This is a genomic window from Micromonospora sp. C31 (genome assembly GCF_018070575.1).
In the GTDB taxonomy this organism is placed as follows: Bacteria; Actinomycetota; Actinomycetes; order Mycobacteriales; family Micromonosporaceae; genus Micromonospora.
This window is the reverse complement of sequence record NZ_JAGPXN010000001.1, coordinates 968,420-1,026,090: the sequence shown is the minus strand read 5'-3', so window position 1 is coordinate 1,026,090 and position 57,671 is coordinate 968,420. Positions and strand designations below refer to the sequence as shown.

The following is a 57,671-nucleotide window of genomic DNA, read 5'->3' as shown; positions in this document are numbered from 1 at the left end:
GCCGGTGCCGCCCTTGCCGGTCACGACGTGGAGGCGGGCCGGCCACTGGGTAGCGGCCGGTCCGGCCGGCGACTCTGCTGCTCGCACCCGTCGAGCCTATCCAGGCCGTGGGCTCAGCCGACCTCGCAGACCCACCAACCCGTCTTCTTCACCACGGTGAACCGCAGGTCCTGGTCGGCCACCTTCTCGTCGGCGGTGGTCATGGTGACCTTGGTGGTGACCGTGGCCCGGTCACCGGTCTGGTTGTCCACCTGCGGGGTGCTCCACCGGAACCGGGGGTTCTGGTGGGCCGAGACGTGCTTCTCGACCTCGGCCACCTTGGCCGCGATCTTCTTCTTGTCGCGGGACGACGAGCAGACCAGGCCGGCCGCCCGGTCCGCGTCGCGCTCCTGGTAGACGGCCTTGAGGAACTCGTCCACCGCGACTGCCGGCTCCTTGGCCCCCTCGCCGCTCTCGGCGTCGCCCAGCGTCAGGAACGCGACGACGCCGCCGCCGGCGCAGAGCAGCAGGATCACGGCCAGGGCGATGGCGGCGACGAGCGCGCCGCGCTTCTTCTTCGGCGCGGCGGGCGGCTGATAGGGCGGGTACCCGGTCGGGGGCGGCGGGAATGACGGGTCGCCGGCGCCGGGCGTGGCGGCCGAGCTCGGCGCAACGGCGGCAGGGCCGGGCGGAACGTCCGCCGAACTCGACGCAACGCCGGCCGGGCCGGGTGGGTTGCTGGCCGAACCGGGTGGGACGGCGGCCGGGCCGGGTGGGGTGCTGGCCGGGCCGGGCGGAACGACGGCCGGGCCGGGCGCCCCGGCGGCGTCGGGAGCGGACGGGAGGCCTGGCTCGTCGGCCGGCGGTCCGACGGGGCCACCGCTGGGTGGTTGGGTCATCTGATCCCCCGGGGTTGCGACGTCGTCACCTGACCGGGCGACGAGCGTGGTCGAGCTGGCGGGCGAGCCGGCGAGCGCCCGTCCGACCGGAAGGGTAGCGGTCGGTCACCCGCTCCGGGGGGCGGCCGGTGCCATCAGTTTCCTGACCGGCACTGTGTCGCATATGTGACTTTGCGTGATCAGGTGTGCGCGTCCGGTTGGCGGAGCTGTGCCCGCGGCCCTACGTTCTCAGCGGCGCGGGGGCGGGCCGGGGCGCAGCGTCCGGGCCCGGAAATGATGACGTGACCAGGTACGACGCCCGGAGGCAAGGCATGCGCGACGTGGACAACATCCCTCGAGGCCAGTTCCCGGCGGGCGACCGGGCGCGGCGGCCCGGCTCCTCGGGTGAAGCCGAGGGCGGCGCGGGCCTGCCCATGAACGAACGGTCGTACCGGCGGCTGGCCGAGCCCGGCGAGGTGGTGCGCGTTCCCGGTCGGCCGGGCCCCGGAGCCCGGGACGAGGAGGAACCCGGGTTCGTCATCCACCTGCCGATCCGGGTCGCCGACCTGAGGGCGGCCACGGCGCTGGCAGGGACGGTCGCCACCTCGCTGAGCTTCCTGGCCGAACTGGACGCAGGCGAGACCACCGTGTCCACCACGGACGACCAGAACAACCGGCACCGGGTCTTCTGCGACCTGCTGCTGCCGGACCGCTCCCGCTGCCCCCAGCGGTACGAGCACGGCGGCCCCTGCGGGGACGTGCCGGCACCCCCGGAGCAGCGTCCCGCGCCCCGCCCGTCCGCCGGACCGTAGGCTGTGCGTCGAGAAGTCGAACTCCATCCGAGGGAGCCCTCCACCGATGCAGAAGTGGGAATACGTCACGGTCCCGCTGCTGGTCCACGCGACCAAGCAGATCCTCGACAACTGGGGTGAGGACGGGTGGGAACTCGTCTCCGTGGTTCCCGGCCCCAACCCGGAGCAGCTCGTCGCGTACCTGAAGCGGGCGAAGGCATGAGCAACGGTCCGCACGCGAAGCTCGCCGAACTCGGGCACAAGCTGCCCGAGGTGGTCCCGCCGGTGGCCAGCTACGTGCCGGCCGTCCAGTCCGGGCAGCACGTCTACGTCTCCGGGCAGCTGCCGATGGTCGAGGGCAAGCTGCTCGCCACCGGCAAGGTCGGCGGCGGTGTCTCCGCCGACCAGGCCAAGGACCTGGCCCACCGGTGCGCCCTGAACGCGCTGGCCGCGATCGACTCGCTGGTCGGCCTGGAGAACGTCGTAAAGATCGTCAAGCTGACCGGCTTCGTGGCCTCCGCGCCCGGGTTCACCGGCCAGCCGGGCGTGATCAACGGTGCCTCCGACCTGTTCGGCGCCGTCTTCGGTGAGGCAGGCCGGCACGCGCGCAGCGCTGTCGGCGTCGCCGAGCTGCCCCTGGACGCCCCCGTCGAGGTCGAGGTCATCGTCGAGGTCTCCTGACCCGCGCCGCCTCCCCGTGATCCTGTACTTCGTGCCCCGGCAGAAGCCGTGCGGCGGTACGTGTCGAGGACCGGATCTCCAAGATCGCGGGGAGCGGCCGGCGGGGCCGTACGATCGCAGCCATGACCGGGCACTTCACCGCGCCGGCGGCGGCACTCGCCGGCGAACTGCCGGACTGGGTGACGCTCCTGCGTGCCCCCAACCCGGGGCCGATGACGCTGGACGGCACCAACACCTGGGTGCTGCGCGCCCCCGGCCGGGAACACGCCGTCGTCGTCGACCCCGGCCCGGCCGACGAGGGGCACCTCGCGGCGATCGCCGCGCATGGGCCGATCGGCCTGGTGCTGATCACCCACGGGCACCCCGACCACACCGACGGCTCGCGCCGCCTGCACGACCTGCTCGACGGGGTGCCCGTACGCGCCGTCGACCCGACGCACACCATCGCCGGGGAGCCGCTGGTCAGGCCGGGGGAGGAACTGGGCGACCACGGGCTGAGCGTCCGCCTCGTGCCGACCCCCGGGCACACCGGCGACTCGGTCTGCTTCCTGGTCGGGCACGGCGACGAGCGGGCGGTGCTGACCGGCGACACGATCCTCGGTCGGGGCACCACCGTGGTCGCCCACCCGGACGGGCACCTCGGTGACTACCTGACCAGCCTGGAGCTGCTCTCCACGTACCGGGGCATCGCGGCCCTGCCGGGGCACGGCCCCGCGCTGGCCGACTGCGGCGCCGCCGCGGACTTCTACCTCGCCCACCGCCGGGCCCGGCTCGACCAGGTCAGGGCAGCGGTCGCCGAGGGCGCCACCACCGCCGCGGAGGTGGTCGCGACGGTCTACGCCGACGTCGACCGGTCGCTGTGGTGGGCCGCCGAGTGGTCCGTCCGGGCCCAACTGGAATACCTGGGCCGGGAATCCGGCGGAGGTGCCGCGGGGTTGGAGCAAGCGTGACCTGCCCGGTGTGCGGAACCGTCGCCGTGCCCGGCGCGCGGTTCTGCCACAACTGCGGCGCCGCGCTGCCGGCCGCCGCGACACTGCCCGCGGCCGAACGGCGCGTGGTGACGGTGCTCTTCGGCGACCTGTCCGACTTCACCTCCTGGTCGGAGGACCTCGACCCGGAACGCGTCGGCGCGGTCACCGACCGGGTGCTCGCCGCCCTGGCCGGCGCGGTGAAGACGTTCGGCGGGCACGTCGACAAGCTCACCGGCGACGGGATCATGGCGGTCTTCGGCGCGCCGGTCGCGCACGAGGACGACGCCGAGCGGGCCGTCCGCGCCGCGCTGTCGATGCAGCGGGCGGTCCGTCGGGTGCTCGACGACGAACGCGGCGGCGGCGCTCCGCTCGGCCTGCGGGTCGGGCTGAACACCGGCGACGTGATCGCCGGCATCCAGGCCGCCATCGAGTACACGGTCATCGGCGACACCGTGAACACCGCCGCCCGACTGGCCGACGCCGCCGCCGTCGGCGCGGTCTACGGCGGTGCGCGGACCTGCGCCGCCACCCGGCACGTCGCCTCCTGGCGGGCGCTGCGCCCGCTGCGGCTGAAGGGCAAGCGCGAGCCGGTCGAGGCGTACGAGCTGCTGGGCCTGCTGGACGCCCCGGGCACCCGGTCCGGCCTCGGCGACGAGGCCCCCTTCGTCGGCCGGGAGACCGAGATCGGGCGGGTCGCCGGCCGGCTGGCCGAGGTGATCGACCGCGCCGAGCCCCGGGTGCTGCTGATCACCGCCGAGGCCGGGATCGGCAAGTCCCGCTTCGCCGCCGAGGTGGAACGCCTCGCCGCCGGCTACGACGTCGGCGCCGGCCGGTACGCCGCGCACACCGGTGCCCGGGTGCTGTCGGTGCGCTGCGCGGCGTTCGGCGAGCGGCGCCGGCTCGCGCCCCTGGCCGACCTGGTGCGGGCGGCCGTCGGCCTGCCCAACGACGCCGCCACCGCGCTCACCCGCCCGGCCGTGGAGGAACGCCTGCGCCGGCTGGGCCAGCGACTCAGCCGCTCCGGCGAGCCGGCCGCGATCGTCACCGACCAGCTGCTGGCCCTGCTCGGGTACGCCGAACTGCCCGGCGGCGGGCCGACCGACCAGGGCGAGTGGAGCTCCGCCCAGCCAGCCGCCGACGCGGACGCCGTGCCGAACGCGGTCGCGGACCTGCTCACCGCGCTCGCCGGGGAGGCGCCCCTGGTGGTCGTCGTCGACGACCTGCACGATGCCACCGCCGAGACCATCCGGGCGCTCGGGGTCACCCTGTCCCGGCTGGCCGGCCCGGTCCTGGTGCTGCTGCTCGGCCGGCCCGAGCTGGTGCGTACCGCCGGGGCGCTGACCCGGGTCGCGGACGCCGAGGTGCACGCGCTGCCGCCGCTGCGCGGCGCCGACGCGGCCCGGCTGCTCACCACCTACCTCGGCGGCGGCAGGCTGCCGCAGGCCGACGCCGACCGGCTGCTCGCCACCGCCCAGGGCAACCCGTTCTACCTGGCCGAGCTGGTCACCCTGCTGATGGAGCGGGGCGCGCTGACCGCCGTCGCCGAGCGGAACTCGCCGAATGCGGGCAGCTGGCGACTGGTGCCCGGCTCGCTCGGCAGCCGCCTGCTCTCCCGCGACCTGGCCGCGGTGCTCGCCGCGCGCATCGACGCGCTGCCGGCGGAGGCCCGCTCCGTGCTGCGGGACGCGGCGGTCGTCGGCGACACGGCGCCGGACGGCGCGCTCGAGGCGCTGCGCGAGCAGCGGGCCGGCCGCGACGGCCGGCCGGCGGCGGTGGTCGCCGTCGAGCTGGAACGGGCGGTGGAGGAGCTGCTGCAACGCCGGATGCTGCACCGCACCCGCACCGGCTACGCCTTCGCCACCCCGCTGATGCGGGAGGCCGCGTACGCCGGGGTGAGCAAGGCCGAACTGGCCGAGCGGCACGCGGCGCTGGCCCGGTGGGCCGCGGCCGATCCGCCGGCGGGGGCGGGGGCGCCGGGTGGCTTCGCCGAGGCCGCCCGGGACGTCTTCGTGGCCCAGCACGTCGAGCGGGCCGCCGCGTTGGCCGACGCGGTCGGGCTGCGGCCGGACGCGCCGGCGCGGGCCGTCGTCCCGTTGGGCGTCGTCGCGCTCGGCGGGGCCGCCCGCCGGTCGTTGCAGGTCGGCGAGCCGGCGCTGGCCGTGGAGTACGCCGAACGCGCCGCCGAGCTGGCTCGCGACGGGGTGCCAGCGGCCGACCGGGTGGTGCACGCCCGGGCGCTGCTCCAGGTCGGTCGCCCCGCCGACGCCCTCGCCTCCGCCGAGAAGATCGCAGCCAACGCCGGCGACGAGTCCGCCGTCCGGACCAGCGCCCTGCTGCTCGCCGGGCAGGCGCACCAGACGATGGGCGACCAGGCGCGCGCGGTGGCCTGCTGGCAGGAGGCGTTGCAGGTGGCCACGGCCGGCGGGCTGCCGACGCTGCGCGCCTCGGCGATGCGCCGCCTCGGCATGGCCGACTTCATCGCCGGGCGGCTGGGGCAGGCCAGCAGCCGGCTCGCCGCGTCGTACCAGGTGAGCCTCCAGGCGCAGGACCGCCGGGGGCAGGCGTGGTCGTTGCAGAACCTGGCCTGGGTGACCACCACCCGGGGCGACTTCGCCGGCACCGACGCGGTGCTCGGCCGCGCCGCCCGGCTCTTCGCCGAGCTTAAGGACCCGTACGGGCGGGCCTGGCTGCGCGGCACCACCGCCTTCGCCCGGCTGCTCGCCGGCCGGCTGCGCGAGGCGTGCCGGTTGGCGCAGGTCTTCCTGCCGTTCGGCGAGCGGGTCGGCGAGTCGTGGGCGGTGGGCACGCTGCGCGCGGTCGAGGCGTTCGCCACCGCCGAGCTGGGCGAGCTGGCCGAGGCGGACCAGGGGGCCCGCCGCGCGTACCGGGAGTTCGCCGCCGCCTCAGACGACTGGGGGCGCGGGTTCGCGCTGGTCGTGCGGGGGGTCGTGGCGCGCGGGCTGGGCGAGCCGGGGCACGCCGCCGACCTGCTCACCGACGCGCTGTCGTACGCGGAGCGCACGTCGCACCCGCTGCTCACGGGGATGGCCGGCACGCTGCGCGGGTTCGTGGCGCTGGACCTCGGGGACTGCGAGACGGCCGAGCGGGACGCCCGGTCGGTGCTGACCGCCGTGGAGCCGCACAACCCGCAGGCGCCCGCCCAGGTGGGGCCCCGGGTGCTGCTGGCCACCGCCCGGCTGGCCGCCGGCGACTCCGCGACCGCCGTCGGGCTGCTCGCCCCGGTGGCCACTGCCGCCGCCACCGTTCCCTCGCTGCTCTTCTCCCGCCGCCAGACCATGGCCCGCTACGCGTCCGCTCTGCTCGCCCACGGCCAGTGCGAGCAGGCGCTGGACTGGGCCCGGCGGGCCGTCACCGCCCCGTCGGAGGACGTGCGCAGTCAGGTGGTGGCCGCGAGCGTGCTCGCCGAGGCGCTCGCTGCCTGCGGCCGGCCGGAGGAGGCGCTGGCCCGCGCCGGGGAGGCGGTCCGCCTCGCGTACGCGACCGAGCAGCGCAGTGAGCGTCGGGCCGCCGACGCCCTGCGCGCCCGCCTCGCCACCCCCTAGGCGGGGGCGGCGAGGTCGGGCGGGGCAGGGGTCGGCGGTCAGGTGCCGGTAGGGGTGCGGGAGCCGGTGTCGGCGGCGCCACGGGTCGCGACGAGGCTCCAGCCGATCGAGACGGCGAGGGTGGCGACGATGACGCCGAGGGTCAGCGGGATGGGCAGCTTGCCCACCGGGGTCTCGGAGAGGACGAGCTTGACGCCGGCGAAGGCCAGCAGGAACGCCAGTCCGTAGTGCAGGTGCACGAAGCGGCGCAGCAGCCCGGCGAGGCAGAAGTAGAGGCTGCGCAGGCCGAGGACGGCGAAGGCGTTGGCCGTCCAGACGATGAACGTGCTGGTGGTGATCGCGAGGATCGCGGCGACGGAGTCGACGGCGAAGACCAGGTCGGTGGCCTCGACGGCGACGAGGACGATGAACAGCAGCGTCGCCGTGCGCCGGCCGTCGATGCGGGTGAAGAACCTGCTTCCGTGGTAGCGGGCGTCGGTGGGGACGAGCCGGCGGACGAGGCGGACGACGACGTTCCGCTCGGGGTCCGCCTCGGCGTCGTGCCGGAAGGCCATCTTCCAGCCGGTCCAGACCAGGAAGGCACCGAAGACGTACGCGGTCCAGAAGAACGTCTCGAGCAGTTCCGCGCCGAGGAGGATGAAGACGAAGCGGAACAGCAGCGCGCCGACGACCCCCCAGAACAGCACCTTGTGCTGGTAGGCGGCCGGCACCGCGAAGTAGCTGAAGACGAGGGCGAACACGAAGACGTTGTCGACCGACAGGGCCTTCTCGATCAGGTAGCCGGCGAAGTAGGCGCCGGCGGCCTCGTCGCCCTGCCACAGCCACAGCAGGACACCGAAGGCGAGGCCGGCGGCGATCCAGATCGCCGACCACGTGGCCGCCTCGCGCAGGCCGATGACGTGGTCGTCGCGGTGCAGCAGCAGGTCGACCGCCAGCATGGCGGCGATCGCGGCGGTGAGGGCCAGCCAGGCCCACCAGGGTACGGACATCGAGGCTCCCTTGACCGGGCCGGCGCCGTGGCGCCGGCGTGCTGGCCGAAGGTCTCCCCGGACCGCCGTGCGGCGGTCCGCGCGACCGGGGCCCGGGTGGGCCCGTACTGACGGCCGCGCGTCCGGTGGCGGGTACTCCCCCTCGAACTGCGCTCGATTATTCACGAAACACAGTTCGCTTGTCTAGTGTCCGGCCACGCCGGGATTCCGGCCCCGGAAGTCTGGCGATTCTGGGGATGCGGTAGGTCGGGGGTGGCCGATAGCGTGTCAGGTCCGAGGGGCGGTCGGTCGTGCGACCGCGTCGGGTCTGGGGAGGGCCGTCATGAGGTTGCCGCGTTCGGCTGCCGGATGGACGATCGCGGTCTTCGGCGTCCTGGCCCTGCTCATGGGCGCGATCGGGCTGCTCTGGCCCGAGGCGCTGCTGCGCCTGCTCGGCTTCGATGTGCCGGCGACCCGTGCCGCGGGCGACCACACCGGCACCTTCCTGACGGCCTCCTCGATGGCCTCGTTCAACATGGGGGTCTACTACCTGCTCGCCACCGCCACCGAGTGGCGCTCGTTCTTCCGCTTCACGGTGCTGTTCCGGCTGGTCACGTTCACGGTTTTCAGCATCGCGGTGCTGGCCGACGTCGCGCCCGGGCGGTTCTTCGGGGTGGCGCTCTGGGAGGGCCTCGGCGCGGTCGCCACCGCCGTCGGGCTCTGGTGGGACGGCCGTCGCGCGGGTCCGGGGGCGGCGGGTGGCGGGCGTGCTTCCGTCGCCGGTGCCGTGCCGGCCGCCGATGCGGTTCACTGAGCCGTCGGCCCGGTTGGGTATTTTCAGAGCTGTGACCGAGACCTCGCCCGGTGCCCTGCCGGTGCCCATCGTGCCCGGTCTGACCGATCTGCGGGTGTTTGCGCGGGGAGGCTACGCGACGATCTACAAGGCGACCCAGATCTCGGTGGGGCGCGAGGTCGCGGTCAAGGTGGAGAATCGCACCCTCGACAGCGAGCACGACCAGGCACGTTTCCTGCGTGAGGCGCGGGCCGCCGGGCGGATGTCGTCCCACCCGCACGTGGTCGACCTCTTCGACGTGGGGGTCACGGTCGACCAGCACCCCTACCTGATCATGGAACTCTGCGACGGCTCGTACGCCGAGCGGATGCGGACGTCGCCGCTCGGGCCGGCCGAGGCGCGCGACCTCGGAGTCAAGATCGCCGACGCGATCGCCCACTCGCACGCCGCCGGGGTGCTGCACCGCGACGTGAAGCCGGCGAACATCCTCCACTCGCACTTCAACTCCGCGGTGCTGGCCGACTTCGGGCTGGCGGTGGTGGCCGAGATGCGTGACGCCTCGGTCGCCCTGGAGGTCCTCACCCCGGCCTACGCGCCGCCGGAGATGTTCAACCACAGCCCGCCGTCGCCCGCCGTCGACGTCTACGCCCTCTGCGCCACCCTCTACGCGGTGATGCACGGCCGCCCGCCGCGCTGGCAGTCCGAGCGCAACCCCAGCCTGATCACGGTGCTGGAGATGTTCCACCAGCCGCTCCCCAACCTGCCCGGCGTGCCGGCCGAGATGATCGACGTGCTCCGGGCCGGGATGTCCAACGACCCCGGCGAGCGTCCCTCGGCCGTCGAGCTGCGCGACCTGCTGGCCGGCCTGCCGCTCGGTCCGGCCGGCTCCCCGGTGGGCGGCACGGGCGTGCCGGGGCCGGTCAGCGGCGGGCCCGTCGGCCCGTACGTCGCCGACCACGTCTCGCGGCCCGCCCCGCGACAGCCGGTGGAGGATCTGCACCCCACGATGCCGACGGTCGGCCGGCGGCGTCGGCGGCGCTGGTTCCTCGGCGGCGCCGGGATGGTCGCCCTGGCCGCCTCCGCCGGCGCCGGCGCCTGGCTGGGTGGCGCGGTGACCAGCCCCGGCCCGGTGCCGACGGCCGACGTGGCGGCGACGAGGGCGGTGCTGCCCGCCTGCGCCCTGACGGCCGGGCTGCCTGCCGGCGCGGGCTGCGCCGACGAGTTGGAGTGCTTCGGCCCGATGGTGGTGCGCGGCGCCCGGGCCCGCGCGCCCCGGGTGCCCTGCGACGGCCAGCACACCTGGGAGAGCTACGCCGAGGGCAGGCTCCCCGACACCCTCGTCGGCGCCGACCATGACGAGGTCAGCGCAGACGCGGCGGTGCGCCGGGTCTGCAACGAGACCACCTTCCGGCTGGCCAGCGGGATCAGCTACGTGGACGGCTGGAACCTGGAGGTGCTGCCCCCGGGCGGGGCGGACACCGACCGGACGTACCGCTGCCTGGCCGGGCGCGGGCTCGACGCGCTCGCCTCACCCACCCTCACGGGCCGCTGAGCCGCCGCGTCCCCGGTGGCGCTCCCGCACAGCGCGGACGGTGTCCCGGTGGTCGAGCGACTCCAGCGTGTCGGCGTCGACCCCGTAGAGCCCTCCGGCCGGCTGCCCCGGGGAGCCCGGCGCGACCGCCGGTTCCGCCTCGTCCTCCTGCCGGGCCGCCGCCACGGACACCGCCGTGATCATCGTCGACAGGACGCAGAGCAGCGCCAGGGTCACCCCGACGAGATCCTGGCGACCCCACACGATCAGCGTCACCAGCAGCGAGGCCGCCACCAGCGCCGCGACGACCGCCTTCGCCCGTGCGTCGGGCCTCGGAATTCTCACCCGTCCAGGATGTCCGAGCGGGGCCCGCTGTCAACCGGGCCGCCGGCACCCGGGTGCGATGATCTCCGCTGGAAGATCGCCCCCGTGGGAGAGGAGTGCCGGTGACCCGCGTCTCCCGGATCGTCGCCGCCGTGCTGGTGTCGGGTGCGCTGGCCGCCTGCGGAGCGGACGGGGCAGCCGAGCCGGTGACCGCGCCGTCCCCCGCGAACGGCACCGCGCCGGCCGCCCCCTCGCCCGCCGCCCCCGCCCCGTCCACCACGCCACCGTCCGCGGGCAGCGCCTCACCGGCCGCCGGTCGCAGCGGGTACGCCAACCCGGACGCGGCGATCGCCGCGCACCTGTCGGCCGTCCCGGAGGTCCGCTACCTCGGCCTGTGCAAGAACGCGAAGCGTGATCCGGCGGCGGTCTGCGCCCTCCGGATAAGCTTCGTCGACCAGGACGAGGTCTACGGCCTGGGCGCCCCGCACAGCGACGTCGTCGGCTTCCTGCTGTTGCGCCACGGGCCCGACGGCTGGCGGGTGGCGGCCGAGTACGCGCCGGACGGCGGGACGCCGGCACCGCCGTGGATGGCCGGGGTGGAGTGATCCGGGGCGCGGAGAACTTGGAGCGTCGACGATGAATTGTTCGTTACATCGCTCGCCGGGTTGTCGGATATCTGGCCACTAGCCGGCCTGCGGCCCTGTCGCCCGCTCCCTAGAGTGACGGAGGTCGAGCCCTCGGCCCGACCGTCCTGTTCGCCCACCGGAAGGCGTCCACATGCCACGACGAAACCGGTCCATCGCCGCCGCGGGGATTGCCGGCGTCCTCCTCGCCGGCGCCGCGGTCGCACCCGCCGCCGCCGCACCGTCCCCCGCCGGCGGGGACCGCCCGGTCACCTCCGACCAGACCAGCCCGCAGGAGGCCCGCCGGGTCGACCGGGTGCCCACGCCCAAACTGGACTGGTACGCCTGCTACGACTACGCCGAGTGCGCCACCGTCCGGCTGCCCCGCGACTACGACCAGCCGAACGGCCCGACGACCGAGGTCGCCGTGCTGCGGGTCAAGGCCCGCGACCAGCAGCGGAAGATCGGCAGCCTCTTCGTCAACCCGGGCGGCCCCGGCGGCTCCGGCACCGACATCGCGCTCGCCGCGCCGTACTTCCTCGGTGACGAGGTGCTCGACCGCTTCGACGTGGTCGGCGTCGACCCGCGCGGCGTCGCCGCCAGCCAGCAGGTCAGGTGCTTCCCCTCCGTCAAGGAGCAGACCCGGGCGTACGCCGGGCTGAACGTGGCGTTCCCGTGGACGAAGGCCGAGGAGAAGGCGTACGTCGCCTCCTCGAAGGCCGTCGGCAGGGGCTGCTCCACCACGGGCCGGCCGCTCACCGGGGCGATGTCGACCGCCGAGGTGGCCCGGGACATGGACGTGCTGCGCCGCGCCGTGGGCGACCGGAAGCTCACCTACCTCGGCTTCAGCTACGGCAGCATCCTCGGGCAGTACTACGCCAACATGTTCCCCGACCGGGTCCGCGCCCTGGTGATCGACGGCGTGCTGAACGCGAACGAGTGGGTCGGCCAGGGCAGGGCGCGCAGCCTGTCCCAGGAGGAGCGGATGCGCAGCGCGCAGGGCGCGTACCAGGCGCTGCGGGAGATCCTGGTGCGCTGCGAGAAGGCCGGCGCGCAGGCGTGTGCGCTGGCCGAGGGCGACCCCGTCGCGTCGTTCGACCTGCTCGCGAAGCGGCTGCGGGCCAAGCCGGTGGTGATCGAGGACCCCGACCTCGGCCGGATCACCATCACGTACGCGGACTTCATCGGCGCCAACCTGAGCGCGCTCTACGGCCCGACGGGCTACGCCGAGGTCGTCGACCTCACCGCCGCCCTGCTGGTGCTCACCGACCCGGCCTCGTCCCCGGCCGCCCGCCGCCCGGCGACGGCCGACGTGACCCGGCAGGCCGCCAAGGCCCGCGAGCAGGCCCGCCGGTACGACTTCCCGTACGAAAACGGGTTGGAGACCTTCCTCGGCGTGGACTGCACCGACGCGTACCACCCGAAGGACGCCGGCAAGTTCCCGGCGCTCGCCGACAAGGCCGACCGGCGCGACCCGTACTTCGGCCGGCTCTGGACGTGGATCACCTCGCCGTGCGCCCGCAGGACCTGGACGGTGCGGGACGAGGACGCGTACACGGGGCCGTTCAACCGGCGGACCGCCGCGCCGGTGCTGGTGGTGGGCAACTACTGGGACCCGGCGACCAACTACCGGGGCGCGGTCAGCTCGGCCCGGCTGCTGCCGAACAGCCGCCTGCTCAGCAGCGACAGCTGGGGGCACACCGCGTACGGGACGTCGGCCTGCGCGACCGGCGCCGTCGACGCGTACCTGCTGCGCGGGGCGCTGCCGGCCAACGGCAAGGTCTGCGTGGGCGACGTCCAGCCGTTCGCCGGGTCGCCGACGGCGTCGGGGGTCACCCGACGGGCGGAGGCGTCGAAGGGCGCGCTGGCCGCCGAGGGTGCTCCCGGGCGGGGCGAGCCGAAGCGGCTGCCGCCGGTGGTGGCGCCGCTGCCGGCGGTCGGCACGCTGACCGTCCGCTGAGGACCTGGGGTGCGGCGGGCGGTCGAGCGCCCGCCGCACTCCGGCCCGCTCTGCATCCCACAAGGGATTCTTCGCTGTTCAGGGGCATGTCGGCGTTGTGCTGGCGCTGACAGGACCGACGCATCACGCGGGGGTGGCCAGGACGGTGTCGCCGGCGGTCAGGCAGCGCGGCGGGCGCGGCGGCGGGCTTGGAGGAAGGCTGTGTCTCCGCGTACGCGGTCCCACCAGGACCACGGAACGCTGGTCATGTACCGGCCGATCGACGCGAAGACCGGCGCGGCGTCGGCGTCGCGGCCGGTGCGTGCCAGCCCGTACGCCAGGATGTTGGCGTCGTTGAGCCAGTCGGCGTGGCGGATGGCCGGCTGGTGGAACCACCGGGACAGCGCATTGTCGAGATCGGACTGCATGACCGGGTCCTGCCGCCACCGCTGGCTGATCTCGTCGACGGCGCTGCCTTGGGATGCGCGCTCCTGCTCCCACAGCGCCCACTCGGCGGCGGCCTGCACTGGCAGCACGTGCAGCGGCGAGCCCACAGGCGCCGCGGCGGCGACCGACCGGGCGAAGCCGAACATCGCCTCGTGCGAGCCGCTCCACTTCCTGCAGTGGTACGTCAGCTTGAGGATGTGCCCCTCCCGATGCCAGGGGTCGCGCCGGGTCAGCTCACGCCACGTCTCCTCGACGTCCTCCGGTGGCGTGCTCTGGCCGATCATGAGGTCCAGCCGGTTCACCCACGGGGTGGGGTCCTCGGGTGCGAGCCGCATGGCCAGGTCGTTCACCTGCCGGGCCAGGTCCAGCAGGCGGTTGAACTCGGCCCACTGCCCTTGACGGACGTTGGCGGCCCAGTCCCCGCCGCGCACCTCCCAGGCTCGTGCCATCAGGGACCGGGCGCGTACGAGCTGAGCATCCGGGCTGGTCGGCGTACGTGACGCCCAGCGGTCGGTCCAGGCGGCTGAGGTGTCGACCCGGCCGGTCGTGGGGTCGACTCGGGATCCCAGCCCACCGGCGGTCGATTCGGCCAGCACGCGGACGTAGCGTGCCCGACGGTCGTGGTCGCCCCGGGTGGCGGCCAGCGCCTTCCGGGCTCGTTCGATGTCGGAGCCGTACCGCGCCTGCGTGCACGCCTCGCGCAGCACGGCGTCGTCCTGCGCCAGGTTCGTATCGATCTGGCGGGTGAGCATCCGCCACACGGTCGAGATCACAGTCAAGGATGGTAAGCGCCGGCTGGCGTCCTTCTCAGGCCTGGATCTGGTCCCGATCGGGCCTGGCACGCCCCGCACAGCTGAATGCGGTTCTGGTCAAGATCTTCGGGCGCATCCGGACGCCCTGGGTGTCCATGCCGGTGTCAGTAGGACTTGTCCTGGCCGAGGACGTGCTGGGCGACGAAGTTGAGGATCATCTCGCGGCTGACCGGGGCGATCCGGCCGGCGCGCACCGCGCCGAGGAGCGTGGCGACGCCGTACTCGGTGGTCATGCCGGCCCCGCCGAGCACCTGGACGGCCGTGTCGACGGCCAGCGCGGCGGCCTCCCCGGCGGCGTACTTGGCCATGTTGCCGGACACCCCGGCCTCCAGGTCGCGGCCCGCGTCGTAGAGGGTGGCCGCCTTGTGGATCATGAGGCGGGCCAGCTCGACCTGCACGGCCGCGTGCGCGAGCGGGTGGGCCACACCCTGGTGCGAGCCGATGCTCCGGCCACCCCAGACCTTGCGGTTGGCGGTGTACTCGCTGGCCCGCTCGATGGCGTACCGGCCGGTGCCGGCGCCCATCGCGGCGACCGTGATCCGCTCCGGGTTGAGCCCAGCGAAGAGTGCCGGCAGGCCGGCGTCCAGCGACTCGCCGACCAGCGCGTCGGCGGGCAGCCGCACATCGTCTAGGTAGAGCAGGAACTGGTTCTCCGGGGACACGATCTCCATGTCCAGCTTGGAGCGGGTCAACCCCGGCGCGTCGGTCGGCACCACGAACAGCGCCGGCTTCAGTTTCTGCGGAACCGCATCCCCCGCACCGGCTTGGCCGTCTCCGACGGCGACCCGCGCCACCACCAGCACGTACGACGCCTCGTCGACGCCCGAGATGTAGCACTTGCGGCCGGAGAGCAGCCAGTCGTCGCCGTCGCGGCGGGCCACCGTGCCGAGCCGGTGGAAGTTGGAGCCGGCCTCCGGCTCGGTGATCGCGAACACCACCTTCAGCGAGCCGTCGGCGAAGCCGGGCAGGAAGCGCTTGCGCTGCTCCTCGGTGCCGTGCCGGGCGATCACCGTCGCCGCGATGGCCGGCGAGACCACCAGCAGCAGCAGCGGGCAGCCGGCCGCCGCCAGCTCCTCGCAGACGATGGCCAGCTCGGTGATCCCGCCCCCGCCGCCGCCGTACTCGGTGGGGATGTTGACCCCGAGGTAGCCCAACCGGCCGGCCTCGTCCCACAGCTCGGTGGTGTGCTCGCCCGCCTTTGCCTTCGTGACGAAGTAGTCGTGGCCGTACCGGCGGCCGAGGGCGCGGACGGCGTCGCGGAGCTGGTCCTGCTCGGGGGTGAGGTCGAAGTTCATCGCGGGGCCTCCAGGATCATTCGGGGTTGACCACGGCCAGCACGGCACCCGTGTCGACCTGCCCGCCGGTCGCGACCGGAAGCTCGGCGACCACGCCGTCGGCCGGGGCGAGCACGGGATGTTCCAGCTTCATCGCTTCCAGCGTCAGCAGCAGGTCGCCGGCCGCCACCCGCTGACCGACCTCGACGTGCACCCGGGTCACCGCGCCCGGCAGCGGCGCGACCAGCGACCCGGCCGCCAGCTCCACGGTGGGATCGGGAAAGCGTGGCAGCTCGGTCAGGCTCGCCGCCCCGTCCGGGCCGTCCACGAAGACGTCCGACCCGACCCGGTGTACGCGGTACCCGCGCCGCACCCCGTCGACGTCGAGCACCACCCGGTCCGGGGCGGCCCGGATCAGGCTCACCACAGGTGCCGGCCCGCCTGTCGAGGCCGACCACTCGGCGAGGCTGCCCGACCGGTCCAGCCGGTAGCGGACCTCGATCTCGCCGCCCGGTCCCGCGTAGCGGGTGACCTGCGGGAAGGCGGGCACATTGCGCCAGCCCGACGGCAGTCCGGCGAGCACCGGTGCGGCGGCCCGCCGGGCTGCGGCGGTGGCCAGCGCGGCGGCCAGGGCTACCAGAGGAAGTTGGTCGGCCGGCAGCAGCGGGGCGAAGACCTCGGGGTGCCGGTCCAGGAAACCGGTGTCGATGTCGACGGCGGCGAACTCCGGGCTGCGCAGGACGCGGACCAACAGGTCCCGGTTGGTGGTCACCCCGTGCAACTCGGCCCGGGCCAGCGCGCCGGCCAGGGCGCGGGCCGCCTCGGTGCGGGTCGGCGCCCAGGCGATCACCTTGGCGAGCATCGAGTCGTAGTGGACGCCCACCACCGAGCCGTCCACCACGCCGGAGTCCAGCCGCAGGCCCGGCCCGGTCAGCGGCCCGAACCCGGCCGTCACGCCGGGCAGGGCGAACCGGTGCAGGGTGCCCGTCGCCGGCCGGTACCCCTGCGCGGGATCCTCGGCGCAGAGGCGTACCTCCATCGCGTGCCCCTGTGCCGGCGGGGTCGCCGCCACTGGCAGCGGCTCGCCCTCGGCGACGAGCAGTTGCAGCCGGACCAGGTCCAAACCGGTGGTCAGCTCGGTGACCGGGTGCTCGACCTGGAGGCGGGTGTTCATCTCCAGGAAGTAGATCTCCCCGTCGGGCGCGAGCAGGAACTCGACCGTGCCGGCTCCCACGTAGTCGACCGCCCGGCCGGCGGCCACCGCCGCCTCGTGCAGCCGCTCCCGCACCTCGGCGGGGAGGACGCCGGGCGCCTCCTCCACCAGCTTCTGGTGGCGGCGCTGGATCGAGCACTCGCGCACGCCCAGGGCGGCCACCGTCCCGTGCGTGTCGCCGAAGATCTGCACCTCGACGTGCCGGCCGCGCTCGACGTACCGCTCGATGAAGACCGTGCCGTCGCCGAACGCGCCGGCCGCCTCCCGGCGCGCGGAGGCGACGGCCTCGGCCAGGCCGGCGGCGTCGCGGACGATGCGCATGCCGCGCCCGCCGCCCCCGGCGGACGCCTTCACCAGCACCGGGAAGTCGGTGATCTCGTCGGCGTCGGTCCGGGTGGGCAGCATCGGCACGCCCGCCTCGGCGAGCAGGGCCTTCGCCGCCATCTTGTCGCCCATCGCGGCGATCGCCCTCGCCGGCGGGCCCACCCAGGTCAGCCCGGCGTCGGCCACCGCGGCGGCGAACTCGGCGTTCTCGGCGAGGAAGCCGTAGCCGGGATGGACGGCGTCCGCCCCGGTCCTGCGGGCCGCGTCGAGGATCAGGTCGATCCGCAGGTACGTCTCGACGGGCGTGTTCCCCGGCAGCCGCACGGCGTGGTCGGCCTCGGCGACGAACGGCGCGTCGGCGTCGGCGTCGGCGTGCACGGCCACCGTCCCGACGCCCAGCGCCCGGCAGGTGGCGAAGACCCGGCGGGCGATCTCACCCCGGTTCGCCACCAGAAGTCTGCTGATCACTGAGCCTGCCTCTCGATCGCGTTCATCGCGCTCACATCCGGAAGACGCCGAAGCCGTCGGCGCCCCTGACCGGTGCGTTGTGGACAGCCGACAGGCAGAGCCCGAGGACGGTACGGGTGTCGCGGGGATCGATCACCCCGTCGTCGTAGAGCCGGCCGGAGAGGAAGAGCGCGCCGGACTGCGACTCGATCTGCTGCTCGACCATCATCCGCATCGCGGCGTCGGAGTCCTCGTCGTAGTCCCGGCCCCGGGCGGCGGCGGCCTGCCGGGCCACGATGGACAGCACGCCCGCGAGCTGCGCCGGCCCCATCACCGCCGACTTGGCGTTCGGCCAGGTGAACAGGAACCTCGGCTCGTACGCCCGCCCGCACATGCCGTAGTTGCCGGCGCCGTAGGAGGCGCCGAGGTTGACCGTCAGGTGCGGCACCGTCGAGTTCGACACCGCGTTGATCATGAGGGCGCCGTGCTTGATGATGCCGCGCTGCTCGTACTCGGTGCCGACCATGTAGCCGGTGGTGTTCTGGAGGAAGACCAGCGGGGTGTCGGCGGCGTTGGCGAGCTGGATGAACTGGGTGGCCTTCTGCGCCTCCTCGCTGAACAGCACGCCCCGCGCGTTGGCCAGCACCCCGACGGGATAGCCGTGCAACTCGCCCCAGCCGGTGACCAGGGCGGTGCCGTACGCCGGCTTGAACTCGTCGAACTCGCTGCCGTCGAGCACCCGGGCCAGCACCTCGCGCGGGTCGAACGGCACCTTCAGGTCGGCGCTGGCGATGCCGAGCAGCTCCTCGGCGTCGTACCTCGGCGGGGCCGGCAACGGGTTGCGCGGCGGCGGGCCCTGCTTGCGCCAGTTCAGCCGGCGTACGCACTGCCGGGCCAGCCGGATGCCGTCGCGCTCGTCGGCGGCGAGGAAGTCCGCGAGCCCGGACGTCGTGGCGTGCATGGCCGCCCCGCCGAGGGACTCGTCGTCGGTGACCTCGCCGGTGGCCATCTTCACCAGCGGCGGTCCGGCCAGGTAGACCTGTGACCGGTCCCGGATCATGATCACTTGGTCGGACATGCCGGGCACGTACGCGCCCCCGGCGGTGGCGTTGCCGAAGACCACGCTGACCGTGGGGATCTTCGCGGCCGAGAGCCGGGTCAGGTCGCGGAACACCCGTCCGCCGGGGATGAAGATCTCCGCCTGGGTGGGCAGGTCCGCGCCGGCCGACTCGACCAGGTTCACCATCGGCAGCCGGTTGGCCAGGGCTATCTCGCCGGCCCTGCGGGTCTTCGCCAGCGACCACGGGTTCACCGCGCCGCCGCGTACCGTCGGATCGTTCGCGACGACGAGGCACTCGACGCCCTCGACGACGCCGATGCCGGTCACCACGCTGGCGCCGACCGGGAAGTCGGTGCCGTACGCCGCCACCGGGGACAGCTCCAGGAAGGGGCTGTCCGCATCGAGCAGCAGCTCGATGCGCTCCCGGGGGAGCAGCTTGCCCCGCTGATGGTGCCGGGTCACGTACTTCCCGCCGCCCCCGGCGCGCGCCCGGTCGAGGGCGGCGTCCAGCTCGGCGAGGCGCTCCAGCAGCGCCTCCCGGTTGGCGCGGTGCCCCGGCGAGGACGCGTCGATCGCACTGCGCAGTGTGGTCACAAGCCCATGCCCTTCGCGACGATCTCGTTCATGATCTCCGTGGTGCCGCCGCCGATACCGAGGATCCGGGCGTCGCGGTAGTGCCGCTCCACCTCGGCGTCGCGCAGGTAGCCGTAGCCGCCGTGCAGCTGGAGCGCCTGGTCGACCACCTCGGCGCAGGCCGCCACCGCGACGTTCTTCGCCATCGCCACCTCCGTCACCACCGGCTCGCCGGCGGCCACCCGCGCCGCCACCTGGTGCACGTACGCCCGGGCCGCCTCGGTGCGGGTGTGCATCTCGGCCAGCCGGTGCCGGATCAGCTGTCGGCTCGCCAGGGGACGGCCGAACGTGGACCGGTCCCGGCACCACCGCACCGCCAGCTCCACGCAGCGCTGCGCTGTCGCGTACGCCTGGGTGGCGAGGGAGAGCCGTTCCGCGGCGAAGTTCTGCATGATCGCCAGGAAGGCGGTGTCCTCCGCGCCGACCCGGTTCGCCACCGGCACCCGGGCGTCGGCGAACGACAGCTCGGCGGTGTCGGAGCAGTGCCAGCCGAGCTTCTCCAGCCGGCGCCCGACGGTGAAGCCGGGCGTACCCCTGTCGATCACCAGCAGGGTCAGGGCGCCGCTGCCCGGGGGCAGGGTGCAGACGGCGGTGGTCACGAAGTCGGCCCGGAAGCCGCTGGTGATGTAGGTCTTCGACCCGTTGACCACGTAGTGGTCACCGTCCCGCCGCGCGTGCGTGCGGATGCCGGCCACGTCCGAGCCGCCGTCGGCCTCGGTGATCGCCAGCGCGCCGATCGTGGTGCCGGCCAGCGTCGGCCGGACGTACCGGTCGATGAGCTCCGCGTCGCCGCAGGCGACGATGTGCGGCAGCGCGATGCCGTGCGTGAAGAGCGCGGCGACCAGGCCGGACGAGCCGCCCGAACGGATGATCTCCTCGGTGACGATGATCGAGTCGAGCAGGTCCCCGCCGCTGCCGCCGACCGCCTCGGGGAAGCCGATGCCGAGCAGGCCGAGCTTGGCGGCGGTGGCGTGCAGCTCGCGCGGGATCTCGCCGGCCCGCTCCCAGTCGTCCAGGTGCGGCAGCACCTCCCGGGTGACGAAGGCCCGCGTCAGCTCCCGTAGCTGCCGGCGCTCCGGCGTGTCCACGATGCTCACCGGCCCTCCCCGGGCGTCGCGCCGCCGGCCCGGTGGTCCGGACCGGGCCCGAGTTCCGCCGGCAGGTCGATGAGCCGGGAGCGGAGCAGCTCGCCGAGCGCCTTGGCCTGCGGATCGAACCTGGTGGAGGCGGCCACCCCCTGCCCGAGCAGGCCCCGGACGACGAAGTTGACCGCCCGCAGGTTCGGCAGCTCGTACCGCTCGACGGCCAGCGGCGCGGTCTCCGGCAGCAGCTCGCGCAGCCGCGCGGTGGTCAGCCAGCCGCGCAGCCACGACCAGGTCGCGTCACTGCGGGCCCAGACGCCCAGGTTGGCGTCGCCGCCCTTGTCGCCGGAGCGGGCCCCGACCAGCTCGCCGAGCGGCGCGCGCCGGGTGGGCCGGTCGGTCGGTGCGGCCGGCGGTTGACCGGCCTCCGGTGCCGGTCCGTCAGGCAGGTCGGCGGCGGGCGCCGACTCGCCCGGCGTGTCGGCGGTGCGGGCCGGCGGCGGGATCGACACCCGCTCGCCGGAGGGGAGCACCGCGACGTGCGGCACCGCGTCCTGCGGCACGGCGTCGGCGGTGAACACCCCGTAGGGCGTCGCGTCGCCGGGCAGCGTGGTCAGGGTGCAGCCGGGGTAGGAGGCCAGGGCCAGTTCCACCGCCGCGGCCGAGAACGCCCGCCCGGCCCGCGTCTTGTCACCGTCGCGCAGGTGTACGTGCAGCAGCGCGCTCGCCGCCTCGGTGTCGACCGCGTCCGGGTGATCGGTGCGGGCCAGCGTGAACTCCAGCCCCTGCGTGCCGACCGCCGCCTCGACCTGGCTGCGGACCAGGGCCGCCTTGGCGGGGATGTCGAGCCCGCACAGGACGAAGGTCATCGAGTTGCGGAAGCCGCCGAGGTTGTTGACGCCCACCTTGAGGGTGCCCGGCGGGGGTGTGCCCCGCACGCCGCTCACCCGTACCCGGTCCGGTCCGTCGGCGGCCAGCTCGACCGTGTCCAGCCGGGTCACCACGTCCGGGCCCAGGTAGGCCGGGCCGCCGACCTCGTAGAGCAGCTGGGCGGTGACAGTCTCCACGGTGACCGCGCCGCCGGTGCCCGGGTGCTTGGTGATCACACAGGAGCCGTCGGGGTGCAGCTCGGCGACCGGGAAGCCGGGGCGCCGCCCGCCGTCGGGCAGCTCGGTGAAGAAGCTGAAGTTGCCCCCCGTCACCTGCGCCCCGCACTCGAGCAGGTGACCGGCGGTGGTCGCCCCGGCCAGCGCGTCCAGGTCGTCGCGGCCCCAGCCGAAGTGGGCGATCGCCGGCCCCACCACCAGGGACGCATCGGTCACCCGGCCGGTGACCACCACGTCCGCCCCGCCGTCCAGACAGGCGGCGATGCCGTACGCCCCCAGGTAGGCGTTCGCCGTCAGCGCGTCCGGGCGGGTGAGGGCGTCGCCCTCGACGTGCCCGACGCGTACGGTCAGGCCGAGCCGGCCGGCGAGCGACCCGATCGCGGTGGCCAGGCCGGCCGGGTTCAACCCGCCGGCGTTGGTCACGATCCGTACGCCCCGGTCGAGCGCGGTGCCGAGGCAGCCCTCCAACTGCCGGAGGAAGGTCTTCGCGTAGCCGAGGGAGGGGTCGCGCAGCCGGTCCCGGCCGAGGATCAGCATGGTCAGCTCGGCCAGGTAGTCGCCGGTCAGCACGTCCAGTTCGCCGCCGTCGAGCATCTCCCGCCACGCCGTGGACCGGTCGCCGTAGAAGCCGGAGGCGTTCCCCACCCGCAGCACGCCGCTCACGCCGCCACCCCGCCCGCGTCGCCGGTGTCGGCCGCGTCGCCGGTGGCACCGGCCCCAGGGCCCGCAACCATCATGGGGGGTCCGTCGGCTCCGAATGCCCTCGGCGGGCGGCCGGGGCCGGGTGGGCCGGCGAAGGCCTGCGCCACGTCCAGCCACCCGTCGGCGACCGGGCCGGTGGCCGACAGCGCCAGGTCCGCGCGGTGCCTGCGCTGGGTGACGAGCAGGCAGAAGTCGAGGGCTGGGCCGGTGACCCGGTCGGCGGCGTCGGCCGGGCCGTACGTCCAGGTGTCGCCCTGCGGTGCCGCCAGCTCGACCCGCACCGGCACCGTCGGCGCCGGTCGGCCGTGGGTGGCGAAGCTGTGACCGAGGGTACGGAAGCCGAGGTGCGCGACGTGCCGCAGCCGGGCCGTGCCGGGGCGGGTCACCCCGAGGGCGTCGGCCACGTCCGTGCCGTGCGCCCAGGTCTCCATGATCCGGGCGGTGGCCATCGAGGCGGCTGACATCCGGGTGCCGAACCAGGGCAGCTTGCCGCCCGCCGGCACGCCCGCCAGCGCGTCGGCGAGCGCCGCCCGGCCGGCACGCCAGCGGGGGAGCAGCTCGTTCGGCGGAGCGAGGAACTCCTCCGCGCCGGCGTCGACGAGCCGGGCGGGGTCGGGGGCGGCGAGCACGGCCGCGAGGAACGCCTCGGCGTCCGTGGCGGCGAGCAGTGCCACGTGGTCGGTCCAGGCGAGGTGGGCGATCTGGTGCCCGACGCTCCAGCCCGGCGACGGCGTGGCGAGCCCCCAGCCGGCCGGCGACCGGCCGGCCACCAGGTCGTCGAACTGCTCGGACTCGTCGGCGAGGTCCGCGAGCAGGTCCTTGAGGTCGACCATGGTGCCTCCGGTGCGGGACGGGCCCGTTCAGGGCGGGCGGGCGGCCGGGCGGGTGTGAGCGGGCGGGCGGTCAGGCGGGCGTGAGCAGGGTGGCGAGCTGGCGCTTCCAGGTGTGCAGCAGGGCGGCGCGGCGGGACGAGTCGTCGTTGAGCAGGTTGGCCACGCCGAGCCCGCGGAGCAGGTCGAGGGTCGCCTGCACCGCCTCGCGTACGCCCGGGCGGCGTTCGTCCACGTCGAGCAGCGCGACGGTGAGCCGGTGCATCTCGCGGCCGACCCGGGCCTCCAGCGGCACGAGGGCCTCGCGCAGCTCCCGGTCGGTGCGCGCGGCGACCCAGAGTTCGAGGGCGGCGACGAAGAGCGGGCCGGTGAAGGCCGCACCGAGCAGGTCGATCACCCGGTCGAGCCGCCGCGGGCCGGGCGGCAGCGCCTCGGCCTCGCTGCGCAACTCCTCCGCCCGCCGGTCGGCGAGGTGGGCGACGGCGGCCGTGACCAGCGCGGCCTTGGTGGGGTAGTGGTGCAGCTGGGCGCCGCGCGAGACGCCGGCCCGGGCCGCGACGACGGTGGTGGTGGTGCCGGACCAGCCGTGCTCGACCAGGCACTCGACGGTCGCCTCCAGCAGCCGGGCCTGGGTGGCGCGGCTGCGCTCCTGCTGAGGGACGCGGGTCGATGCGGGCACGGGGACAGCCTGTCGCCCCGGAAACAAACAGTCAAGACTGACTTTTTCTAGCCCGAGGTCGGACTGGCGCGTCGGCCTGGGACGGGGACCAGGCAGTCCGGCCCTGTCGAGCTGCCCCTATGGATGGGGCAGGCGTGCCGGTCGACGCCCCCGCCGGCGGCTCGTCGGGTGCCGGCTCGTCGGGTGCCGGCCCGTCGGTGCCGGCTCGTCGGGTGTCGGCTCGTCGGGTGTCGGCTCGCGTCTGCCGCTGCGGATGGGCGCTGTCGAGCTGCCCCCACAGATGGGGCAGGGGCCTGTAGGGAAGGCACAGGCTCGCCCGGACAGATCGGCCGGTCCTATGGACGGGGCAGCTCGACAGGGCACGACCGGGGATCCCCAACCGGAACGGGGCCCGGGTGGCGATCGCCGGCAGCGGACGATTGATCCGCGCGTGGACCTGCCGCAGCGGAATCCCGGGGCGCCGGGCCGACACGCCCGGCATCCGCCCGGCACCGCCCGGCATCCGCCCGGCACCGCCCGGCACCGGTGGCGAAGGCACCTGGGCCTTGGACGGGGCATCCGCAGGCCACTCACCCGGGCGCAGGCGGCGTCCACGTCGAAGGGGGTGCGCCGCAGGTGTGCCCCCGGCCCGAGGAGCGCCCAGTAGGCGCCGGGACCGCCGTAGGGCATCCCGACACTGCCGGGGTTGACGATCAGCCGTCGGTCGGCCAGCCGGGTGAACGGCATGTGGGTGTGCCCGCAGACCACGGTCGCCACCTCGGCCGGGACGTCGGCGAGCACCTCCGCCCAGCGGGCCACCTGCTCGTCCCGCTGCCCCGCACAACCTCCAACGCCGGCAGCGCACCGTGGATGTCGGAGAGAACGGCCACCCGGTCCAGCATCGCTCCACCGTGCCCATCGGGCGGGCACGGTGTCCAGCGATTCTGCCCCGGGCAGATCCGGTCGTACGCGTCAGACGCGGGCGCGGCGGGCCAGGCGCTCCGGATCGAGGATGATGATGCTCTTGCCGTCCAGGCGCAGCCACCCGCGCGAGGCGAAGTCGGCCAGCGCCTTGTTGACGGTCTCCCGGGAGGCGCCGACGAGCTGGGCGATCTCCTCCTGGGTGAGGTCGTGGGTCACCCGCAGCACGCCGCCGTCGCGGGTGCCGAATCGGCCGGCCATCTGGAGCAGGTTCTTGGCGACGCGGCCGGGGACGTCGGTGAAGATCAGGTCGGCCAGCGAGTCGTTCGTGCGCCGGAGCCGGCGGGCGAGCACCCGCAGCAGCTGCTCGGCGATCTCCGGCCGGTTGTTCAGCCACGGGCGCAGGGCCTGCTTGCGCAGTCGCACCAGCCGGGTGTCGGTGACCGCGGTGGCGGTCGCCGTGCGCGGCCCGGGGTCGAAGAGCGACAGCTCGCCCACCATGTCCGACGGACCCATCACCGCGATCAGGTTCTGCCGGCCGTCGGCAGCGCGCCGGCCCACCTTGATCTTGCCGGACAGCAGGATGTAGAGACTGTCGCCGGGCTCGCCCTCGTTGAAGACGATCTCGCCCTTGCGTACCTCGAGCGTCTCCATCTCCTTGGCGAGTGCCTCGGCAGCCTCCGGGTCGACGCCCTGGAAGATCCCGCTGCGAGCCAGTACCTCGTCCATCGCGCACCTCCGCCTGCGCGTGCCGTCCGTCGGCCGGGTCCGCCGTCCGCTGATCCCTCGCGCGTCGCCAGTCTAGGCGCACGTGAGCAGCAATCAGAGGTGCACCCCTGGAATCTTGATCGTTGGGCGTAACCTGCCAGGCCTGATCAAGCAGTATGATCGCGCGCCCGCCCGGGCGCCGGAAGATGTACGGGAAGATGCCTGCTGACGCCCGGGTCGTAGGGTCACCACGTGCTGAGTGAACCCGTGCTGACGGCCCGCCAGGAGGACGGTCGGGACGTCCCGCTGCTGGTCTGGCGCGCCGACGGCCCGCTGCGCGCCGTCAGCTCCGCGCCGCTGGGCGGCGGGATCGGCGTACGGCACTGGGTCGTCAACGCGACCGTGCCCATGTCGTACGACCGGGACGACCCCGCCGACCACCTGGCCGAACTGGCCGACCGGCTCGACCTCGACGGGCCCGGGGTGGGCCTGCTGACCGGGGTGGACGTAGCCGAGGTGGTGGCCCGGACGGACACCGGCGTGCGGGTCTGGGCGACGGTCGGCCTGGGCACCCCCGTCTGGGCGGCGGCACCCGCCCCGGCGACGCTGGCCCAGCGGGTCGGGACCGTCAACCTCGTGGCGTACGTGCCGGCCCGGCTCGGCGACGCCGCCCTGGTCAACGCGGTGGCCACCGCCACGGAGGCGAAGGCGCAGGCGATCGCGGAGCTGGGTGTGCCGGGCACCGGCACCCCGACGGACGCGGTCACCGTGCTCTGCCCCGTCGACGGCCCCGAGTCGGCGTACGGCGGCCCGCGCTCGGCCTGGGGCGCCCCGCTGGCCCGGGCCGTGCACGCCGCCGTGACGGCCGGCGGGGCGGGCACCGTGGTCCCGTGGTCCGACCGACCGGCCGGCTGACACTTCGTCCGATCGGCCCTCGTTTCGGCCTTGCACACCCGATAAGGTCGCGCTCGATGTACGCTGCCGCCTCCCCTCCGCGCCGCCGGGCCGCACTCGGCCTCGGCGTGCTGCTCGCCGTCCTGCTCGCCGCCGGCTGCGGGGGCCCCGGGTCCGGGGCCGACGCGGTCTGGCAGCCCGGCGCGGGGGGCGGCAACACCGGCGCTCCGGTCCGCTCGGGCGAGCCCACGTCCTCCGCCCAGCCCGCCGAGCAGGCCATCTCGCTCTCGGCGACCGGCGACATCATCATGGGCAACGCGCCGAACCGGCTGCCCCCCAACGGCGGGAAGGGCTTCTTCGACTCCGTCGAGAAGGCGCTCGCCGCCGACCTGGTGATGGGCAACCTGGAGGAGCCGCTCACCGTCGACACCGGCACCGGCAAGTGCGGGCCGAACTCGACCCGCTGCTTCCAGTTCCGGGCCCCGCCCGAGTACGCCGTGCACCTGCGCGACGCCGGCTTCGACCTGCTGAACCAGGCCAACAACCACGGCTACGACTTCGGCCCGAAGGGCTACGAGAACACCCAGAAGGCGCTGGAGAAGTACGACCTCGCGCACACCGGGGCGCCCGACCAGATCACCGTGGTCGACGTCAAGGGGGTCAAGGTCGCGGTCGCCGGATTCTCGTCGTACGTCTGGTCCAACAGCCTCACCGACATCGCCGCGGCGAAGAAGGTGATCACCAAGGCGGCCGGCATGGCCGACGTGGTCGTCGTGCAGGTGCACATGGGCGGCGAGGGGTCCGAGAAGACGCGGGTGCGGCCGGGCACCGAGATGTTCCTCGGCGAGAACCGGGGTGACCCCGTCAAGTTCTCGAAGGCGATGATCGACGCCGGGGCGGACCTGATCGTCGGGCACGGTCCGCACGTGCTGCGCGGCATGGAGTTCTACAAGGGCCGGCTGATCGCGTACAGCCTGGGCAACTTCGCGGGCGGGGGCAACTCGCTGAGCAACGCCGGCCGGCTCGGCTGGGGCGGGGTGCTGAAGGTGTCGCTGAAGCCGGACGGCAGCTGGGCCGGCGGCTCGTTCGTCTCGACGTACATGAACTCCATCGGCAAGCCGACGATGGACCGCGACGACCGCGGGCTGGGCCTGCTGAAGCAGCTCACCGAGAGCGACTTCCCGGAGACCGGCGCCCGCTTCGACGACGCGGGCGCGATCAGCGCGCCGCAGGGCGGCTGACCGGGACGGCACGGCGCGTGGCCCCGGCCGACCGTCGCCCGGGCGACGTAGGCTGGCCGGCGTGACCACGAGTTCCTCCGGCTTCACCGAGACCGACCTCGGGCGCACCCGCCGCGCCCGGCGGATCGGCCGCGCACTGACCGAGACCCACCCCGACGCGCACTGTGAACTGAACCACTCCAACGCCCTGGAGTTGGCCGTCGCGACGATCCTCTCCGCGCAGTGCACGGACAAGAAGGTCAACGAGGTCACCCCGAAGCTCTTCGCCCGCTACCCGAGGGCCGCCGACTACGCGGGAGCGGACAGGGCGGAGCTGGAGGAGCTGATCCGGCCCACCGGCTTCTACCGCAACAAGACCGACTCGCTGATCAAGCTCGGCCAGGCCCTCGTGGAGCGGTACGACGGCCGGGTCCCCGGCAAGCTCGCCGACCTGGTGACGCTGCCCGGCATCGGCCGCAAGACCGCCAACGTCATCCTCGGCAACGCCTTCGACGTCCCCGGGATCACCGTCGACACGCACTTCCAGCGACTGGTGCAGCGCTGGCGGCTGACTTCCGAGACCGACCCCGTCAAGATCGAGCACGTGATCGGGGCGCTCTTCCCCCGGCGCGACTGGACCATGCTGTCGCACCGGATCATCTTCCACGGCCGGCGGGTCTGCCACGCCCGCAAGCCGGCCTGCGGCGCGTGCACCCTGGCGAAGCTGTGCCCGTCGTACGGCACCGGTCCGACCGAGCCGGCGGCGGCCGCGAAGCTGCTCAAGGGCCCCCGGGCCCGGGACCTGGCGGTGGCGGCCGGGGTCGCCCCGGAGCTGGTGCCGGTCCAGGCCGTCGTGGCGGAGGCACCGTGAGCGCGAGGAGTGAGCCGGTGTTGCGAGCCCCGCAGTCGCGAACCACGGTGAATCGATGAGCGCGAGGAGTGAGCCGGTGTTGCGAGCCCCGCAGTCGCGACGCCGGCTCGTCGCCCTGCTCGTACCCGTGCTGCTGGCCGCCGCTGGGTGCACCGCCGGTACCGAGGAGAAGGACCCCGGCCCGTCCGCCCGGCAGAAGGCCGCCGCGAGCCGGCCGTCGCCCTTCCAGGACTGCTCCGCCCTCGGCACGGCGCCCGCGTCCGCCCCGCCGGCGTCGTCGTCCGGTGGCGGGGGGCAGGCGCTGCCCGAGCTGACCCTGAACTGCTTCACCGGCGGTGCTCCGTTCGCCCTGCGGGAGCTGCGCGGGCCGGCGGTGGTCAACGTCTGGGCCTCGTGGTGCCCGCCCTGCCGCAAGGAACTGCCCGCCTTCCAGCGGCTCAGCGAACGGGCCGCCGGCCAGCTCCAGGTGATCGGAGTCAACAACCAGGACGGCCGCGAGGCGGCCCAGGCCATCGGCGAGGACTTCGGCATCCGCTTCCCGGTGCTGGTCGACCAGGGTGAAGGGCTGAAGCGGGCGCTGAACCGCAAGGCCATCCCCCTGACCGTCCTCGTCGACGGGCAGGGCCGCGTACGGCACGTCGACTCCTCCGGCGCCCTCGACGACGCCCGGCTGGCGGAGCTGGTCCGCCAGCACCTCGGTGTGACGGTGCCGGCGTGAGCCGGCGGCCCCCGGGCTGGTTCGACCCGCTGCTGACCCGGCTCGGCAGCGCGCGCAGCGAGGACTTCACGCAACTGGTCACCCCGGAGCGCGGGGGGCGGGAGAGCGCCGTGCTGGTGCTGCTCGGCGAGGAGCCCGGCACCGGCCCGGACGTGCTGATCCTCCAGCGGGCGGCCACCCTGCGCAACCACGCCGGTCAGCCCGCCTTCCCCGGCGGCGCGGCCGACCCGGGGGACGCCGACGTCCGGGCGACCGCACTGCGCGAGGCGAACGAGGAGGTCGACCTCGACCCGGCCAGCGTCACCGTCCTGGCCGAGCTGCCGAAGCTCTGGATCCCGGTCAGCGACTTCGTGGTCACCCCGGTGCTCGGCTGGTGGCACGCCCCGCATCCGGTGCACCCCCGGGAGCCCGCCGAGGTGGCGCACGTGGCCCGGCTGCCGGTCACCGAGCTGGTCGACCCGGCGAACCGGATGCGCGTCCGCCACCCGAGCGGCTGGATCGGTCCGGCCTTCTCGGCGCGCGGCATGCTGGTCTGGGGCTTCACCGGCGGGGTGCTGGCCGCCCTGCTGGAGATGGGTGGCTGGGCCCGGCCGTGGCCGCGGGACCGGGTCGTGGACCTGCCGCCGACCGGGGTCGCCCCGGCGCCCTCGGCCGGCACCGACGCGGTCGACGAGACCCCGGTGCGCTGACCGGACGGGCACCTTCCGCAACGATGGTCATCTCGCGGGCAGGGTGCCCGTACGCTTGACGCGTGTCCGCCGTGGATCTCGTACTGCTGCTGCTCATGCTCGTGTTCGCGATCAGCGGATACCGCCAGGGCTTCGTCATCGGGGTGCTGTCGTTCTCCGGCTTCTTCCTGGGCGCGCTGGTGGGCCTCCAGTTGGGGCCGATGCTGGCCCGGCAGTTCGTCGACAGCGGCACCCGGGTGCTGATCTCCCTGGTGGCGATCTTCGGGCTGGCGGTGGTCGGTCAGGCGGTCGCCGGCTGGCTCGGCTCGCACCTGCGCAAGACGATCACCAGCGACGTCGGCAAGCGGGTCGACGACGTCGGCGGGGCGTTCGTCTCGCTCTTCGCCGTGCTGCTGGTCGCCTGGCTCGTCGCGGTGCCGCTCGGCTCGTCGTCGCTGCCCTGGCTGGCCTCCTCGGTACGCAACAGCGCGCTGCTCACCGTGGTCGACCGGGTCCTGCCCGACCAGGCGCAGCAGCTTTCCACGGCGCTGCGGGACACCGTCGACACCAACGGCTTCCCCGACGTCTTCGGCGACCTGGCGCCCACCCGCGCCCGGCAGGTGTCCCCGCCCGACCCGGCGCTCGCCGGCTCCCAGGTGGTGGTCAACAGCCAGCGCTCGGTGGTGAAGGTGCTCGGCTCCGCCCCGAGCTGTTCGCGCCGGATCGAGGGCTCCGGCTTCGTCTACGCCGACGACCGGGTGATGACCAACGCGCACGTCGTCGCCGGTACCCGGTCCACCGTCGTCGAGCTGAACGGCGACCGGTACGACAGCAGGGTCGTCGTCTACGACCCCGACCGGGACCTGGCCGTGCTGCACGTGCCCGGGCTGCCCGGCCCGTCGATGCGGTTCGCGGCCGGCAACGCGGGCAGCGGCGCGGACGCGATCGTGCTGGGTTTCCCGCTCGACGGGCCGTACAACGCCCAGTCGGCGCGGATCCGGGACGTCGACCGGATCACCGGGCCGGACATCTACTCCGCCGGCAACGTGACCCGGGAGGTCTACACCATCCGGGCGCTCGTGCAGAGCGGCAACTCCGGCGGCCCGCTGGTCTCGTCGAACGGGCTGGTGCTCGGGGTGATCTTCGCGGCGGCGGCCGACGACCCGAACACCGGCTTCGCGGTGACCGCGGCCGAGGCCCGCCCCGTCGCCCTGGCCGGCGCCGAACGTACCCGGGCCGTCGGCACCGGCGACTGCACCTGACCGGTCAGCGACCTGCCGTCGGCCCGTGACCCGCCGTCGGCCCGCGACCTGCCAGCGGTTTCCGGCCCGTCGGCGGTGTGGGGCGACCGGTTGGGGCAGCCCGCCAGACGGTGAGGGCGGCGGCGGTCGCGGCCACCACGGCCGCGCCGAGCAGCCAGCCGGCCAGCACGTCGCTGCTCCAGTGCACGCCGAGGGCCACCCGGCTGAACCCGGTCACCAGGGCCAGCAGCAGGGCGGCCGTCCACAGCACCGGGCGCGCGGCCGGCCGGGCGTGCGGGAGGAACACCACCAGCAGCACCCCGGCGGCGAGGGCGGCGTTGAGCGCGTGCCCGGACGGGAAGGCCAGGCCGGGCGCCTCGGCCACCGGGTCGGGCAGGTCCGGCCGGGGCCGGCCGACGAGCAGCTTGAGCAGCGGGCCCAGCAGGCCGCCGACCGCCATGGTGACGGCCACCCACAACGCCAGCTGCCGGGCCCCCCGGTGGAGCAGCCAGAGCACCAGGACCAGGGCTCCCACGCGCAGCGGCATCGGGGCGAACACGTCGGTCCAGAGGGTCATCAGGCCCACCCACGCCGGGTGGTCGGCGGCGTGACCGGCCAGTGCGTCGGTGACCGCCGTGTCGAGCCGGCGCAGCGGGGGCCAGCCTGCCAGGACCAGGACCGCCAGCAGCGTGAACGGCGCTGCCACCAGGAACGCGGCGGTGGCGGCGAGGGTCAGCCGCAGGCCCCGCGCGTGGTCCGGGTGCAACCGGCGGCCACGCCACGAGGAGCGCGGCGGGGCGGTGAGCGTACGCGGGCCGGACAGGCTCATGACGGTCGTCCTACCCGGGACGCGGCCCGTTCAGACCCGCTCCGGTCGGCCGCCCGGGCCGGTTGCCCCCGGCAGGGGCGACGACGGCTCGTCCCGGACGGGCGACGGCGGCCGGGCCGGCGCCTCAGCCCGACGGCGGCGGGCGACGCCACGTCGCGGCGACGCGCCGGTGCGAGGAGAGCGGGGTCCACTGGCGGAACCGCCGCACCATCAGCGCCGCCCCGGTCAGCAGGGCGACGAAGAACACGGCCCCGGTCCAGAGCTGCTCCGGCGTGGTCTCCTCGTGTGCACCCGCCGGCTGGGCCGCCCACCGGGACTGCTGGCGCGGCACGGTGAAGCCGAGCGGCTCGCCGCCGACCCCCGCGACGTCGGACTGCGCCGCCCCCGGCGCCGGCCCGAACCCGACCACGCCCGGGGAGGACTGGTCGTCCAGCGGGTTGCGGCCCACCGGGCCCACCTCGGCGTCCAGCGCGGCGACCGGGTCGACCATGCCGTACCCGAAGCGGTCGTCCCGGCCGGTCGGGCCGATGTCGCGGGCGGTGGAGAGCAGCCGGTTGACCACGTCGCCGGCGGGCATCTCGGGGTAGCGGGCCCGCACCAGCGCGGCGGTGGCGGCGACCAGCGGCGCCGCGAAGCTGGTGCCCTGCACCCGCCAGTAGCCGCCCGGCCGGGCCCCGACCAGGCCGGTGGCGGGGGCGGTGAGCACGGTGGCCCGCCCGGTGATCGAGCCGGACCAGAGGCGGTCGCTGTCGCGCTCCGACCCGGCGACCGCGATGACGCCCGGCTCGCGGGCCGGGTACCAGACCTTCGCGTTGGGCGAGTCGCCCAGGTTGCCGGTGCAGGCGACCACGACGACGTCCCGGACGAAGGCGTAGTCGAGCGCCGCCGCCAGGGCGGGACTGTCGCCGCTGCCGCCGAGGGACAGATTGATCACGCGGGCGCCGTTGTCGACGGCCCAGCGCACGCCCCTGGCGACGATCAGCGCGTCGTCGTAGCGGTTCTCGGCGTCGAGGACGCGCACCGGGAGGATCCGGGCGTCCGGCGCCAGGCCGACGGCCCCCCGCTCGTCGTCGTTGCGGCCGGCGATCAGCCCGGCCACGGTGGTGCCATGGCCGACCGGATCGGGGCTGCCGGTCGCGCCCCGGGGCGCGACCAGGTCGAGGCCGGGCAGCACCCGACCGGCCAGGTCGGGATGGGTGGCGTCCACCCCTGAGTCGATCACCGCGACGGTGACGCCCACGCCGGTCGAGCTGCGCCACGCGGCATCGGCCCGTAACACGTCGAGCTGCCACTGCTCGTCGCGGACCTGGTCGGGGCGCTTCCTGCCGTCGGGCGCCGCGAGCGCCACCGGGACGACGGCGGCCGGCTCGTGCAGGACCGGCCGGGCGGCGGGCTGCCGGGGGGCGGCGCCGGCCGCCGTCACCGGAGCCGCGACCGACACGACGGCGGCCGCCAGGCCGAGCAACGTACGCCCGGCGATCCGCCGAGCCGCTGGCGGACAGCTGTCCCGCACGGTCGTCACATCCTCAGGCATTCATCGCGACGCAAACATGACGATCGGAGATTACCGGTTCCCCGCCGCCTTGCGGGGCGTTCCCGGGACACCGGTCACGGCGGCGGCAGATGGGCCAGCTGGATCAGGCGTACGCCCTCGCGCCGGGTGACCAGCCGGCCGCGCCCCGGGGGCAGCGGGCCCGGCCGGACCGGGCCGACCAGCGCCCCCTCCTCGGGGCTGCCCGCCATCACCAGCCCCGAGGTGGAGAGTTCGCGCAGGCGCTGCACGAGCGGCTCGTACTGGGCCCGGCCGGCACCGCCCGAGCGGCGGACGAGCACCAGGTGCAGCCCGACGTCCCGGGCGTGCGGCAGGTGCTCCTCCAGGGCGCGCAGCGGGTTGGACGGCCCGCTGGCGACCAGGTCGTAGTCGTCGACCAGCACGAACAGCTCCGGCCCGGACCACCACGACCGCTGCCGCAGCTGCGCGGGCGTCACGTCGGGCCCGGGCACCCGCCCCGCCATGTAGCCGGCGGCGGACTCGACCAGGTCGGTGGTGTGCGCCGCGGCGGAGCCGTACCCGATCAGGTGCGGCGACGCCGACTCGGTCAGGTCCACCAGGCTGCGGCGGTAGTCGACCAGGATGACCCGGGCCTGCTCGGGGGTGAACCGGCTCATGATCGAGGTGGCCAGCGCGCGCAGGAACGACGACTTGCCGCACTCGGCGTCGCCGAAGACCACGAAGTGCGGCTCGGTGGCGAAGTCCAGCACCACCGGGCGCAGGTCCGCCTCGGCGATCCCCACCGGGATGCGCAGGCCGGTGGTCGCGGTCGGGTCCAGCTCGGCGTACGGGAGCACCGGCGGCAGCAGTCGCACCGGGGGCGCGACCGGGCCGGCCCAGCTCCCGGCGGCCTGTCCGACCAGGTCCGTCATGTCCCCGCCGGAGGCGGCGAGCTGCGGCAGCGCGGTGAGGAAGTGCAGGCTCTCCGCCGTGACGCCCCGGCCGGGGGTCTTCTCCGGCACGTTCGCCGCCGCCCGGCGGGCCACCAACGAGTCGGCCGGGTCGCCGAGGCGCAGCTCCAGCCGGGAACCGAAGAGGTCCCGGATCGCCGGCCGGAAGTCCAGCCAGCGCACCGCCGTCGCCACCACGTGGACCCCGTACGACAGCCCCCGGGTGGCCAGGTCGGTGACGAGCGGCTCCAGGTCGTCGTACTCGCCGCGCAGCGTGGCCCAGCCGTCCACCACCAGGAACACGTCACCGAACGGGTCGGCCGCGGGCTGGCCGGTGCGCGCCAGCGCGGCCCGGCGCTGCCGCCAGGCGGCCATCGACTCCACGCCCAGCTCGGCGAAGCGTCGTTCCCGGTCGACCAGCAGGGTCGCGATCTCGCCGACCGTACGCCGGACGGCTGTCGGGTCGGCGCGGCCGGTGACCCCGCCGACGTGCGGCAGGTCGCGCAGCGCGGCCAACCCGCCGCCGCCGAAGTCGAGGCAGTAGACCTGCACCTCGGCGGGGGTGTGGGTGAGCGCCAGGGCGCAGATCAGCGTGCGCAGCGCCGTCGACTTGCCACTCTGCGGCCCGCCGACCACCGCGGCGTGGCCGGCGGCGCCGTCCAGCGCCAGCCAGAGCAGGTCGCGGCGCTGCTCGAAGGGCTTGTCGACCACCGCGACCGGCACCTGGAGCGCGCCGTGCAGCTCCGGGTTGCCGAAGGTGAGACCGCGCGCCGGGTCGGCGCCGACCGGCCCGAGCAGTTCGTCCAGCGTCGGTGCCCGGCCGAGCGGGGGGAGCCACACCTGGTGGGCGGGCGGCCCCTGCCCGGCCAGCCGGTCGATCATCAGCTCCAGCAGGCTCTCCGTGCCGCCCTCGTCGGCCGTGGCGGGCAGGGCGGGCGGCCCGACGGGCTCCGGCCTGGGCACGAGGTGGGTGGAGAAGGCGAGCAGGCGCGGGGCCCCGGTGCCGCCCGCGCCCGGCGCCGCGCCGCGCCGGCGCAGCGCCCCCGAGACGTACGCGGCCTTGAACCGCACCAGCGGTTCGGTGCCGAAGCGCAGGTAGCCGTGGCCGGGTGAGCGGGGCAGCTCGTGCGCGTCCGGCACCCCGAGCACCGTGCGGGACTCCAGCGCCGAGAAGGTCCGCAGCCCGATCCGGTACGACAGATGGGTGTCCAGCCCGCGCAGCCGACCCTCCTCCAGCCGCTGCGAGGCCAGCAGCAGGTGCACGCCGAGCGACCTGCCCAGCCGGCCGATCTGCACGAACAGGTCGATGAAGTCGGGCTTGGCCGACAGCAGCTCGGAGAACTCGTCGCAGATCAGCAGCAGCGACGGCAGCGGGGCGAGGGGGGTGCCGGCGGCGCGGGCCCGCTCGTAGTCGCGCAGGCTCGCGAAGTTGCCGGCCCGACGCAGCAGTTCCTGGCGGCGGACCAGCTCGCCGTTGATGGCGTCGACCATCCGGTCGACCAGCGGCAGCGCGTCGGCCAGGTTGGTGATCACCGCGGCGGTGTGCGGCAGCCGGTCGAAGGAGGCGAAGGTCGCGCCGCCCTTGAAGTCGATCAGTACGAAGTTGAGCTGCTCCGAGCTGTGCGTGGCGGCCAGCCCGAGCACCAGGGTGCGCAGCAGCTCGGACTTGCCGGAGCCGGTCGCCCCGATCAGCAGGCCGTGCGGCCCCATGCCGTCCTGCGCCGACTCCTTCAGGTCCAGCTCGATGGCGCCGCCGTCGGTGCCCATTCCGATCGGCACCCGCAGCCGGTCCCGGGTGGACCGGGGTGCCCATCCCTGCTCCGCGGTGAAGCTCTCCGGGTCGCCGAGACCCAGCAGCTCGGGCAGGCCCAGCTCGGCGCCCGGCGGGGCGTCCGGACCGCGTGCCGCGCTGGCCAGCCGCAGCGGGGCCAGCCGGCGGGCGACGGCCTCCGCGTCGACGAGGTGCAGCCGGTCCGCCGTACCGACCTCGGCGTGCCCCTGCGCGGAGTGGGAGTGCAGTCGGCCCCGACGCAGCTCCAGCAGCAGCGCGAACCGGTCCAGCAGGCGCGGCGGCGGGGTGTCCAGGTCGATGATCGTGACGGCGTCGATGCCGCCGTCGCCGGTCAGGTCGGTGGCCCCGGTCAGGTCGCCCCCGTCGAGCACCACCACCACGTGCGGGCCGTCGGTGGCCGGGCCGGCCGGGCTGAACCGGGACCGGCTGGCCAGCACCTCGTCCAGCAGCCCCTCCAGTTCGGCCCCCGCGCTGGTGACCAGCCGGACCGGGCCGAGCGCGTCGGTGCGGGTGGGGTGGTGGGCGTGCGGCAGCCACTTGACCCACTCCCAGGCGGCCCGTCGCTCCGGCCCGGCGCAGACGGCGACGAGCAGCTCGTCCGGGGCGTGGAAGACCGCGAGCTGGGCGAGCATCGCCCGGGCCAGCGCCTGGGCGGCGGGCCCGTCGCCGTCGTCGGCGGGGCCGGTGGTGGCGTCGCGTACGAAGACCCGGGCGAAGCTGCGCAGCGACAGCGCCACCGGCAGGTCGGGCACCACGGAGTAGGCGTCCAGGAAGCGGCGCAGCGCGCCGGCGGTCATCGGTTCCAGCTCCTCCAGCGGGCGGGTGACCGGGGGCACCAGCGGGGTGGCGAGGGTCTGCGGGCCGACGGCGACCCGGACCACCGCGAAGTCCGGGTCGGTGGGGCGGCGTTCCCAGACCCGGTGGCTGTCGACGGTCGACCAGAGCCGGCCGGGGTCGGGGTGCCGGTAGTAGAGCCCGGCGCGCTGCTGCCCGGCGGTCTGCCGGACCCGGCGTCGCAGCACGGTCAGGTGCCGCAGGTAGTCGCGCCGGGCGGTCATCATCTCCGACTTCTTCGGGGTGCCGGAGGCGCTGCCCCACGAGTTCGCCAGCATGGCCAGCGAGGAGAGGCCGAACATCCCGCCGACCACGTAGGAGTAGGCGCTGCCGCCGCGGCCGAACATCATCGCCATCGCCACGGTGCCGCCGAGCATGGGCAGCACCATGAGCAACTGCTGCCAGCGTCCGCCGGCGACGGCGGGGATCTCCGGCGGCGCGTCCACCGGCAGCTCACCCACCGGAATCTCCGGCGCCGGTCGGCGGGGTGGCCGCTTGATGACGACAGTGGACACTCGACCTCCTGACAGCGCTCGGTAACCCGAGCCTGGCTCATGGTAGGTAAAGTCCTGTCGTCCGCGCAGCCACCAACCCCGCCGGAGATGGAGATCAGTCGATGACAATCGGGCTGGCCCGGGTCACCGTCAGCGCCCCCCAGCGGCGGGTCGACGTCGCGCTGCCCGATCAGGTACCCCTGGCCGAGCTGCTGCCCGAGGTGCTGCGGCACGCCGGCGAGGGGCTCGCCGACGACGGCGAACGGCACGGCGGCTGGGTGCTGCGGCGCACCGACGGCGCGGTGCTGACCACCGCCCAGGCGCTGCTGCCACAGGGGGTCCGCGACGGCGAGGTGCTGCACCTCGTGCCGGCCCGCGCGCAGTGGCCCGAGCTGGAGTACGACGACGTGGTCGAGGCGATCGCCGACGGCGCCCGGCGGCGCGGCGGGGCGTGGTCACCCGCCGCCACCCGGGCCGCCGCCCTGGCCGGGGCCGCCGTGCCGCTGGCCGTCGGGCTGCTCGCCGTGACGGCCGGCGGGCCGGCGCACGAGGCGGCCTGGCCGGCCGCCGCCGTGGTGGCGCTCCTGCTCACCCTCGCCGGGGTGGTGGCCTCCCGCGCCCACGCCGACGGGCCGGCCGGCGCGACCCTGGGCGGCTACGCCCTGCCGTACGCGGCGGTGGCCGGCGCCCTCGCGGTCAGCTCCGGCGACCCGGTCGGGCCGGTCCCGGGGCTGCGCTGGATCGGCGCGCCCGAGCTGCTGGCCGGCTCGGTGGCGCTGCTGCTGGTGTCGGTGCTCGGGCTGGTCGGCGTCGCCACCCGGCTGCGGGTCTTCGTGGCGGGTGCCACCGCCGGGTTCGCCGGCACGCTGGCGGCCCTCGGCGGGCTGCTGCTCAGCCCGGCCGGCACGGCGGCGGTCCTGCTCTGTGTGCTGGTCTTCGCCGTGGGGGCGGTGCCGCTGCTGGCCATCCGGCTCGGCAAGGTGCCGCTGCCCCCGATCACCCTGCCCACCGGCGAGCCGGGCGACGCCGACGGGGCCCGCGACCTGCCCGACGCCGACCGGGTCTACGCGGCGGTGGCCCGCACCGAGGAGATGCTCACCGGGATGCTGCTCGGGCACGCCGTGCTGGCGGTCGCCGCCGCGGTGGTGCTGGGCCTCTCCGGCGGTACGGCGGGCCGGCTGCTGGTGGCGGTCGCCGCAGCCGTGCTGCTGCTCCGCTCCCGGCTGTTCGTGTCCGTGCGCCACCGGGTGCCGACCGTCGCCGCCGGCCTCGCCGGGTACGCCGTACTGGGCGCCGTGCTCGTCGACGGGTCCGGCCCGGCGGTCCGGCTCGCGCTGGTCGTCGGCGGGCTGGCGCTGGCCCTCGTGGCGGTGGCCGCCGGCACCACGTACGCCAGCCGGCCGGTCTCCCCGTACGTCGGCCGGATCGCGGACCTGACCGACACCGCCCTGGTGGTGTCGGTGGTGCCCGTCGCCTGCGCGGTGCTCGACCTCTACGAACGGGCCCGGGGGCTGCTCGGCTGAGCGGCCCCCGGGCCCGTCGACGGTCGGTGCCGGGGTCAGTGCGTGGACTCGCCGCGCGCCTCGGCCTCCCGGGCCCGCCGGTACGACGCCACGATCTCCGCCTCGGCCTCGATGCGCCCCACCCACGTGGCGCCCTCGACCGACTTGCCGGGCTCCAGGTCCTTGTAGACCTCGAAGAAGTGCTGGATCTCCAGCCGGTCGAACTCGCCGAGGTGGTGGATGTCGCGCAGGTGCTCCTGGCGCGGGTCCTCGTAGGGCACGCAGAGGACCTTGTCGTCGCCGCCCTTCTCGTCCGTCATCCGGAACATGCCGATGGTGCGGCACCGGATCAGGCAGCCCGGGAAGGTGGGCTCGGGAACCAGCACGAGCGCGTCCAGCGGGTCGCCGTCCTCGCCCAGTGTCCCCTCGATGAAGCCGTAGTCGGCCGGGTACTGCGTGGAGGTGAAGAGGGTACGGTCCAGCCGGATCCGGCCGGTCGCGTGGTCGACCTCGTACTTGTTGCGGTGACCCTTGGGGATCTCAACCGTCACGTCGAAATCCATCTGCACGCTCCCTCGTCTGCCCACGCTGGCCAACGGAAACCAGCGGCACGCCGCTCCACGGATGAATGCCCACCCGCGGGCTCCGGCCGCCGCATAGTGTTCGGACCGAAGTAGTGTCACCCAAGCAGATTTCCGCCGGGCGAGGAGGGGGCCGTGGGGAGGGAAGATTCACACTACCGCCCGGATGCCGATGCTGGACGGGGTACCGGGCGTTCTGCTTCCGGCGGCGCCACCGGGCGCTTCCCGGTCCCCGACGCGCACCTTCCCCGCCCGCCGGCGTCCTCCGGCGACCGCGAGCCGACGTCCGGCCGGCCCGTGCCACCGTACGACCGCGAGCTGACGCCGGGCCCACCCGCGGGCGGCGGTGTCCCGGCCGGCCTGGTGCCCGGCGGCCAGGCCGGCCCGGAGCGCCGACCGCCGTCGACCGATCTGTGGGCCGCCGCCGCGCCCCGGCCCGCCGGCGGGCCGCCCGGCCCGGGCCGCCCGGAGCCGCCCGCGCCGACCTCCCGCCGTCGCCGGGCCCTGCCCGTGGTGCTGGCCACGGTGCTCGTGCTGGTCCTGGCCGCGGTCGGGATCGCCGTGGTCCGTCCCGGACCGGTGGCGGACTGGCTGGGCGACGAGCCCACCGGCCGGACCACTGCGCCAGCGGCCGAACCGGTGCCCGTGGCGGTGCTGGCCGGCGCGGACGCGAACGCCCCGATGCCCACCCCCGAGGGCGTACGCTCGGCGCTCGCCCCGCTCGTGGGCGTGCCCGCCCTCGGCGACCGGGTGCACGTCTCGGTGGCCGACGTGGCGACCGGCCAGCCGCTCTTCGGCCTGGGCGAGGACGCCGGCACGGTGCCCGCCTCGGTGACCAAGCTCGTCACCGGGGTCACGGTGCTCGCCGCGCGTGGTCCGGCGTACCGCATTCCGACCCGGGCGGTTTCCGGCGCGGCCCCGGGCGAGGTGGTGATCGTCGGCGGCGGGGACCCCACGCTGGCGGTCGACAGGAAGGGCTTCTACCCGGGCGCGGCCCGGCTGGACGACCTGGCCGCCCAGGTGCGCGACGCCCTCGGTGGCGCGAAGCCGACGAAGGTCACGGTCGACTCGTCGCTCTACTCCGGGCCGGTCTTCGAGCCGGGTTGGGACGACGACATCCCCACCGGCGGCTACGGCGGCGCGATCACGGCGCTGATGACCGACGGGGCCCGCAGCGACGTGACCCGCGCGAAGAAGGACGGGGCGGACGGCAACCACTGGGCGGAGCGGGTCTCCCGGCCCGACCTCGCCGCCGGTCGGGCCTTCGCCCGGCTGCTCGGCGTGCCGGCCGGGGCCGTCGCGCGCGGCACCGCCCCCGCCGCCGGCACCGCCACCCCGGGGCCCGGCGCCGAGCTGGGCAGGGTGGAGTCGCTGCCGATGGTCCGGCTGGTCGACATCATGATCAGCGACAGCGACAACATCGTCGCCGAGGCACTGGCCCGGCAGGTCGCACTGGCCCGCAACGAGCCCGCCTCGTTCGCCGGCGCCGGCGCGGCGATGGACGCGGTGGCCGCGGAGCTGGGCCTGCCGGCCGACGAACTCACCCTCGCCGACGGCAGCGGCCTGTCGCGCAGCAACCGGATCAGCCCCTCGCTGCTCACCGACCTGATCGCGCTCGCCGGCGACGGCAGCCGCCCCGAGCTGGCCGCGATCTTCGGCGGCCTGCCCGTCGCCCGATGGTCCGGCACTCTCGCAGACCGGTTCGAGACGGCGGCGACGAGGGCCGGCGCCGGGGTGGTCCGGGCCAAGACCGGCACGTTGACCAAGGTGCACGCCATCGCCGGCCTGGTCAGCACGGGCGACGGGCGGCTGCTCACCTTCGCGGTGCTCACCGACGAGGTGCCCCCGGACGGGCTGACGGCCGCCCGGGCGGCGCTGGACCGGATCGGCGCCGCCCTGGCCGGCTGCGGCTGCCGCTGACCGCACTCGGACGGGACCCCCTGGGCGCCGGCCCCGGGTGGAGCGCTTCTCAACGTCCCGGCCGCCCTCGGACGGGAGCGCCGTCGCGCCGTGTCGGCCCCGGGCGGGCGCGGGAGCGGCGTCGATCCCCGGCGCGAGCCCGGGCCGGGGTGTCGCGGCGCGGGTACGGTGGGGTGCATGGCGCAGTTCGTGGACTGGGATCTGGCCGCCGCGACCGCGGCGGCGCTGAGCAAGTCGGGCCCCCGGGTGTCGTACACCGAGGCCACCGATGTGGTCGCGCAGCTGCGGCGGTTGACCGACGAGGCGGCGGGGCACGTCGCGGACTACACGGGCCTCCGCTCGCAGGTGTCCCACCCGCCGGTGCGGGTGGTCGACCGGCGGGACTGGGCGGCGACCAACATCGCCGGGCTGCGCGAGGTGATCACCCCGCTGGTCGGCCGGCTCACCAGGGACAAGCAGCCGGGCGCGCTGACCGAGGCGATCGGCTCCCGGGTCACCGGCGTGCAGGCCGGCACCGTGCTGGCCTACCTCTCCGGCCGGGTCCTCGGCCAGTACGAGGTCTTCTCCGCCGACCCGGGGCAACTGCTGCTGGTCGCGCCGAACATCGTCGAGGTGGAGCGCAAGCTGGGGGCCGACCCGCGGGACTTCCGGCTCTGGGTCTGCCTGCACGAGGTGACCCACCGCACCCAGTTCACGGCCGTACCGTGGATGCGGGCGTACTTCCTCAGCGAGGTGCAGGCCTTCGTGGACGCGTCGTCCAGCGGCGGCGAGCACCTGTTGGAGCGGCTGCGCCGGGGCGTGGCCACGCTCTCCGACGCGGTGAAGGACCCGGAGAGCCGCACCAGCGTGCTGGACATCGTCCAGACCCCGGGGCAGCGGGCCGTGCTGGACCGGCTCACCGCGCTGATGACCCTGCTGGAGGGGCACGCCGAGTTCGTCATGGACGGCGTCGGCCCGCAGGTGGTCCCGAGCGTCGAGCGGATCCGGGCGGCGTTCAACCGGCGCCGCGAGACCGGCAACCCGCTGGAGAAGGCCATCCGTCGGCTGCTCGGCGTGGAGGTCAAGATGCGCCAGTACGCCGAGGGCCGCAAGTTCGTGCACGGTGTCGTCGACCGGGTCGGCATGGATGGCTTCAACAAGATCTTCGGCTCGCCGCTCACCCTGCCCCGGCTGGACGAGCTCGGCGACCCGGACGCCTGGGTGGCGCGGGTGCACGGGCCGGTCGGCCCGGCCCCGACCGTCGGCTGACCGTACGCCGGTGGCCGCGCTCGCCCCGCCGGTGGCCGCGCTCCGCGTCGCGGTCCGCCGCGCGCTGGCCGACCTGCCGTCCGGGGGGCCCGTGCTGGTCGCCTGCTCGGGCGGCGCGGACTCGCTCGCGCTGGCCGCCGCCACCGTGTTCGTGGCACCCCGGCTGGGCCGCGCCGCCGGACTGGTGACGGTCGACCACGGCCTCCAGGAGGGGTCGGCGCAGCGGGCCGCGGCGGTGGTGACGTGGGCGCGCGAGGCCGGCCTGGCACCGGTCGAGTCGGTACGGGTCGAGGTGGCCGGGCGGCCGGGCGGTCCCGAGGCGGCCGCCCGCGAGGCCCGTTACCAGGCGTTGGCCCAGGCGGCCCGCCGGCTCGGGGCGGCGGCCCTGCTCACCGGGCACACCCGCGACGACCAGGCGGAGACCGTGCTGCTCGCGCTCGCCCGGGGCGCCGGCCCGCGCGGTCTGGCCGGGATGCCCGCCCGACGGGACCTCGACGGGGTGCCGCTGCTGCGCCCGCTGCTGGAGGTCGGCCGGGAGCAGACCCGTACGGCGTGCGCGGTGCTCGGGCTGAGCCCGTGGGAGGACCCGCACAACGCCGACCCCTCGTACGCCCGGGCCCGGGTCCGGGCCGACCTGCTGCCCGCCCTGGTCCGTGCGCTCGGGCCGGGGGTGCTGGACAACCTGGCCCGGACCGCGCGGCTGGTGGCGGCGGACAACGCCGTCCTCGACGACCTGGCCGCCGCCGCGCTGGCCGACGTGCGCCACCCCGAGGGCGGGCTCGCGGTGCGCGGGCTGTCCGATCTCCCGCCCGCGGTGCGCGGCCGGGTGCTGCACGCCTGGGCCCGGGAGTTGGGCGCCCCGCCCGCCGCCCTGTCGCACGGGCACGTGACCGCCCTGGACACGCTGGTCACCGGCTGGCGTGGGCAGGGGGCGGCGCACCTGCCGGGCGGGCTGCGGGTGCTGCGCCGCGACGGCCGGCTCACCGTCGTCGGCACCCGCTGATTCCCGCCGCCGGAGACCGGGGCCCGGTTCCGGGGCCGCGGGATCCGCCGGGAGGCGGTAGACATGGCGCATGGCGTACCCCCGACAGCCGCTCTTCGCGCCGCACGGCGCGGTGGCGACGAGCCAGCCGCTGGCCGCGGCGGCCGGCCTGGCCGTGCTGCGACGCGGCGGCAACGCCGTCGACGCGGCCCTGGCCACCGCGATCACCCTGACCGTGGTGCAGCCCCCGTCCAACGACATCGGTGGCGACCTGTTCGCGATCGTCTGGGACGGCGAGCGGCTGCACGGCCTCAACGCCTCGGGCCGGTCCCCGGCGGCCCTGACCCGCGAGCGGGTGCTCGCCGCGACCGGGGGGCGCGGCGCGGCTCCGGTCGACGCGCTGGGCGGCGCGCAGCGGGTGGGGCCGGCGATGCCCGCCCGGGGCTGGCTGCCGGTGACCGTGCCCGGCGCCCCGGCCGGCTGGCGCGACCTGCACGACCGGTTCGGCTCACTGCCCTTCGCCGACCTCTTCGCCGACGCGATCGGCTACGCCGAGCACGGCCACCCGGTGTCCCCCGGCGTGGCGGGGATCTGGGCGCGGGCCCTCGCCGCGCCCGCCCCGACCGGCCCGGAATTCGCGGAGTTCGACCGGGTCTTCGCGCCCGGCGGCCGGGCTCCCCGGGCGGGGGAGCGGTGGCGCAACCCGGATGCGGCGCGGACCCTGCGGCTGATCGCCGAGACCGGGGCGGCGGACTTCTACCGGGGCGGGATCGCGGCGGCGCTGGCCGCGCACGCGGCCCGCACCGGCGGCCTGCTCACCGGCGACGACCTGGCCCGGCACACCTCGACCTGGGTGACCCCCGTGTCCGTCCACTACCGGGGTCACGAGGTCTGGGAGCTGCCGCCCAACGGGCAGGGCCTGGCGGCGCTGCTGGCGCTGCACATCCTGGACGGGGCGGATCTCGCCGGGCTGCCGCTCACCGAGCGGCTGCACCGACAGATCGAGGCGATGAAACTCGGCTTCGCCGACGCGCACGCCCACGTCGCCGACCCGGAGCGGGTGCCGGTGCCGACGGAGGCGCTGCTCTCGCCGGGATACGCGGCGGCCCGCCGCGCGCTGATCACCGAGCGGGCCGCGGAGCCGGCCGCCGGCGACCCGGAGCGCGGCGGCACGGTCTATCTCTGCACCGCCGACGCGGGCGGCATGATGGTCAGCCTGATCCAGTCGACCTACCTGGCCTTCGGCTCCCGCGTGGTGCTGCCCGGGCACGGCTTCGCGTTGCAGAACCGGGGGCTGGGGTTCCGCCTCGACCCCGCCCATCCCAACGTGGTGGGGCCGGCGAAGCGGCCCTTCCACACCATCATCCCCGGCTTCCTCACCCGCGACGGGCGGCCCGTGGGCCCGTTCGGGGTGATGGGCGGGCACATGCAGCCGCAGGGGCACGTGCAGCTGGTCTCGGCGACGCTCGACGGCGGGCTCGACCCGCAGGCGGCACTGGACGCGCCGCGCTGGTACTGGCACGCCGGCCGGTCGGTGCTGGTCGAGCCGGAGCTGGTCGCCACCGCCGAGGGCCGCGCCGCGCTCGCCGAGCTGCGGGCCCGGGGCCACGAGATCGCCGTCGCGGAGGAGCCGGGGGTCTTCGGGCACGGGCAGGCGATCTGGCGGCTGCCGGACGGCGGCTACGTCGTCGGCTCCGAACCCCGGGTGGGCGGTGGGATGCTCGGCTGGTGACCGGGCTCCCGGCCCCGCCCTTTCCGGGGCTCAGGCCTGCACCCGGTCGCGGAAGGTGACCCGGTAGGTGTGCGGGGTGGCGCCGACCCGGCGGGCGAAGTGGTGCCGCAGCGCCGCCGAGTCGCCGAAGCCGGCCCGGTCGGCCACGGCCTCGACGCTGAGCCCGGTCTCCTCCAGCAGCCGCCGGGCCAGCAGCACCCGCTGGTTGGTCAGCCAGTCGTGCGGCGTGGTGCCGGTCTCCGCGCGGAACCGCCGGGCGAACGTACGCGGGGACATCTCGGCCCGGGCGGCCAGCTCGTCGACGGTGACCGGGCGGTCCAGGTGCCCCATCAGCCACTCCAGCACCGGTTCCAGGGTGGGTGCCTCGGGGGTCCTGGGAATGGGCGCCTCGACGTACTGCGCCTGCCCACCGTCGCGGTGCGGGGGGACCACCATCCGGCGGGCCAGCCGGGTGGCCGTGGCGGAGCCGTGTTCCTGGCGGACCAGGTGCAGGCAGGCGTCGATGCCGGCGGCCGTGCCGGCGCTGGTGAGCAGCCGGTCGTCCTGCACGTAGAGCGAGTTGCACCGGACCCTGGCGCTCGGGTGGCGGCGTTGCAGCTCGTCGACGTGGCGCCAGTGGGTGGTGCACTCCCGGCCGTCGAGCAGCCCCGCCTCGCCCAGCACGAACGCCCCGGAGCAGACGCTGAACACGTACGCCCCGCGGTCGGCGGCCCGGCGTAGTGCGGCGAGCACGGATGCCGGCACGACAGCGCCGTCGTGGTGGGCCGGGACGGCGACGAGGTCGGCCTCCTCCATCGGGCCGAGGTCGGCGTGCGGGGTCAGCTGGAAGCCCGACGAGGTGCGGACCGGGGCACCGTGGGGGCTGCACACGTGGAAGCGGTAGGCGGGGAACCCGTCGGCGGTGCGGTCGGTCCCGAAGACCTCCGCGAGGACTCCGAGCTCGAACGTGGCGACCTGGTCCAGAGCGAGGACGGCGACCGATCTGAGCATGTGACGAGGGTAACCGTGCGGGTGGCAGGAAATCGAGGGGTGGTGGCATCACTGCCACTGTCCGGATGCTGGGGGTCAACGGAGACTGGTTCCAGTCCGGTGCGCACCGGCGGCGAAAACGACAGCAACCATGCGAAAGCGAGCGCCGCCATGGAGATCCTCTTCTTCCTCTTCTTCCTCTTCGTCCTCGCCTTGGCCTCGGCCGTCGGCCTCACCGCCGACAGCCGGGACTCAGCCGACTGGAAGCCGTCCGACGACGGCCGGCGCTGGCGGTCCCGTCCCTGCTGAGGTGGATCGCGGCCTTCGTGGCGTTCGTCCGGGTTGCCGCCCGCCGAAAAGGGGCGGCCCCGCCGACGGAGGCCATCCGGCGTACGGCAGGCTAGGAGCCATGGCTGACGGCTCCTGGTACGACGCCGACATCGACCACGTGATCATCTCCGAGGCGCAGATCCGCGAGAAGACCGCGGAGCTCGCCAAGCAGGTGTCGGCGGACTACGCCGAGGTCGATGACGGGCTCCTGTTGGTCTGCGTCCTCAAGGGCGCGGTGATGTTCATGGCCGACTTCGCCCGGGCGCTGGGTCGCAGCGGGCCGCCCGCCGAGCTGGAGTTCATGGCCGTCTCCTCCTACGGCCAGGGCACCACCTCCTCCGGGGTGGTGCGCATCCTCAAGGACCTGGACCGGGACATCGCCGGCCGGCACGTGGTCGTGGTGGAGGACATCGTCGACTCCGGCCTGACCCTGTCCTGGCTGCTGCGCTACCTGGAGTCCCGTTCGGCCGCCAGCGTCGAGGTGGTCGCGCTGTTCCGCAAGCCCGACGCGGTCAAGGTGCCGGTACCGGTGAAGTACGTCGGCTTCGACATCCCGACCGAGTTCGTCGTCGGCTACGGCCTCGACTTCGGCGAGCGCTACCGGGAGCTGCCCTACGTCGGCGTGCTCAAGCCCGAGGTGTACGCCCGGGCCTGAGGCCCTCCGCGTCAGCCCCGACACATCGCCGCCGGTGGAGCGGACGTTCAGCGGGCTCTCAGCGAACCGGACTACGGTGGTGTCCGGTGGCGTGGAGGCTCCCTCCACGCCCGACCCCCGAACCGCTGGACCGGGCGGACGGGGCGCCGGGCGCGGAGTTCGCGTCACGCCGGCTGGACCCGGTTCGCCCTACGCGTAATTGTTGGCTCGCAGGCCCGCTCTTCGCGCGCACGATGATCGGATCGTGCGCGATCGCGGGCCTCACAAACCCGCTCGGTGCGTGCACAGCTGCTCCCTTCGTGCGCCACTGCGGGGCTCGCAAGCTCGCTCCTCGCGTGCACGGTGTACCGTCGAATGACCGCGGCGCGGCAGTTTCGCGCCTCGGGGTCGAGCCGGCCCGCACGGCGGCTCCGGCCGCCGCCGCAGGCGGCGACACCATCAGACGGTCAGGACGTCGATCAGGAGGATGCGGGCGCCTCGGCGCTCGACAACAGCATGGAACGTACGCGTTTCTTCCGCCGACCGGTGGTCTGGATCATCCTGGTCATCCTCGGCGCCGTTGTGCTCAGTCAACTGTTCACCGCTGGTCCCAGCTACCACCGGGTGGACACTTCCGTTGCGCTCGACCAGCTCAACACCGGCCAGCCAAAGATCGAGAAGGTCGTCTTCCAGGACAAGGAACAGACGATCCGGCTCGACCTGGCCGAGAAGGTCAAGTTCGGCGACACCAACACCGACCGGATCGAGGCGCAGTTCCCCTACGAGGTCGGCGACGAGGTCTGGAACGAGGTCCTCGAGGCCAAGGCGAACAACCGGGTCACCGGTCCGGCCGACGCCGAGGTGTCGTCCGACAGCATCTGGGTGAGCCTGCTGGTCAACCTGCTCCCGATCGCCCTGCTGGTGCTCCTGCTGCTCTTCTTCATGTCGCAGATGCAGGGCGGCGGCTCCCGGGTGCTCAACTTCGGCAAGTCCAAGGCGAAGATGATCACCAAGGACACGCCGAAGACCACGTTCGCGGACGTGGCCGGCGCGGAGGAGGCCGTCGAGGAGCTGCACGAGATCAAGGACTTCCTGCAGAACCCGGCGAAGTACCAGGCCCTGGGCGCCAAGATCCCGAAGGGCGTCCTGCTCTTCGGCCCGCCCGGCACCGGTAAGACGCTGCTGGCCCGCGCCGTCGCAGGCGAGGCCGGGGTGCCCTTCTACTCGATCTCCGGCTCGGACTTCGTGGAGATGTTCGTCGGTGTCGGCGCCAGCCGGGTCCGCGACCTCTTCGAGCAGGCCAAGGCGAACGCGCCGGCCATCGTCTTCGTCGACGAGATCGACGCCGTCGGCCGCCACCGCGGCGCCGGCATGGGCGGCGGTCACGACGAACGTGAGCAGACCCTCAACCAACTGCTCGTCGAGATGGACGGCTTCGACACCAAGGGCGGGGTCATCCTGATCGCCGCCACCAACCGGCCGGACATCCTCGACCCGGCGCTGCTGCGCCCGGGCCGCTTCGACCGGCAGATCCCGGTGGACGCCCCCGACATGGAGGGCCGCAAGGCGATCCTGCGGGTGCACGCCAAGGGCAAGCCGTTCACCCCCGACGTCGACCTCGACGCGGTGGCCCGGCGCACCCCCGGCTTCAGCGGTGCCGACCTGGCCAACGTGATCAACGAGTCCGCGCTGCTCACCGCCCGCAAGGACCAGCGGGCGATCACCAACGACTCGCTGGAGGAGTCGATCGACCGGGTGATCGCCGGTCCGCAGCGCCGGACCCGGGTGATGAGTGACCAGGAGAAGAAGATCACGGCGTACCACGAGGGTGGGCACGCGCTGGTCGCCTGGGCGCTGCCGCACGCGGCGCCGGTGCACAAGGTGACGATCCTGTCCCGCGGTCGGTCGTTGGGTCACACCCTGGTCCTGCCCACCGAGGACAAGTACACCCAGACCCGCGCCGAGATGGTCGACACCCTGGCGTACGCGCTGGGTGGCCGGGCCGCCGAGGAACTGGTCTTCCACGAGCCGACCACCGGCGCCGGCAACGACATCGAGAAGGCCACCCAGTTGGCCCGCGCGATGATCACGCAGTACGGCATGAGCTCCAAGCTCGGCGCGATCAAGTACGGCACCAGCGGCGACGAGCCGTTCCTCGGCCGCAACATGGGCCACGAGCGGGACTACTCCGACGCCGTCGCCGCCGAGATCGACGGCGAGATGCGGGCGCTGATCGAGCTGGCCCACGACGAGGCCTGGGAGATCCTGGTGGAGTACCGGGACGTCCTGGACAACATCGTGCTGGAGCTGATGGAGAAGGAGACCCTCTCCACCGCCGACATGGCCCGGATCTGCGCCCGGGTGGCCAAGCGGCCGCCGATGGCGCCGTACAACGGCTTCGGCAAGCGCCAGCCCTCCACCGAGCCGCCGGTGCTCACGCCGGCCGAGAAGGACGCGCTGAAGGTGCAGGCCCAGGCCGACGGCGCCCAGGCGACGGTGGGCGGCGGCACCTCGAGCAACTCCAACAACTCGGACGGTACGCACTGAGCACCGACCCGACGGCCAGTTCCCGGGAGCACCGGGAACTGGCCGTCTCCGCGACCGAGCCGGACGGCGACGACACCCTCGACTACGTCGCCGCACGCCTGATCAGCGGCAGGCTCACCGGTAGGCCCATCGAGGAGACCATGGACCTCGGCCGGATCGAGAAGGCCGTCCGTGAGATCCTCATCGCCGTCGGGGAGGACCCGGACCGCGACGGGCTCCAGCAGACCCCCGCCCGGGTCGCCCGCGCGTACGCCGAACTCTTCGCCGGCCTCCGGGTCGACCCGGCCCAGGTGCTCAGCACCACCTTCGAGGCCAACCACGAGGAGCTGGTGCTCGTCCGGGACATCGACGTGATGAGCCTCTGCGAGCATCACCTGCTGCCGTTCCGGGGCAGCGCCCACATCGGCTACATCCCGGGGCCGGACGGCCGGATCACCGGCCTGTCCAAGCTGGCCCGGCTGGTCGAGGTGTTCGCCCGCCGGCCGCAGGTGCAGGAGCGCCTCACCTCCCAGATCGCCGACCTGCTGATGGAGCGGCTCGCGCCGCGCGGCGTCGTGGTGGTGCTCGAGTGCGAGCACATGTGCATGGCGATGCGCGGCATCCAGAAGTCGGGCGCCAAGACCATCACCTCGGCCGTGCGGGGCACCCTCCAGCGCGACGCCAAGTCGCGTGCCGAGGCGATGGCGCTGATCATCCCCCGCTGACACGGCGACGGACCGGCCGGCCGCCCGCGACCCGGGTCGGCCGGCCGCCGCGCGTCAGCCCGCCGGCGCGGCGCCGCTCAGGCGCGACGACGAACGGCTCCGACTCCGCGGTGCTCAGCCGGCCAGCATCGCGAGCAGCAGGCCCGCGCTGACCAGCACCGCCGGGACCAGACAGACCAGGGCACCCAGCCGGGCCGTGCGCGCCACCCGGCCGCCCTCCGGTGGCGGGAAGAGCCGCCCGACGCCGATCCAGCCCGCCGCGAAGGCGACCGCCGGCATCGGCAGCCCGCAGACCAGCGCGGCCACGCTGGCCGCCCCGGCGCCGGTCACCACGAAGAGCGCCACCTGGAGCGCCGGCATGAGCAGCGCCAACGGCCCGTACACCAGCAGGTTCCGCAGGTGCGGCGGCCAGGCGGCCAGGCGGGGCAGCCCGCGCGCGGAGAGCGTCGCGTCCGCAGCGTCCGCCCGACCCCGGGCGGCGCGCAGCGCGGCCAGCACCGCCGCCGGCCCGCCCGTCATCGTGCGGGCCGCCTCGGTCAGCTCCGGCGGCGTCGGGACCAGCGAGATCGGCGGTACGCCCCGCTCGCGCAGCCGGCCCTCCTGCGCCGCCAGCAGGGTGCGTACGGCGGTCAGCTCCTCGCGGGCGGCCTGCACCGACCGGGCCTGCTCGCCGGCGGCGGTGGTTGCGTCGCGGCGCACCCCGTCGAGCTGGCGGGCGGCGGCGAGGTACTCGGTCCACGCGGCGGCCACCGCGTCGGCGCCCCCGGCGGTCGCTGTCTGCCCGGCGGTGCCTGCCTGCCCGGCGGTGGCCACCTGCCCGGCGGTGGCCGCCTGCCCGGCGGTTTCTGTCTGCCCGGCGGTGCCTGGGTGTTCGGCGGTGTCCGGGTGTTCGGGTGTCGGATCGGCCCCGGAACGCTGCCGTCCCGGCGCGGACCGTCCCGCCGTGATCCGTGCCCCGCCGCGGGTCATGCCGCCTCCCCCTCGCCGAACGGAACCAGCACGGTGCCCTGCTCGCCGGGGCCGTCCCAGAGCACCGCCCGGCCGGGGCGGGGCCGCCACTGCACCTGCCGGCCGAAGACCGACGCGAGTTGCGCCCCCGGCAGGTCCACCACGGCCACGGCGGCGAGCTTGTCCACCTCGCCCTCGGGTTCCAGCAGCGCCGCGAAGGACGGCACCGTCCGCCAGCGGCCCAGCAGGTGCCGGCCGGCGGGCGGGCCCTCCCGCAACAGCGCGCGCAGTCGCTCCGGGGGCAGTTGTTCCGGTGTCGGCACGTCCAGTCCGAAGACCACCAGGTAGGCCGGCGCGGGATCGTCCACGGCGGCAAGCAGGCCCGCGAGGTCCACCGTGTCCACCTGGTGGTGCCCGGCCAGCTCGGCAGCCAGCGCCTCGACGACCGGCCGGCACTCCTGGTCCAGCACGGCGAGCACGAAGCGGGCGTCCCCCGAGGCGTGGTGCGCCGCCGCGCTGCGCGCCGCGTTGGCCAGCAGCCGGGCCGCCTCCGGCCCGGGCCCGAGCACGGCCAGGTTCCGCCCCGGCGCCGGCCCGAGCGGCACCGCGACGGTGGTCCGGGGCACGTCCACCGCCCGGCCCAGCAGGGCGGCGGGACCGGGTGCCCGCCCGGCCAGCGCGGCCCGGTACCGGGGATCGTTGCGCAGCAGCGGGCGGGCATAGCCGGCGAAGACCACCGGCGGGGCGGCCCCCTCCGGGCGGGCCGACCAGAGCCGGTGCCGCAGCGCCTCGACGGTGTCCGGATGGTCCTGCGGATCCGGGAACCGGACCATCCGCTCGTGCCCCCGGATCGCGCCCCGGGGCCCGCCGAGCCCACCGGCGGTGTTCACCACCGCGCTGCCCACCGGCAGCCCGGCGGCCGAGTCGTTCGTCGGCTCCAGCACCGCACCCCCACCGGGCAGCGCCACCCGCACCGGGAACTGCCCCAGCACCGAGTCCCGGTCGGTACGCGAGCCCAGCCCCAGGTCGCCCTCGCCGGCCAGCACCAGGTGCACCCCGTACGCGCGCCCGGTGCGGGCCAGCGCGTCCAGCCGGGCGGCGGCGTCGACGGCCAGCCTGTCCCGTTCGACGAAGAGCAGGGGCAGATTGTCGAGTACGCAGACGACCCGGGGCATGGCCCGGTGCTGCCGCAGCTCGGCGAAGCGCTGCCCGCCGGCCCGGGCACCCGCCTCCTCGCGCCGGCGCACCTCCGCCACCAGTTCGTCCAGCAGGCTCAGCACGTACTCCCGGTCGGCAGCCATCGCCGCGGCCCGCACCTGCGGGATCCACGACCGGTCCCGCTCGGTCTGGAGGAACTCCACGAAGGACTCGGCGTCGGCGAGGTCCGCCAGGTAGAGAGCCAGCTCGTCGGGGCCGTACCGGGCGGTCAGGCCGAGCAGCGCAGTGGTGAGGAAGGTGGACCGGCCCGTGCCCGAACGGCCGCTGACCAGCCAGTGCGGCGTCAGCTCCGTGAAACCGAGCGAAACGGGGCGGCCACCGGCGTCCCCCACGGTCGTGGTCAGCCCGCCCACCCCGCAGGCCGTCCACAGTTCCTCGTCCGCCCCCGGCAGCAGATCGGTCAGCGCCAGCCGTGAACCCGCCTCCACCTGCGCGGCCAGCCGGCGACAGACCGCGTCGACGAGCTCGCCCGGCGGGTCGGCCTCGACGAAGACCGGCGAGTTCAGCCCGCCCGGCCGATCGCCCGGGCCGGCGAACGAGCCGCCCGGCGGATCACCCAGCAGCGCGTACGCGTTACGGATCGCCAACGTCGTAGCCTGCGGCAGCGGCTCCCGGCCGCCCCTCGGGGGCCAGCCCGCCACGACGAGGTGCAGGCCGGCGGACCGGCCCGGCGCGGCCAGGGCCACGATCCGGGCCAGGTCGGTGGGCCCGGTCGACTCGGGCAGTGCGGCGATCACCAGCAGCAGCGTCCGGTCGTGCCGGCGACGCCCGCTCGCCCCCGGGGCCACCCACTGCTCGGCCTCGGTGAGCACGGCCCGCAGACCCGCCACGTCGACCGCCGGGGGCGGCAGCAGACCCGCGTCCGCGAGCGGCGCGAACGGCGCGAGGGCCGCGCCGGTCGCATCCACCGCGCGGACCAGCAGCGCCCCCGCCGGGGTCGCCGCCAGCAACCGCAGCAGTACGCCCCGCAGCAGCCCCGCCACCCGGGAATCCTGGGCGTCGACGTCCACCGCGAGGTGACCCGTGCCGAGCAGCGGCACCAGCGCGGGGAACCGGGCGTCGTCCAACGGGGCCGCCGTCCCGACCCGGACGAAGGGAGGCGGCCCCTCACCGGCCGGTGTGGCCGGTGCCGTCGTCTCCAGTGCAGCGCCCGCCCAGCCGGGGGCCAGCACCGCCGCCGCGGACCGCAGGCGGTCGGCCAACTCGTACTGGCGACGCTGGTCGGCGGGGGCGGGCCGGGTGTCGTCGAGGACGCTCGCGGCGGCGGCAGCGATGGCGGCGGCCTGCCGGTGCAGTGCGGCGGCGCGGTTGGTGCGTGCCTTCGGACCGGCCAGCGCGTCCACCCCCTCTACCCGAGGTCGGCAACCCCTCCCCGCGCAGAGACCGTAACCCAGACGGGCCGAAACGTCCGGGATGCGCGGCGGCACTGCGCCGGGGATGTCGTGGATCTCACCGGTGGGATGCGGTCCGTCACGATCCGCTGGATCCGGGGCATTGGGTCTACCGCGTCGAGCCGCTAGCCTCAGAGGGTGGAATCAGTGCAGCCCCCCGCCGGTTCCCAGGTCTCCCGCGTACCGGCGCAACGGCCACCCTCCGACCGCCTGGCGCCGCCCTCGCCGGCCCCGGTGCCGGAGCGGCCACGGCGGCGGCTGCGCACCGTGCTCACCGTGGTCACGAGCATCGTCGTGGCACTCTGCCTCGGCGGAGTGGCCGCCGGATACGTGCTCTACAACCGGGCCGCAGCACCCGACCGGAGCGCACCCGATGTGGTGGTGGACAACTACCTGCGTGCCTTCCTCGTAGATCGTAACGACATCCGCGCGAACCTCTTCACCTGCGGTAATGCCGGCGAAGTCGGCCAGCTTCGGGCGTTACGCGACGATCTGATCGCACGCGAGAAGCGATTCGCGACGACCTTCATGATCAGCTGGGGCAGTTTGCAGGTGCAGGTGCAGGAACAGGGCGAGGGCGCGGAAGTTCAGGTTGATCTCATTATCGCCGCCCACGTCGACGGTATCTCCCAGAGTGATCGGCAGTCGTGGCGGTTTACCACGCGCTTGGACGACGACTGGCGGGTGTGTACAGGAGCCAGGGTTTCATGACCTACTACTCAATCCAGAGCAGATGTACCGGAACCTCCAGCGTGGTCGGAGACTGACCTCGCCATGCCCAGCGGTACCAGTCCACCTCCGGGGTCACCCGAACGCAGATGTCGCCTTCCGCACCGGAATAGGTCTCGGTGACGGCCCGCAGGTCCCGGTGTTCGACGTCGTCGACGACGTGCACAACCCGGCGCCCCGTGACGGCGTCCGACTCGAAGACCGGGGTCGGTACGCGGTGCGCCGGGGCGTCCAGGGAGACCAGGCGGACGCCCGTCTCGCGGTCCACTGACGCGTCCGGCCGCCGGGCCCCCACCGTCTCCACCCAGACCCGCTCGACCGGGACCAGCGGTGCGAAGACCTCCACCTGATCGGACTCCGCCCGGTACCACTCGTGCTCGGGAATTACCGGCACGTACGTCCGACTGCCCTGCACCACCCGGTCGTCGGCCCGAAGGTCACCACGCCAGCCGAGCCCGGGCAGGCCGACCAGCACGCGCTGCCCGCGCAGCTCGACGCGCCCGGTGGCCGGCACGATCTCGATCGGTCGGGGTGGTCGGGGCGCCCAGTCCGGATGGTCGGCGAACGGGTCGGGAAGTGGGTCGTTCATGACGGCGAGCGTCTCATCCCGCGCCCTTGAGCGGCGCACCACGCGACCGCATGAACGGCACCGGGTCGATGGCGCCGCGGCTGCTCCGGTCCGCGTCCTCGTGCACCTCGAAGTGCAGGTGCGGGCCGGAGGAGTTGCCGCTGCTGCCCACCTCGCCGATGACCGTACCGGCCTCGACGAGCTGGCCGACCTTGACCCGCGGCTTACTGACCAGGTGGCAGTAGCGAGTGATGAACCCGCCGGCGTGCAGGACGTCGACGAACCAACCGCAGCCACCCTTGTTCGGCCAGCCGTCCACGTTGCACGTGAGCCGGTTCCGATTGTCCGGGTCACAGCGGGACACCAGGACGCGCCCGGTGGCGGCGACCCGGATGTCGGTGCCCTTCGGGGCGGCGATGTCGACCCCGTTGTGCCCGGGGCGCTCCGCGGTGCGGAAGCCCGAGCCGACGCCGCCGGGGATGGGAGCTGTCCAGCCCGAGGCGGCGATCTTCCCGGCAGCGGCGCGGTCGCACGCCTTCTTGCCGTTGACAAGCGCGATCCGGGCGGCTCCGCCGGCCAGCGCGTTGACGATGCGGGCGGCCTTGTCCTCGTGCTTGGCGTACGCATCTGGGAAGGCGCTGATCTGCACGGCCTGCGCGGCCCGGGTCAGCGGCATCGTCTCCCAGCCGGGCACCTTGACCAGCTTCTCGTAGAACTTCCGGGCGGCATACTCGGGCGTCATCCGTTGAGCCACGGTGCCCCAGCTCGCCCGCTGCTGGAACAGCCCGACGGAGTCGTGATCGGCACCGACTCCTTCGTTTGGCAGGTCCCCGGACTCGCCGACCGTCCGGTTCGCCAGGTTGCGCAGCCGGGACTCCTGCATGGCGGTCGCGACGGCGATCACCCAACCGCGCGGCGGCACCTTCATCTCCTGCCCGACCTTGATGATCCGGGCAGCATTGCGGAGCTGGACCTGGCCGTATCCGGACATCCGGGGTATCTTGCCGCGTACGTCGACCCGGTAGTCCTCCTTGCAGTCCATGCTCATGGGGATCATGGGATCTGCGGACTCGCCGCCCAGTTCCGTCAGGAAGAATGCACCCGCGCCGCCGGTGCAGCAGAGCAGGGCGAGCGTCGCCGTCAACGCGGCGGCCAGTGCGCCGAGTCGGAGCTGTCGACCGCGGGGCCGTGTCTCGTCGCTCATTTCTGCTCCCAGTCCACCGCGTCCACCAGCCACCGCCCGTCGGGTGCCACCAGTTCGAGACGGAGCCGTCCCGTGTCGAGCGGAACCAGCACCTCGACGAAGTTCTCGGCCCGGGGCTGGAGCGTGACGTCGCCGTCGGTCTGACCGACCGGCACCCCGGACGGGTCGACGCCGGCAAGCTTGTCGGTCAGCGCCGGGGTCGACAGGGGACGTAGGTCCTCCTGCCACTGCTCCGCCGTGGTGCCCGGCTTGCCGAGCCAGGCGGTGACGAAGCGTTTGGCCGTCTGCTCCGGCGTAAGTTCGCCGGATCGGGTGACCGGGGAGGGGGGAGGGCCCGTCGAGAACGCCCCGTCGTCACCTGCGGTCGGGGCGACCGTGGTGATCGGTCGGTTGGGGCGGTTGCTGAGCCCGGAGGTGGGATCGCCGGGCCCGGACACCAATCGTGCCGCTCCGATGATCCCGAACACGAGTACGGCGATGCCGATCGCGATGCCGAGCCGGGAGCGGAGCACCCGGGTGACCAGGAATTCGACCGCCCGCCGCACCCCACTCACCGTGCCTCGGACCGGATCCGGGGAGTGGGCCGGTCAGGTTCGCGTTCCACGGAGCCGGGACGGTAGATGACGAACGAGGGGTTCTCATTCGGCACGTCCGGTTCCGTCCAGGTGGCCGGCTGACGCCGCCGGGGTCGGGGTGCGACCGGGCGGGAGGTGCCCCGTTCCTCGGACGGTGCCGCCTTCTCGGCGGCGGACTCGCGGCCGTCAGGCCGCTGCCGCTCCTCCCCACCGGCGGTTGAAGCGGGCCCACCACGAGTGGCGGCGTGCGCCGGGTCCTCCCGCCGTGCCTCGGGCCGGAGGGTACGTTGCTCCGCCACCACGACACGGCGCCGGCCCGTCGCCGGCTCGGCCGTGCCGCCGGGCTCCGCGACGTCGAGGCGGGCGGCGGTGCGCATGTCCCGGAAGAAGCGTCGGTGCCACGAGCCGGCCGAGCTGACCGCCTCGCTGCTGTCCTTGCCGCCGAGCTGGGTGATCCGGCGGTAGGGGCGCAACAGCAGCCAGCCCACCACGCCGCAGAGCCAGACCAGCACCACCTGGAGCCAGCCGGGCAGGGTCGGCGTGCTCATGATGAGGTCGACCGCGAAGAGGTAGATGGCCGCGCCGGTGCCGAAGATGGCGATGTTGAAGACGGCGGCGACCACCGCGT

At 74.7% G+C, this 57,671-nt stretch carries 48 protein-coding genes and 2 pseudogenes (2 of these 50 running past the window's edge); 25 read left to right on the top strand and 25 right to left on the bottom strand.

Annotation, left to right across the window (positions count from 1 at the left end):
* Window positions 1-87, bottom strand: the start of a protein-coding gene (locus KBX06_RS04765; RefSeq protein ID WP_210832885.1) for an ArsA family ATPase. It extends 891 nt beyond the left edge of the window; 87 of the gene's 978 nt are visible here — the first part of the coding sequence; it begins with the start codon at window positions 85-87; its stop codon lies off the left edge, out of view.
* A 26-nt stretch (window positions 88-113) separates the two neighbouring features.
* Window positions 114-686 (bottom strand): annotated as a pseudogene (locus KBX06_RS28410) (hypothetical protein); the annotation flags it as partial.
* A 503-nt stretch (window positions 687-1,189) separates the two neighbouring features.
* Here KBX06_RS28410 and KBX06_RS04755 point away from each other — a divergent pair.
* The 5 genes from KBX06_RS04755 (at window position 1,190) to KBX06_RS04735 (ending at window position 6,863) form a co-directional block, all read left to right on the top strand.
* A complete protein-coding gene (locus tag KBX06_RS04755; RefSeq protein WP_210832883.1) occupies window positions 1,190-1,669 on the top strand; it encodes a hypothetical protein in 480 nt (159 codons plus the stop codon).
* Between the two features lie 46 nt (window positions 1,670-1,715).
* The gene (locus KBX06_RS04750) at window positions 1,716-1,871 is read left to right on the top strand and encodes a DUF4177 domain-containing protein (RefSeq protein ID WP_210832882.1); all 156 of its coding nucleotides are present in this window, start codon (window positions 1,716-1,718) and stop codon (window positions 1,869-1,871) included.
* A complete protein-coding gene (locus tag KBX06_RS04745; RefSeq protein WP_210832881.1) occupies window positions 1,868-2,329 on the top strand; it encodes a RidA family protein in 462 nt (153 codons plus the stop codon). The genes KBX06_RS04750 and KBX06_RS04745 overlap by 4 nt, the downstream gene beginning before the upstream one ends.
* 122 nt (window positions 2,330-2,451) lie before the next feature.
* Window positions 2,452-3,279, top strand: a complete 828-nt coding sequence (locus KBX06_RS04740; protein ID WP_210832880.1) for an MBL fold metallo-hydrolase — start codon at window positions 2,452-2,454, stop codon at window positions 3,277-3,279.
* On the top strand, window positions 3,276-6,863 hold the full coding sequence (locus KBX06_RS04735) for an adenylate/guanylate cyclase domain-containing protein (RefSeq protein WP_210832879.1): 3,588 nt from the start codon (window positions 3,276-3,278) through the stop codon (window positions 6,861-6,863). Before KBX06_RS04740 ends, KBX06_RS04735 begins: the two co-directional genes overlap by 4 nt.
* A gap of 38 nt (window positions 6,864-6,901) precedes the next feature.
* On the opposite strand, the gene KBX06_RS04730 is transcribed toward KBX06_RS04735, so the two are convergent.
* Window positions 6,902-7,852: a TerC family protein gene (locus KBX06_RS04730; protein WP_210832878.1), complete on the bottom strand. Its 951-nt coding sequence runs from the start codon at window positions 7,850-7,852 to the stop codon at window positions 6,902-6,904.
* A gap of 322 nt (window positions 7,853-8,174) precedes the next feature.
* Between KBX06_RS04730 and KBX06_RS04725 the strand changes: the two genes are divergently transcribed.
* On the top strand, window positions 8,175-8,645 hold the full coding sequence (locus KBX06_RS04725) for a hypothetical protein (RefSeq protein WP_210832877.1): 471 nt from the start codon (window positions 8,175-8,177) through the stop codon (window positions 8,643-8,645).
* 31 nt (window positions 8,646-8,676) lie between these two features.
* The gene (locus KBX06_RS04720) at window positions 8,677-10,176 is read left to right on the top strand and encodes a serine/threonine-protein kinase (RefSeq protein WP_210832876.1); all 1,500 of its coding nucleotides are present in this window, start codon (window positions 8,677-8,679) and stop codon (window positions 10,174-10,176) included.
* Here KBX06_RS04720 and KBX06_RS04715 read toward each other — a convergent pair.
* Window positions 10,153-10,500: a hypothetical protein gene (locus tag KBX06_RS04715; protein ID WP_210832875.1), complete on the bottom strand. Its 348-nt coding sequence runs from the start codon at window positions 10,498-10,500 to the stop codon at window positions 10,153-10,155. The two genes, KBX06_RS04720 and KBX06_RS04715, sit on opposite strands and share 24 nt — an antisense overlap.
* Window positions 10,501-10,601: 101 nt before the next feature.
* Here KBX06_RS04715 and KBX06_RS04710 point away from each other — a divergent pair, with 101 nt between their 5' ends.
* Together KBX06_RS04710 and KBX06_RS04705 are read left to right on the top strand one after the other, a co-directional pair.
* A complete protein-coding gene (locus KBX06_RS04710) occupies window positions 10,602-11,084 on the top strand; it encodes a hypothetical protein (protein WP_210832874.1) in 483 nt (160 codons plus the stop codon).
* Window positions 11,085-11,256: 172 nt separating this feature from the next.
* On the top strand, window positions 11,257-13,062 hold the full coding sequence (locus tag KBX06_RS04705) for an alpha/beta hydrolase (protein ID WP_210832873.1): 1,806 nt from the start codon (window positions 11,257-11,259) through the stop codon (window positions 13,060-13,062).
* A 158-nt stretch (window positions 13,063-13,220) separates the two neighbouring features.
* Here the strand turns inward: KBX06_RS04705 and KBX06_RS04700 are convergent, their stop codons facing one another.
* The 10 genes and pseudogenes from KBX06_RS04700 to KBX06_RS04655 form a co-directional block, all read right to left on the bottom strand.
* Window positions 13,221-14,261, bottom strand: coding sequence for a DUF4034 domain-containing protein (locus KBX06_RS04700; protein ID WP_210832872.1), 1,041 nt, complete (start codon window positions 14,259-14,261; stop codon window positions 13,221-13,223).
* Between the two features lie 143 nt (window positions 14,262-14,404).
* Window positions 14,405-15,595, bottom strand: coding sequence for an acyl-CoA dehydrogenase family protein (locus KBX06_RS04695; protein WP_210832871.1), 1,191 nt, complete (start codon window positions 15,593-15,595; stop codon window positions 14,405-14,407).
* A gap of 16 nt (window positions 15,596-15,611) precedes the next feature.
* Window positions 15,612-17,579, bottom strand: a complete 1,968-nt coding sequence (locus KBX06_RS04690) for a biotin carboxylase N-terminal domain-containing protein (RefSeq protein ID WP_210832870.1) — start codon at window positions 17,577-17,579, stop codon at window positions 15,612-15,614.
* 31 nt (window positions 17,580-17,610) lie between these two features.
* Window positions 17,611-19,212, bottom strand: a complete 1,602-nt coding sequence (locus KBX06_RS04685) for an acyl-CoA carboxylase subunit beta (protein WP_210832869.1) — start codon at window positions 19,210-19,212, stop codon at window positions 17,611-17,613.
* Window positions 19,209-20,348, bottom strand: a complete 1,140-nt coding sequence (locus KBX06_RS04680; RefSeq protein WP_210832868.1) for an acyl-CoA dehydrogenase family protein — start codon at window positions 20,346-20,348, stop codon at window positions 19,209-19,211. Before KBX06_RS04680 ends, KBX06_RS04685 begins: the two co-directional genes overlap by 4 nt.
* Complete coding sequence (locus KBX06_RS04675; protein WP_210832867.1) at window positions 20,345-22,102, bottom strand: acyclic terpene utilization AtuA family protein; 1,758 nt, start codon at window positions 22,100-22,102, stop codon at window positions 20,345-20,347. Before KBX06_RS04675 ends, KBX06_RS04680 begins: the two co-directional genes overlap by 4 nt.
* A 95-nt stretch (window positions 22,103-22,197) precedes the next feature.
* Window positions 22,198-22,974: pseudogene (locus KBX06_RS04670) on the bottom strand (TIGR03084 family metal-binding protein); the annotation flags it as partial.
* A 70-nt stretch (window positions 22,975-23,044) separates the two neighbouring features.
* Window positions 23,045-23,650 (bottom strand): TetR/AcrR family transcriptional regulator, encoded by a 606-nt coding sequence (locus KBX06_RS04665; RefSeq protein ID WP_210832865.1) that lies wholly within the window; start codon window positions 23,648-23,650, stop codon window positions 23,045-23,047.
* A gap of 117 nt (window positions 23,651-23,767) precedes the next feature.
* Entirely contained in the window at window positions 23,768-24,430 is a 663-nt protein-coding gene (locus KBX06_RS27585; RefSeq protein WP_307854424.1) for a metallophosphoesterase family protein, read from the bottom strand.
* 171 nt (window positions 24,431-24,601) lie between these two features.
* On the bottom strand, window positions 24,602-25,279 hold the full coding sequence (locus KBX06_RS04655) for a Crp/Fnr family transcriptional regulator (RefSeq protein WP_089003062.1): 678 nt from the start codon (window positions 25,277-25,279) through the stop codon (window positions 24,602-24,604).
* A 231-nt stretch (window positions 25,280-25,510) separates the two neighbouring features.
* Here KBX06_RS04655 and KBX06_RS04650 point away from each other — a divergent pair, with 231 nt between their 5' ends.
* From KBX06_RS04650 to KBX06_RS04625, 6 genes are all read left to right on the top strand, one after another.
* Window positions 25,511-26,173 (top strand): adenosylcobinamide amidohydrolase, encoded by a 663-nt coding sequence (locus tag KBX06_RS04650; RefSeq protein ID WP_210832864.1) that lies wholly within the window; start codon window positions 25,511-25,513, stop codon window positions 26,171-26,173.
* 56 nt (window positions 26,174-26,229) lie between these two features.
* The gene (locus KBX06_RS04645) at window positions 26,230-27,393 is read left to right on the top strand and encodes a CapA family protein (RefSeq protein WP_210832863.1); all 1,164 of its coding nucleotides are present in this window, start codon (window positions 26,230-26,232) and stop codon (window positions 27,391-27,393) included.
* A 61-nt stretch (window positions 27,394-27,454) separates the two neighbouring features.
* Window positions 27,455-28,243, top strand: a complete 789-nt coding sequence (gene nth / locus KBX06_RS04640) for an endonuclease III (RefSeq protein WP_210832862.1) — start codon at window positions 27,455-27,457, stop codon at window positions 28,241-28,243.
* Window positions 28,244-28,298: 55 nt separating this feature from the next.
* Entirely contained in the window at window positions 28,299-28,961 is a 663-nt protein-coding gene (locus KBX06_RS04635) for a TlpA disulfide reductase family protein (protein WP_210832861.1), read from the top strand.
* Window positions 28,958-29,650, top strand: a complete 693-nt coding sequence (locus tag KBX06_RS04630) for a CoA pyrophosphatase (RefSeq protein ID WP_210832860.1) — start codon at window positions 28,958-28,960, stop codon at window positions 29,648-29,650. Before KBX06_RS04635 ends, KBX06_RS04630 begins: the two co-directional genes overlap by 4 nt.
* Window positions 29,651-29,712: 62 nt before the next feature.
* Window positions 29,713-30,891, top strand: coding sequence for a MarP family serine protease (locus tag KBX06_RS04625; protein ID WP_210832859.1), 1,179 nt, complete (start codon window positions 29,713-29,715; stop codon window positions 30,889-30,891).
* Window positions 30,892-30,895: 4 nt separating this feature from the next.
* On the opposite strand, the gene KBX06_RS04620 is transcribed toward KBX06_RS04625, so the two are convergent.
* From KBX06_RS04620 to eccCa, 3 genes are all read right to left on the bottom strand, one after another.
* Entirely contained in the window at window positions 30,896-31,699 is an 804-nt protein-coding gene (locus KBX06_RS04620; protein ID WP_210832858.1) for a phosphatase PAP2 family protein, read from the bottom strand.
* Between the two features lie 124 nt (window positions 31,700-31,823).
* Window positions 31,824-33,233, bottom strand: coding sequence for a type VII secretion-associated serine protease mycosin (mycP, locus tag KBX06_RS04615; protein ID WP_210832857.1), 1,410 nt, complete (start codon window positions 33,231-33,233; stop codon window positions 31,824-31,826).
* A 74-nt stretch (window positions 33,234-33,307) separates the two neighbouring features.
* Window positions 33,308-37,282: a type VII secretion protein EccCa gene (eccCa, locus tag KBX06_RS04610; protein ID WP_210832856.1), complete on the bottom strand. Its 3,975-nt coding sequence runs from the start codon at window positions 37,280-37,282 to the stop codon at window positions 33,308-33,310.
* A gap of 101 nt (window positions 37,283-37,383) precedes the next feature.
* On the opposite strand from eccCa, the gene eccD reads away from it, so the two are divergent.
* Window positions 37,384-38,784: a type VII secretion integral membrane protein EccD gene (gene eccD / locus KBX06_RS04605; protein ID WP_210832855.1), complete on the top strand. Its 1,401-nt coding sequence runs from the start codon at window positions 37,384-37,386 to the stop codon at window positions 38,782-38,784.
* A 35-nt stretch (window positions 38,785-38,819) separates the two neighbouring features.
* On the opposite strand, the gene KBX06_RS04600 is transcribed toward eccD, so the two are convergent.
* On the bottom strand, window positions 38,820-39,326 hold the full coding sequence (locus KBX06_RS04600; RefSeq protein ID WP_210832854.1) for an inorganic diphosphatase: 507 nt from the start codon (window positions 39,324-39,326) through the stop codon (window positions 38,820-38,822).
* Window positions 39,327-39,854: 528 nt separating this feature from the next.
* Between KBX06_RS04600 and dacB the strand changes: the two genes are divergently transcribed.
* The 4 genes from dacB (at window position 39,855) to KBX06_RS04580 (ending at window position 45,226) form a co-directional block, all read left to right on the top strand.
* Window positions 39,855-41,264: a D-alanyl-D-alanine carboxypeptidase/D-alanyl-D-alanine-endopeptidase gene (gene dacB, locus KBX06_RS04595; protein WP_307854423.1), complete on the top strand. Its 1,410-nt coding sequence runs from the start codon at window positions 39,855-39,857 to the stop codon at window positions 41,262-41,264.
* A 177-nt stretch (window positions 41,265-41,441) separates the two neighbouring features.
* The gene (locus tag KBX06_RS04590; protein WP_210832852.1) at window positions 41,442-42,512 is read left to right on the top strand and encodes a zinc-dependent metalloprotease; all 1,071 of its coding nucleotides are present in this window, start codon (window positions 41,442-41,444) and stop codon (window positions 42,510-42,512) included.
* Window positions 42,513-42,522: 10 nt separating this feature from the next.
* Entirely contained in the window at window positions 42,523-43,515 is a 993-nt protein-coding gene (tilS, locus tag KBX06_RS04585) for a tRNA lysidine(34) synthetase TilS (RefSeq protein WP_210832851.1), read from the top strand.
* A gap of 70 nt (window positions 43,516-43,585) precedes the next feature.
* Window positions 43,586-45,226: a gamma-glutamyltransferase family protein gene (locus KBX06_RS04580; RefSeq protein WP_210832850.1), complete on the top strand. Its 1,641-nt coding sequence runs from the start codon at window positions 43,586-43,588 to the stop codon at window positions 45,224-45,226.
* 30 nt (window positions 45,227-45,256) lie between these two features.
* Here KBX06_RS04580 and KBX06_RS04575 read toward each other — a convergent pair whose 3' ends face one another.
* Window positions 45,257-46,216 carry a GlxA family transcriptional regulator gene (locus KBX06_RS04575; RefSeq protein ID WP_210832849.1) on the bottom strand — a complete coding sequence of 320 codons (960 nt, stop codon included), beginning with the start codon at window positions 46,214-46,216 and terminating at the stop codon, window positions 45,257-45,259.
* A gap of 150 nt (window positions 46,217-46,366) precedes the next feature.
* On the opposite strand from KBX06_RS04575, the gene KBX06_RS04570 reads away from it, so the two are divergent.
* The 4 genes from KBX06_RS04570 (at window position 46,367) to folE (ending at window position 50,410) form a co-directional block, all read left to right on the top strand.
* Complete coding sequence (locus tag KBX06_RS04570) at window positions 46,367-46,504, top strand: hypothetical protein (RefSeq protein WP_210832848.1); 138 nt, start codon at window positions 46,367-46,369, stop codon at window positions 46,502-46,504.
* Window positions 46,505-46,604: 100 nt separating this feature from the next.
* The gene (gene hpt, locus KBX06_RS04565; RefSeq protein ID WP_210832847.1) at window positions 46,605-47,180 is read left to right on the top strand and encodes a hypoxanthine phosphoribosyltransferase; all 576 of its coding nucleotides are present in this window, start codon (window positions 46,605-46,607) and stop codon (window positions 47,178-47,180) included.
* Window positions 47,181-47,675: 495 nt separating this feature from the next.
* On the top strand, window positions 47,676-49,706 hold the full coding sequence (ftsH, locus tag KBX06_RS04560; protein WP_210832846.1) for an ATP-dependent zinc metalloprotease FtsH: 2,031 nt from the start codon (window positions 47,676-47,678) through the stop codon (window positions 49,704-49,706).
* A gap of 38 nt (window positions 49,707-49,744) precedes the next feature.
* The gene (gene folE, locus KBX06_RS04555; protein WP_101413068.1) at window positions 49,745-50,410 is read left to right on the top strand and encodes a GTP cyclohydrolase I FolE; all 666 of its coding nucleotides are present in this window, start codon (window positions 49,745-49,747) and stop codon (window positions 50,408-50,410) included.
* Window positions 50,411-50,524: 114 nt separating this feature from the next.
* On the opposite strand, the gene KBX06_RS04550 is transcribed toward folE, so the two are convergent.
* Window positions 50,525-51,379: a hypothetical protein gene (locus KBX06_RS04550; RefSeq protein ID WP_247685009.1), complete on the bottom strand. Its 855-nt coding sequence runs from the start codon at window positions 51,377-51,379 to the stop codon at window positions 50,525-50,527.
* A complete protein-coding gene (locus KBX06_RS04545) occupies window positions 51,376-53,919 on the bottom strand; it encodes an FtsK/SpoIIIE domain-containing protein (RefSeq protein ID WP_210832845.1) in 2,544 nt (847 codons plus the stop codon). Before KBX06_RS04545 ends, KBX06_RS04550 begins: the two co-directional genes overlap by 4 nt.
* Window positions 53,920-54,114: 195 nt before the next feature.
* Here KBX06_RS04545 and KBX06_RS04540 point away from each other — a divergent pair, with 195 nt between their 5' ends.
* Entirely contained in the window at window positions 54,115-54,678 is a 564-nt protein-coding gene (locus KBX06_RS04540; RefSeq protein ID WP_210832970.1) for a hypothetical protein, read from the top strand.
* 4 nt (window positions 54,679-54,682) lie between these two features.
* Here the strand turns inward: KBX06_RS04540 and KBX06_RS04535 are convergent, their stop codons facing one another.
* The 4 genes in view from KBX06_RS04535 to KBX06_RS04520 are tightly spaced (at most 13 nt apart) and all read right to left on the bottom strand, a layout consistent with a single transcriptional unit that may run on beyond the window.
* Entirely contained in the window at window positions 54,683-55,285 is a 603-nt protein-coding gene (locus KBX06_RS04535; protein WP_210832844.1) for a hypothetical protein, read from the bottom strand.
* Window positions 55,286-55,298: 13 nt separating this feature from the next.
* Window positions 55,299-56,468, bottom strand: coding sequence for a M23 family metallopeptidase (locus KBX06_RS04530; RefSeq protein WP_210832843.1), 1,170 nt, complete (start codon window positions 56,466-56,468; stop codon window positions 55,299-55,301).
* Complete coding sequence (locus KBX06_RS04525) at window positions 56,465-57,022, bottom strand: hypothetical protein (RefSeq protein WP_210832842.1); 558 nt, start codon at window positions 57,020-57,022, stop codon at window positions 56,465-56,467. The genes KBX06_RS04530 and KBX06_RS04525 overlap by 4 nt, the downstream gene beginning before the upstream one ends.
* Window positions 57,019-57,671, bottom strand: partial view of an MFS transporter gene (locus KBX06_RS04520; RefSeq protein ID WP_210832841.1) — the 3' portion only. It continues 1,315 nt past the right edge of the window; the window shows 653 of its 1,968 coding nt (coding positions 1,316-1,968); its start codon lies beyond the right edge, outside the window — the gene reads right to left on this strand; the stop codon is at window positions 57,019-57,021. Before KBX06_RS04520 ends, KBX06_RS04525 begins: the two co-directional genes overlap by 4 nt.

Excerpts from the sequence above, each read along its gene's own strand:
- KBX06_RS04755 (WP_210832883.1), top strand. The coding sequence starts at position 1,190 with ATGCGCGACGTGGACAACATCCCTCGAGGCCAGTTCCCGGCGGGCGAC.
- KBX06_RS04750 (WP_210832882.1), top strand. The coding sequence starts at position 1,716 with ATGCAGAAGTGGGAATACGTCACGGTCCCGCTGCTGGTCCACGCGACC.
- KBX06_RS04745 (WP_210832881.1), top strand. The coding sequence starts at position 1,868 with ATGAGCAACGGTCCGCACGCGAAGCTCGCCGAACTCGGGCACAAGCTG.
- KBX06_RS04740 (WP_210832880.1), top strand. The coding sequence starts at position 2,452 with ATGACCGGGCACTTCACCGCGCCGGCGGCGGCACTCGCCGGCGAACTG.
- KBX06_RS04730 (WP_210832878.1), bottom strand. The coding sequence starts at position 7,852 with ATGTCCGTACCCTGGTGGGCCTGGCTGGCCCTCACCGCCGCGATCGCC.
- KBX06_RS04725 (WP_210832877.1), top strand. The coding sequence starts at position 8,175 with ATGAGGTTGCCGCGTTCGGCTGCCGGATGGACGATCGCGGTCTTCGGC.
- KBX06_RS04705 (WP_210832873.1), top strand. The coding sequence starts at position 11,257 with ATGCCACGACGAAACCGGTCCATCGCCGCCGCGGGGATTGCCGGCGTC.
- KBX06_RS04695 (WP_210832871.1), bottom strand. The coding sequence starts at position 15,595 with ATGAACTTCGACCTCACCCCCGAGCAGGACCAGCTCCGCGACGCCGTC.
- KBX06_RS04655 (WP_089003062.1), bottom strand. The coding sequence starts at position 25,279 with ATGGACGAGGTACTGGCTCGCAGCGGGATCTTCCAGGGCGTCGACCCG.
- KBX06_RS04645 (WP_210832863.1), top strand. The coding sequence starts at position 26,230 with ATGTACGCTGCCGCCTCCCCTCCGCGCCGCCGGGCCGCACTCGGCCTC.
- KBX06_RS04635 (WP_210832861.1), top strand. The coding sequence starts at position 28,299 with ATGAGCGCGAGGAGTGAGCCGGTGTTGCGAGCCCCGCAGTCGCGACGC.
- KBX06_RS04620 (WP_210832858.1), bottom strand. The coding sequence starts at position 31,699 with ATGAGCCTGTCCGGCCCGCGTACGCTCACCGCCCCGCCGCGCTCCTCG.
- mycP (WP_210832857.1), bottom strand. The coding sequence starts at position 33,233 with ATGCCTGAGGATGTGACGACCGTGCGGGACAGCTGTCCGCCAGCGGCT.
- eccD (WP_210832855.1), top strand. The coding sequence starts at position 37,384 with ATGACAATCGGGCTGGCCCGGGTCACCGTCAGCGCCCCCCAGCGGCGG.
- KBX06_RS04600 (WP_210832854.1), bottom strand. The coding sequence starts at position 39,326 with ATGGATTTCGACGTGACGGTTGAGATCCCCAAGGGTCACCGCAACAAG.
- KBX06_RS04590 (WP_210832852.1), top strand. The coding sequence starts at position 41,442 with ATGGCGCAGTTCGTGGACTGGGATCTGGCCGCCGCGACCGCGGCGGCG.
- KBX06_RS04580 (WP_210832850.1), top strand. The coding sequence starts at position 43,586 with ATGGCGTACCCCCGACAGCCGCTCTTCGCGCCGCACGGCGCGGTGGCG.
- KBX06_RS04575 (WP_210832849.1), bottom strand. The coding sequence starts at position 46,216 with ATGCTCAGATCGGTCGCCGTCCTCGCTCTGGACCAGGTCGCCACGTTC.
- KBX06_RS04570 (WP_210832848.1), top strand. The coding sequence starts at position 46,367 with ATGGAGATCCTCTTCTTCCTCTTCTTCCTCTTCGTCCTCGCCTTGGCC.
- hpt (WP_210832847.1), top strand. The coding sequence starts at position 46,605 with ATGGCTGACGGCTCCTGGTACGACGCCGACATCGACCACGTGATCATC.
- ftsH (WP_210832846.1), top strand. The coding sequence starts at position 47,676 with ATGGAACGTACGCGTTTCTTCCGCCGACCGGTGGTCTGGATCATCCTG.
- KBX06_RS04550 (WP_247685009.1), bottom strand. The coding sequence starts at position 51,379 with ATGACCCGCGGCGGGGCACGGATCACGGCGGGACGGTCCGCGCCGGGA.
- KBX06_RS04535 (WP_210832844.1), bottom strand. The coding sequence starts at position 55,285 with ATGAACGACCCACTTCCCGACCCGTTCGCCGACCATCCGGACTGGGCG.
- KBX06_RS04530 (WP_210832843.1), bottom strand. The coding sequence starts at position 56,468 with ATGAGCGACGAGACACGGCCCCGCGGTCGACAGCTCCGACTCGGCGCA.